Annotated in this window: 55 protein-coding genes and 1 tRNA gene (1 of these 56 running past the window's edge); 28 read left to right on the forward strand and 28 right to left on the reverse strand. The window is 68.4% G+C overall.

What is annotated here, in order from left to right; genetic code table 11:
* Positions 1-508: 508 nt before the first annotated feature.
* The 5 genes from LWW96_RS14950 to cysS all read right to left on the reverse strand — a co-directional run bounded on the left by LWW96_RS14950 (position 509) and on the right by cysS (position 4,941).
* A tRNA-Ser gene (locus tag LWW96_RS14950) sits at positions 509-601 on the reverse strand.
* 17 nt (positions 602-618) lie between these two features.
* Positions 619-1,611: a tRNA lysidine(34) synthetase TilS gene (gene tilS, locus LWW96_RS14955; protein WP_291488344.1), complete on the reverse strand. Its 993-nt coding sequence runs from the start codon at positions 1,609-1,611 to the stop codon at positions 619-621.
* A gap of 148 nt (positions 1,612-1,759) precedes the next feature.
* A complete protein-coding gene (locus LWW96_RS14960) occupies positions 1,760-2,737 on the reverse strand; it encodes an acetyl-CoA carboxylase carboxyltransferase subunit alpha (protein WP_291488346.1) in 978 nt (325 codons plus the stop codon).
* Positions 2,738-2,845: 108 nt separating this feature from the next.
* Complete coding sequence (locus LWW96_RS14965; RefSeq protein WP_291488348.1) at positions 2,846-3,514, reverse strand: DNA-3-methyladenine glycosylase 2 family protein; 669 nt, start codon at positions 3,512-3,514, stop codon at positions 2,846-2,848.
* A 47-nt stretch (positions 3,515-3,561) separates the two neighbouring features.
* Positions 3,562-4,941: a cysteine--tRNA ligase gene (cysS, locus tag LWW96_RS14970; RefSeq protein ID WP_291488350.1), complete on the reverse strand. Its 1,380-nt coding sequence runs from the start codon at positions 4,939-4,941 to the stop codon at positions 3,562-3,564.
* A 217-nt stretch (positions 4,942-5,158) separates the two neighbouring features.
* Between cysS and LWW96_RS14975 the strand changes: the two genes are divergently transcribed.
* The 7 genes from LWW96_RS14975 to LWW96_RS15005 all read left to right on the forward strand — a co-directional run bounded on the left by LWW96_RS14975 (position 5,159) and on the right by LWW96_RS15005 (position 13,199).
* Positions 5,159-6,256: a tetratricopeptide repeat protein gene (locus LWW96_RS14975; protein ID WP_291488353.1), complete on the forward strand. Its 1,098-nt coding sequence runs from the start codon at positions 5,159-5,161 to the stop codon at positions 6,254-6,256.
* Positions 6,257-6,346: 90 nt separating this feature from the next.
* On the forward strand, positions 6,347-7,708 hold the full coding sequence (locus LWW96_RS14980) for a L,D-transpeptidase family protein (RefSeq protein ID WP_291488355.1): 1,362 nt from the start codon (positions 6,347-6,349) through the stop codon (positions 7,706-7,708).
* Entirely contained in the window at positions 7,705-8,286 is a 582-nt protein-coding gene (locus LWW96_RS14985) for a peptidylprolyl isomerase (RefSeq protein ID WP_291488357.1), read from the forward strand. Before LWW96_RS14980 ends, LWW96_RS14985 begins: the two co-directional genes overlap by 4 nt.
* Positions 8,287-8,318: 32 nt before the next feature.
* A complete protein-coding gene (locus LWW96_RS14990; RefSeq protein ID WP_291488359.1) occupies positions 8,319-8,825 on the forward strand; it encodes a peptidylprolyl isomerase in 507 nt (168 codons plus the stop codon).
* Positions 8,826-9,029: 204 nt separating this feature from the next.
* The gene (locus LWW96_RS14995; protein WP_291488361.1) at positions 9,030-9,821 is read left to right on the forward strand and encodes a UDP-2,3-diacylglucosamine diphosphatase; all 792 of its coding nucleotides are present in this window, start codon (positions 9,030-9,032) and stop codon (positions 9,819-9,821) included.
* A 37-nt stretch (positions 9,822-9,858) separates the two neighbouring features.
* Positions 9,859-10,692, forward strand: a complete 834-nt coding sequence (locus LWW96_RS15000) for a M90 family metallopeptidase (RefSeq protein ID WP_291488363.1) — start codon at positions 9,859-9,861, stop codon at positions 10,690-10,692.
* Between the two features lie 239 nt (positions 10,693-10,931).
* The gene (locus LWW96_RS15005) at positions 10,932-13,199 is read left to right on the forward strand and encodes a hypothetical protein (protein ID WP_291488365.1); all 2,268 of its coding nucleotides are present in this window, start codon (positions 10,932-10,934) and stop codon (positions 13,197-13,199) included.
* A gap of 69 nt (positions 13,200-13,268) precedes the next feature.
* On the opposite strand, the gene mdeB is transcribed toward LWW96_RS15005, so the two are convergent.
* The gene (mdeB, locus tag LWW96_RS15010) at positions 13,269-15,947 is read right to left on the reverse strand and encodes an alpha-ketoglutarate dehydrogenase (protein ID WP_291488367.1); all 2,679 of its coding nucleotides are present in this window, start codon (positions 15,945-15,947) and stop codon (positions 13,269-13,271) included.
* Between the two features lie 103 nt (positions 15,948-16,050).
* Here mdeB and LWW96_RS15015 point away from each other — a divergent pair, with 103 nt between their 5' ends.
* A complete protein-coding gene (locus LWW96_RS15015; RefSeq protein WP_291488368.1) occupies positions 16,051-16,524 on the forward strand; it encodes an Lrp/AsnC family transcriptional regulator in 474 nt (157 codons plus the stop codon).
* Here LWW96_RS15015 and LWW96_RS15020 read toward each other — a convergent pair.
* Positions 16,472-17,734, reverse strand: a complete 1,263-nt coding sequence (locus LWW96_RS15020; RefSeq protein WP_291488369.1) for a methionine gamma-lyase — start codon at positions 17,732-17,734, stop codon at positions 16,472-16,474. The genes LWW96_RS15015 and LWW96_RS15020 overlap by 53 nt on opposite strands.
* Positions 17,735-17,879: 145 nt before the next feature.
* Between LWW96_RS15020 and LWW96_RS15025 the strand changes: the two genes are divergently transcribed.
* Entirely contained in the window at positions 17,880-18,347 is a 468-nt protein-coding gene (locus LWW96_RS15025) for an Lrp/AsnC family transcriptional regulator (protein ID WP_291488370.1), read from the forward strand.
* Positions 18,348-18,370: 23 nt separating this feature from the next.
* Here LWW96_RS15025 and LWW96_RS15030 read toward each other — a convergent pair whose 3' ends face one another.
* The 6 genes from LWW96_RS15030 to LWW96_RS15055 form a co-directional block, all read right to left on the reverse strand.
* Positions 18,371-19,282: a DUF3014 domain-containing protein gene (locus LWW96_RS15030; RefSeq protein ID WP_291488371.1), complete on the reverse strand. Its 912-nt coding sequence runs from the start codon at positions 19,280-19,282 to the stop codon at positions 18,371-18,373.
* A 177-nt stretch (positions 19,283-19,459) separates the two neighbouring features.
* Positions 19,460-20,134, reverse strand: a complete 675-nt coding sequence (locus LWW96_RS15035) for a dienelactone hydrolase family protein (protein ID WP_291488372.1) — start codon at positions 20,132-20,134, stop codon at positions 19,460-19,462.
* A 58-nt stretch (positions 20,135-20,192) separates the two neighbouring features.
* Positions 20,193-21,011 carry a class III extradiol ring-cleavage dioxygenase gene (locus tag LWW96_RS15040; protein ID WP_291488374.1) on the reverse strand — a complete coding sequence of 273 codons (819 nt, stop codon included), beginning with the start codon at positions 21,009-21,011 and terminating at the stop codon, positions 20,193-20,195.
* Between the two features lie 129 nt (positions 21,012-21,140).
* Positions 21,141-21,563, reverse strand: coding sequence for an alternative ribosome rescue aminoacyl-tRNA hydrolase ArfB (gene arfB / locus LWW96_RS15045; RefSeq protein WP_291488376.1), 423 nt, complete (start codon positions 21,561-21,563; stop codon positions 21,141-21,143).
* Positions 21,564-21,586: 23 nt separating this feature from the next.
* Entirely contained in the window at positions 21,587-22,072 is a 486-nt protein-coding gene (gene aroQ / locus LWW96_RS15050; RefSeq protein WP_291488378.1) for a type II 3-dehydroquinate dehydratase, read from the reverse strand.
* A gap of 273 nt (positions 22,073-22,345) precedes the next feature.
* Positions 22,346-22,681 (reverse strand): hypothetical protein, encoded by a 336-nt coding sequence (locus tag LWW96_RS15055; RefSeq protein WP_291488379.1) that lies wholly within the window; start codon positions 22,679-22,681, stop codon positions 22,346-22,348.
* Between the two features lie 171 nt (positions 22,682-22,852).
* Between LWW96_RS15055 and LWW96_RS15060 the strand changes: the two genes are divergently transcribed.
* Positions 22,853-24,688, forward strand: a complete 1,836-nt coding sequence (locus LWW96_RS15060; protein WP_291488380.1) for a glutamine--tRNA ligase/YqeY domain fusion protein — start codon at positions 22,853-22,855, stop codon at positions 24,686-24,688.
* Between the two features lie 99 nt (positions 24,689-24,787).
* Here the strand turns inward: LWW96_RS15060 and LWW96_RS15065 are convergent, their stop codons facing one another.
* A complete protein-coding gene (locus LWW96_RS15065; RefSeq protein WP_291488381.1) occupies positions 24,788-25,462 on the reverse strand; it encodes a hypothetical protein in 675 nt (224 codons plus the stop codon).
* 345 nt (positions 25,463-25,807) lie between these two features.
* A complete protein-coding gene (locus LWW96_RS15070) occupies positions 25,808-26,116 on the reverse strand; it encodes a single-stranded DNA-binding protein (protein WP_291488382.1) in 309 nt (102 codons plus the stop codon).
* A gap of 219 nt (positions 26,117-26,335) precedes the next feature.
* On the opposite strand from LWW96_RS15070, the gene LWW96_RS15075 reads away from it, so the two are divergent.
* Positions 26,336-26,644 carry a hypothetical protein gene (locus tag LWW96_RS15075; protein ID WP_291488383.1) on the forward strand — a complete coding sequence of 103 codons (309 nt, stop codon included), beginning with the start codon at positions 26,336-26,338 and terminating at the stop codon, positions 26,642-26,644.
* A gap of 51 nt (positions 26,645-26,695) precedes the next feature.
* Here LWW96_RS15075 and LWW96_RS15080 read toward each other — a convergent pair whose 3' ends face one another.
* A complete protein-coding gene (locus LWW96_RS15080; RefSeq protein WP_291488384.1) occupies positions 26,696-27,658 on the reverse strand; it encodes a M14 family metallocarboxypeptidase in 963 nt (320 codons plus the stop codon).
* Between the two features lie 182 nt (positions 27,659-27,840).
* On the opposite strand from LWW96_RS15080, the gene LWW96_RS15085 reads away from it, so the two are divergent.
* The 3 genes from LWW96_RS15085 (at position 27,841) to LWW96_RS15095 (ending at position 29,427) form a co-directional block, all read left to right on the forward strand.
* Positions 27,841-28,167 carry a hypothetical protein gene (locus LWW96_RS15085; protein WP_291488385.1) on the forward strand — a complete coding sequence of 109 codons (327 nt, stop codon included), beginning with the start codon at positions 27,841-27,843 and terminating at the stop codon, positions 28,165-28,167.
* A 142-nt stretch (positions 28,168-28,309) separates the two neighbouring features.
* Complete coding sequence (locus tag LWW96_RS15090) at positions 28,310-28,627, forward strand: DUF2322 family protein (RefSeq protein ID WP_291488386.1); 318 nt, start codon at positions 28,310-28,312, stop codon at positions 28,625-28,627.
* Positions 28,628-28,965: 338 nt separating this feature from the next.
* Positions 28,966-29,427 carry an SRPBCC family protein gene (locus LWW96_RS15095; protein WP_291488387.1) on the forward strand — a complete coding sequence of 154 codons (462 nt, stop codon included), beginning with the start codon at positions 28,966-28,968 and terminating at the stop codon, positions 29,425-29,427.
* Between the two features lie 22 nt (positions 29,428-29,449).
* Here LWW96_RS15095 and LWW96_RS15100 read toward each other — a convergent pair whose 3' ends face one another.
* A complete protein-coding gene (locus LWW96_RS15100; protein WP_291488388.1) occupies positions 29,450-30,232 on the reverse strand; it encodes a transporter substrate-binding domain-containing protein in 783 nt (260 codons plus the stop codon).
* 173 nt (positions 30,233-30,405) lie between these two features.
* Between LWW96_RS15100 and LWW96_RS15105 the strand changes: the two genes are divergently transcribed.
* Entirely contained in the window at positions 30,406-30,657 is a 252-nt protein-coding gene (locus tag LWW96_RS15105; protein WP_291488389.1) for a hypothetical protein, read from the forward strand.
* Positions 30,658-30,719: 62 nt separating this feature from the next.
* Here the strand turns inward: LWW96_RS15105 and LWW96_RS15110 are convergent, their stop codons facing one another.
* The 3 genes from LWW96_RS15110 to LWW96_RS15120 all read right to left on the reverse strand — a co-directional run bounded on the left by LWW96_RS15110 (position 30,720) and on the right by LWW96_RS15120 (position 35,909).
* Positions 30,720-33,302, reverse strand: coding sequence for an IPTL-CTERM sorting domain-containing protein (locus tag LWW96_RS15110; protein ID WP_291488390.1), 2,583 nt, complete (start codon positions 33,300-33,302; stop codon positions 30,720-30,722).
* A 154-nt stretch (positions 33,303-33,456) separates the two neighbouring features.
* A complete protein-coding gene (locus LWW96_RS15115; protein WP_291488391.1) occupies positions 33,457-34,188 on the reverse strand; it encodes a LuxR family transcriptional regulator in 732 nt (243 codons plus the stop codon).
* 428 nt (positions 34,189-34,616) lie between these two features.
* A complete protein-coding gene (locus tag LWW96_RS15120) occupies positions 34,617-35,909 on the reverse strand; it encodes a phospholipase D-like domain-containing protein (RefSeq protein WP_291488393.1) in 1,293 nt (430 codons plus the stop codon).
* 330 nt (positions 35,910-36,239) lie between these two features.
* On the opposite strand from LWW96_RS15120, the gene LWW96_RS15125 reads away from it, so the two are divergent.
* The gene (locus tag LWW96_RS15125) at positions 36,240-37,127 is read left to right on the forward strand and encodes a M23 family metallopeptidase (protein ID WP_291488500.1); all 888 of its coding nucleotides are present in this window, start codon (positions 36,240-36,242) and stop codon (positions 37,125-37,127) included.
* Between the two features lie 111 nt (positions 37,128-37,238).
* Here LWW96_RS15125 and gltS read toward each other — a convergent pair whose 3' ends face one another.
* Complete coding sequence (gene gltS, locus LWW96_RS15130; protein ID WP_291488395.1) at positions 37,239-38,453, reverse strand: sodium/glutamate symporter; 1,215 nt, start codon at positions 38,451-38,453, stop codon at positions 37,239-37,241.
* A gap of 220 nt (positions 38,454-38,673) precedes the next feature.
* On the opposite strand from gltS, the gene LWW96_RS15135 reads away from it, so the two are divergent.
* On the forward strand, positions 38,674-39,312 hold the full coding sequence (locus LWW96_RS15135) for a pseudouridine synthase (RefSeq protein ID WP_291488397.1): 639 nt from the start codon (positions 38,674-38,676) through the stop codon (positions 39,310-39,312).
* Here LWW96_RS15135 and LWW96_RS15140 read toward each other — a convergent pair.
* Both LWW96_RS15140 and gstA read right to left on the reverse strand, forming a co-directional pair.
* A complete protein-coding gene (locus LWW96_RS15140; RefSeq protein WP_291488399.1) occupies positions 39,231-39,944 on the reverse strand; it encodes a glutathione S-transferase family protein in 714 nt (237 codons plus the stop codon). The two genes, LWW96_RS15135 and LWW96_RS15140, sit on opposite strands and share 82 nt — an antisense overlap.
* On the reverse strand, positions 39,941-40,549 hold the full coding sequence (gene gstA, locus LWW96_RS15145) for a glutathione transferase GstA (RefSeq protein WP_291488401.1): 609 nt from the start codon (positions 40,547-40,549) through the stop codon (positions 39,941-39,943). Before gstA ends, LWW96_RS15140 begins: the two co-directional genes overlap by 4 nt.
* Positions 40,550-40,661: 112 nt before the next feature.
* On the opposite strand from gstA, the gene LWW96_RS15150 reads away from it, so the two are divergent.
* Complete coding sequence (locus LWW96_RS15150) at positions 40,662-41,552, forward strand: LysR family transcriptional regulator (RefSeq protein ID WP_291488403.1); 891 nt, start codon at positions 40,662-40,664, stop codon at positions 41,550-41,552.
* A gap of 79 nt (positions 41,553-41,631) precedes the next feature.
* Here the strand turns inward: LWW96_RS15150 and LWW96_RS15155 are convergent, their stop codons facing one another.
* Positions 41,632-42,117, reverse strand: coding sequence for a VOC family protein (locus tag LWW96_RS15155; protein WP_291488406.1), 486 nt, complete (start codon positions 42,115-42,117; stop codon positions 41,632-41,634).
* A gap of 193 nt (positions 42,118-42,310) precedes the next feature.
* Between LWW96_RS15155 and LWW96_RS15160 the strand changes: the two genes are divergently transcribed.
* On the forward strand, positions 42,311-42,865 hold the full coding sequence (locus LWW96_RS15160; protein WP_291488408.1) for a dihydrofolate reductase family protein: 555 nt from the start codon (positions 42,311-42,313) through the stop codon (positions 42,863-42,865).
* Here LWW96_RS15160 and LWW96_RS15165 read toward each other — a convergent pair.
* Positions 42,853-43,368: a DUF2242 domain-containing protein gene (locus LWW96_RS15165; protein WP_291488502.1), complete on the reverse strand. Its 516-nt coding sequence runs from the start codon at positions 43,366-43,368 to the stop codon at positions 42,853-42,855. The genes LWW96_RS15160 and LWW96_RS15165 overlap by 13 nt on opposite strands.
* 668 nt (positions 43,369-44,036) lie before the next feature.
* Between LWW96_RS15165 and LWW96_RS15170 the strand changes: the two genes are divergently transcribed.
* The 4 genes from LWW96_RS15170 (at position 44,037) to LWW96_RS15185 (ending at position 49,079) form a co-directional block, all read left to right on the forward strand.
* Positions 44,037-44,480 carry a thermonuclease family protein gene (locus LWW96_RS15170; RefSeq protein WP_291488410.1) on the forward strand — a complete coding sequence of 148 codons (444 nt, stop codon included), beginning with the start codon at positions 44,037-44,039 and terminating at the stop codon, positions 44,478-44,480.
* A gap of 162 nt (positions 44,481-44,642) precedes the next feature.
* Positions 44,643-45,920 carry an MFS transporter gene (locus LWW96_RS15175; protein ID WP_291488412.1) on the forward strand — a complete coding sequence of 426 codons (1,278 nt, stop codon included), beginning with the start codon at positions 44,643-44,645 and terminating at the stop codon, positions 45,918-45,920.
* Positions 45,921-46,053: 133 nt separating this feature from the next.
* A complete protein-coding gene (locus tag LWW96_RS15180; protein ID WP_291488414.1) occupies positions 46,054-47,676 on the forward strand; it encodes a DUF1800 domain-containing protein in 1,623 nt (540 codons plus the stop codon).
* 191 nt (positions 47,677-47,867) lie between these two features.
* Positions 47,868-49,079, forward strand: a complete 1,212-nt coding sequence (locus LWW96_RS15185) for a DUF1501 domain-containing protein (protein WP_291488416.1) — start codon at positions 47,868-47,870, stop codon at positions 49,077-49,079.
* Between the two features lie 96 nt (positions 49,080-49,175).
* On the opposite strand, the gene LWW96_RS15190 is transcribed toward LWW96_RS15185, so the two are convergent.
* Together LWW96_RS15190 and LWW96_RS15195 are read right to left on the reverse strand one after the other, a co-directional pair.
* A complete protein-coding gene (locus tag LWW96_RS15190; protein ID WP_291488418.1) occupies positions 49,176-50,093 on the reverse strand; it encodes a DHHA1 domain-containing protein in 918 nt (305 codons plus the stop codon).
* A gap of 47 nt (positions 50,094-50,140) precedes the next feature.
* Positions 50,141-50,476, reverse strand: coding sequence for an ankyrin repeat domain-containing protein (locus tag LWW96_RS15195; protein WP_291488420.1), 336 nt, complete (start codon positions 50,474-50,476; stop codon positions 50,141-50,143).
* Positions 50,477-50,542: 66 nt separating this feature from the next.
* Between LWW96_RS15195 and LWW96_RS15200 the strand changes: the two genes are divergently transcribed.
* Complete coding sequence (locus tag LWW96_RS15200) at positions 50,543-51,319, forward strand: pseudouridine synthase (protein WP_291488422.1); 777 nt, start codon at positions 50,543-50,545, stop codon at positions 51,317-51,319.
* Positions 51,320-51,367: 48 nt separating this feature from the next.
* On the opposite strand, the gene LWW96_RS15205 is transcribed toward LWW96_RS15200, so the two are convergent.
* Positions 51,368-51,958, reverse strand: a complete 591-nt coding sequence (locus LWW96_RS15205) for an NAD(P)H-dependent oxidoreductase (RefSeq protein WP_291488424.1) — start codon at positions 51,956-51,958, stop codon at positions 51,368-51,370.
* A 325-nt stretch (positions 51,959-52,283) separates the two neighbouring features.
* On the opposite strand from LWW96_RS15205, the gene LWW96_RS15210 reads away from it, so the two are divergent.
* From LWW96_RS15210 to LWW96_RS15225, 4 genes are all read left to right on the forward strand, one after another.
* Complete coding sequence (locus tag LWW96_RS15210) at positions 52,284-52,823, forward strand: MgtC/SapB family protein (RefSeq protein WP_291488425.1); 540 nt, start codon at positions 52,284-52,286, stop codon at positions 52,821-52,823.
* 202 nt (positions 52,824-53,025) lie between these two features.
* Positions 53,026-53,907 (forward strand): DMT family transporter, encoded by an 882-nt coding sequence (locus LWW96_RS15215; protein WP_291488427.1) that lies wholly within the window; start codon positions 53,026-53,028, stop codon positions 53,905-53,907.
* Between the two features lie 133 nt (positions 53,908-54,040).
* The gene (locus tag LWW96_RS15220) at positions 54,041-54,256 is read left to right on the forward strand and encodes a hypothetical protein (protein WP_291488429.1); all 216 of its coding nucleotides are present in this window, start codon (positions 54,041-54,043) and stop codon (positions 54,254-54,256) included.
* Positions 54,257-54,383: 127 nt separating this feature from the next.
* Positions 54,384-54,749, forward strand: the 5' portion of a protein-coding gene (locus LWW96_RS15225; RefSeq protein ID WP_291488431.1) for a DUF924 family protein. It continues 174 nt past the right edge of the window; only the first 366 of its 540 coding nucleotides appear in the window; it begins with the start codon at positions 54,384-54,386; its stop codon lies beyond the right edge, outside the window.

The following is a 54,749-nucleotide window of genomic DNA, read 5'->3' on the forward strand; positions in this document are numbered from 1 at the left end:
GAAGCCCTGCGCACCGGCAAGATCCCTTCGGGCGAATTCAGCATGTAATTGCAACGGTTGCGGGCCTTGCCCATGGTGGCGACATCGGTGGCATGTCGCAGGTGCCGCTGCCATGGGCAAGTGTTTTGCCGCACCGGAGCAACACATTGCTTCCCCTCGAAATAGGGCTCCCTCAGGGGAGCCCTTTTTTCTTGCCCAGCCGGCACATACAAGTGACTGCAAGGCCCTCAGAGCCTGGACCAAAAACAGGAGCAACGGCCGCTTGCCCACCCCATGTCGCCGCACAAGCTAGCTTGTGACGCCCCCGCCGCCCCGCGCGCATTGGTACGCGAACCGGATGGACAGAAACAGATTGTGCTGGGTGGGAGGCGTACCGCGCATGTCGCGCGAGAATGCCTCGCGTCCAGTGGCATCCCGGCAGACCCGCTCGCCGTGACATACCGGATGGCACATGAAAACCCAACAAAGAAAAAGCCCCAAGCGACAAAATCACTTGGGGCTTTATTTTTGGCGGAAACGGAGGGATTCGAACCCTCGATGAGGCTCTACACCCCATACTCCCTTAGCAGGGGAGCACCTTCGGCCACTCGGTCACGTTTCCAATCCCGCCATTATGCCTCATTTTGGAGGCGCCTTTGGCGAGTCGGCCCCATCGCCGGCGGGAAGATCGCGCCATTCCAGGACGGTGCTGCCGCGCACGACCCAGCCGCACCCCACCCTGATGCAGATCTGGTGCCCGCGCGTGCTACAGGCCTCGATCTGGCGGTGCAGTTCGGCCAGCTGGGCCGCGGTGGGCGTGGTGTGGTGGTTCTGGCGCAGCCAGTGGCGCAGCACATTGGCCTGGCGCGCAGGGCTGAGCGCCCGCAGCGCCTGGAGGGTGGGCGGCAGGCCGACCTGCGCCAAGTCCAGCACCGCCAGTTCGTGCAGCAGTTCGCTGGCCTCGGCCGCGTGTGATGCGGACCGCGCGAAGGTGTCGCGGAATGCGGGAAACGTGGCGTCCAGTACCGGCAGCAGCTGGGCGCGAATACGGTTGCGGGTGTAGCGCTCGTCGCTGTTGGTGGGGTCTTCCACCCAGGCGACGCCTTGGGCCAGCAGCCAGCGCCGCACGTCGGCGCCAGCCACCCGCAGCAGGGGCCGGTGCCAGACCACCCCGGCGCGGCGCCACCGGGCGGGCATGGCGGCCAGCCCCGCCACCCCGGCCCCGCGCGACAAGGCGAGCAGCAACGTCTCGGCCTGGTCGTCGGCGTGCTGCGCAATTGCTACCGATTTGATAGCATTCTGCGCTTGACTGGCCTGCACTGCAGCGTCCAGAGCTTGGTACCGCGCCTGGCGGGCGGCATCTTCCGGGCTTTGGCCCGGCAGGCCGCGGGCATCCACGCGCTGCACGGTGAGGGGCACCTGCAGCGGCTCGCACAAGGCGGCGCAGTGGCGCTCGAACCCATCGGCCGCGGCCTGCAGCCCGTGGTGCACATGGATGGCCCGCACCTGGCCCGGCCAGCGGCGGGCGCAGGCCAGCAGCAGTGCCGTGGAGTCGGCCCCGCCGCTCAGGCCCACGGCCAGGGGCAGCTCTGGCGCAAAGGCTTGCAGGGCCGCTTCGAAGGAGAGGCTCACAGCGCCTCCGCAGACGCCGGACGATAGGCGTAGCCAGTGTTCGCAAAAGGGCAACGCGCCCGTGCGCCGCCCCCGGCAGGCGCCCGCTGCCGCGCAAACAGCAACGGCCCCGAAGGGCCGCAGGCAAGAGGGTTGCGCCGGAGCAGGGTCAACGGCTGTCTGCCTTGGTATCGGTAAAGCGGCCGTAGCTCTGCAGGCGCTCGTAGCGGCGCTCCAGCAGGTCCTTGACCTTCAGGTCCGCCACTTGGCGGAATGCGTCGCCCAGCGCGCGCTTGAGGAAGGCGGCCATCTGCTTGTGGTCGCGGTGGGCGCCGCCCACGGGCTCGCTCACGATCTTGTCCACCAGGCCGAGCGCCTTGAGGCGGTGGGCGGTGATGCCCAGGGCATCGGCGGCCTCCTGGGCCTTTTCGCTGGTCTTCCAGAGGATGGAAGCGCAGCCCTCGGGGCTGATCACGGAGTAGATGGCGTACTGCAGCATGATGACCTGGTCGCCCACGCTGATGGCCAGCGCGCCGCCGGAGCCGCCTTCGCCAATGATCGTCGTAATGATGGGCACTTCCAGCTGCGCCATCTCGAAGATGTTGCGGCCGATGGCCTCGGACTGGCCGCGCTCTTCGGCGTCGATACCGGGGTAGGCACCCGGCGTGTCCACAAAGGTGAACACGGGCAGCTTGAACTTCTCGGCCGTCTTCATGAGGCGCAGGGCCTTGCGGTAGCCCTCGGGCTTGCTCATGCCGAAGTTGCGCATGGCGCGCTCTTTCGTGTCGCGGCCCTTCTGGTGGCCGATGACCATGCAGGCGTGGCCATTAAAGCGGGCCAGGCCGCCCACGATGGACTGATCGTCGGCGTAGTGGCGGTCGCCATGCAGTTCGACAAAGTCGGTGAAGATGTCGCGCACGTAGTCGAGCGTGTAGGGGCGCTCGGGGTGGCGGGCAATCTTGGTGATCTGCCAGGGGCTCAGCTCGCTGTAGATGTCCTTGGTGAGCTGCTGGCTCTTCTTGCTGAGCTGGTCGATCTCTTCCGAGATATCGACGGCGCTCTCGGTCTGCACGTAGCGCAGTTCTTCAATTTTGGATTCGAGTTCGGCGATGGGCTGTTCGAAATCCAGAAAGGTCTTTTTCGCCAACGTTTTTCTCCTTGGGGGCGTACCGGTCAGGGGCGGCCGCGAGTGGCACGCACTGTAACCGATGCGTAAGAACTTGTTTACAGGTTCAGGCCGGCGTTTGCGGCGGCATCAGGCGGTCGGCAAGGGGTCCAGGGAACGCCAAATATACCAAGTCGCCACGCTGCACCAGGGCTTCCAGGCCTCAGCCACCTCGCGGGCATCACTGCGGCTGACAGGGTCGCCCGAGAAGTAGTTCTGGCTGATGCCGGTGATGAGGCCCGGGTCGTCCAGCGGCAGCACGTTGGGCCGCTGCAGGTAGAAGATAAGGAACATCTCGGCCGTCCAGCGGCCGATGCCGCGGATGTCGACCAACTCGGCGATGATGGCCTCGTCGTCCATGGCCGCCCAGTCTTTGACGTGGAGCTTGCCGTTTTCAAAGTGCAGCGCCAGGTCCACCAGGTAGTCGATCTTGCGGGCCGACAGGCCCACGGCCCGCATGTCGTCCACCTTGAGCTTGAGCACGCTGGCGGGCGTGAAGCTGCGCGGCAAGGCCACGAACCGCTCCCACACCGCCTGGGCAGCCTTCACCGACACCTGCTGGCCGACGATGCTGCGGGCCAGCGTCGTGAAGGCGTCGCGCCGGGTCTGCAGCGCGGCGTCGCCAAACTGCGGGATGAGCCGCCGCATGACCCGATCCTTCTTGACCAGGTGCTTGCAGGCTTCGGACCAGTACCCGGGCGTGGCCAGCACGGCCGGAGGATTGGCGGCTTCGCCCACGATCTTTTTTGTAGCGACCACCGCTTACCCCACCTGCGCCAGATTCAAATTTTGTGCAAAACAACCGGTCACTGCGCGGCTTCCCAGGTAGTGCCGGCAGCGGAATCCTTGAGCACGATGCCCTGGGCCAGCAGCGCCTGGCGGATGCGGTCCGCCTCGGCATAGTTCTTGGCCGCCTTGGCGGCGGCGCGCGCCGCGATCTGTGCCTCGATGTCGGCCCCGTTCACGCCGGCGCCCGCCTGCAGGAACGTCTTGGGGTCGCCCTGCAAAATCCCGAGGCAGCCCCCCAGCGCCTTGAGCAGCCCGGCCAGTGCGGCCGAGCGGGTCTTGTTGACTTCCCCGGCCAGGTCGAACAGCACCGCCACGGCTTCGGGCGTGCCGAAGTCTTCGTCCATGGCGGCCTTGAAGCGCGCGGCATGCGGGTCTGCCCAGTCGATGGCGGCCACCTCGGCCGGTGCCACCAGGCTCAGCGCGGTGTAAAGGCGCTTGAGCGCCTGGCGGGCGTCGTCCAGGTGGGCATCGCTGTAGTTCAGCGCGCTGCGGTAGTGGGCGCGCACGATGAAGAAGCGCACGGTCTCCGCATCGTAGGTCTGGAGCACGTCGCGGATGGTGAAGAAGTTGCCCAAGCTCTTGGACATTTTCTCGTTGTCCACGCGCACGAAACCGTTGTGCATCCAGAACTTCGCCAGCGGCTTGCCGGTGGCGCCTTCGCTCTGGGCGATCTCGTTCTCGTGGTGGGGAAACTGCAGGTCCGCACCGCCGCCATGGATGTCGAAGGTCTCGCCCAGCGTGGCGCAGCTCATGGCCGAGCACTCGATGTGCCAGCCGGGGCGGCCGGCGCCGAAGGTACTGTCCCATTTCGCTTCGGGCGGCTCCTCCGGCTTGGCAGACTTCCACAGCACGAAGTCGAGCGGGTCTTCCTTGCCGTCCTGCACCGCCACGCGCTCGCCGGCGCGCAGCTCGTCCAGCGACTTGCCCGAGAGCTTGCCGTAGCCGGCAAACTTGCGCACGGAGTAGTTCACGTCGCCGTTGCTGGCGCGGTAGGCCAGGCCCTTGCCCTCCAGCTGGCCGATGAGCGAGAGCATCTGCGGCACGTATTCGGTCGCGCGCGGCTCCACCGAGGGCGGCTCGATGCCCAGCCGGCCAATGTCCTCGTGCATGGCGGCGATCATCTCGTCGGTGAGCTGGCGGATGGTGATGCCCCGCTCCAGCGCGCGCTTGATGATCTTGTCGTCAATGTCGGTGATGTTGCGCACGTAGGTCACGCGCAGGCCGCTGGCCTTGAGCCAGCGCTGCACCACGTCAAACGCCATCATCATCCGCGCGTGCCCGATGTGGCACAGGTCGTAGATGGTCATGCCGCACACATACATGCGCACATGCGAGGGTTCGAGCGGGGAAAAGTCCTCCAATGCACGCGACAGCGTGTTGTAGATGCGCAAACTCATGGGATTTCAGTGTCGGGATGGGGGTGGGTGTGGGCGCAAAAGATGCGGCCCGGCAGCTGGGAGCCGTCGCTCGCGGCGGGTGGGCCCGGCAGGGGGGGGCCTGCAGTGAAATCACCCGCGGCAACAGCGTACCGTCATGACACCCCCCTCAGCTACAATCCGCCGCAGTATAAGCCCCCGCCCGGGCGCGACCCCGCCCCACTCCCCCAGTACCCCCATGAAGCAAGTCCGCCGCACCCTTCCACGCCTGTTGCGCCTGTTGGCCCTGACCGCGCTGCTGGGCGCCAGCGTGGCCCACGCCAACGACTATGCGGACATCACGCAGCTGATCAAGGCCGGCAAGCCGGCGGACGCGCTGGCCAAGGCCGAGCAGCGCCTGGCCGCCAACCCGCGCGACCCGCAGCTGCGCTTCCTGCGCGGCGTGGCGCAGGCCGACCTGGGCAAGCCGGCGGATGCGATCGCCACCTTCACCAAGCTCACGGAGGAGTACCCGGAGCTGCCGGAGCCCTATAACAACCTGGCCGTGCTCTACGCCAACCAAAACCAGCTGGACAAGGCCCGCACGGCGCTGGAAATGGCCATCCGCACCAACCCCAGCTACGCCACGGCGCATGAGAACCTGGGCGACATCTATGCCAAGCTGGCCAGCCAGGCCTACAGCAAGGCGCTGCAGCTGGATGCGGGCAGCGCCAACTCGGTCAAGCCCAAGCTGGCCCTGATCCGCGAACTGTTCACGGCCGAAACCGCCGGCAAGGGTAGCCGCGCTGCGGCGGCCCCAGCCGTAGTGGCCACCCAGCGGCCCACCACTGCGCCGGCTCCGGCCCCTGCCGCAGCCCCGGCTCCAACGCCCGCCCCGGCCCCCGCTCCCGCCCCAGTTCCCGCACCGGCGCCCGCACCCGCTGCGGCCCCTGCGCCGGCCGCCGCCGTGCCGGCGCCAGCCGCGGCACCGGCGCCTGCCGCGGAGCCTGCCGATGCCGCCACCCAGGCGGTGACGGCCGCCGTGCAAGCCTGGGCGGCCGCGTGGGCCGCCAAGGACATGAAGGGGTACCTGGGCGCCTATGACAAGTCGTTCGACCCGCCGGGCCGCATGTCGCGCGCCGAGTGGGAAAAGGAACGCGAGGCCCGCATCGTGGGCAAGTCCAAGATCAGCGTGCGCCTGTCGGACATCGTGGTCGCCGTGCACGGCGACAAGGCCACGGCCCGGTTCCGCCAGGCCTACAGCGCCGACACGCTCAATGTTTCCAGCCGCAAGACGCTGGACCTGGTGCACAGCAACGGTCGCTGGACCATCGTGCGCGAGTCCACGGGCGGTTGACCGTGCAGCCCCGAGCGGTGCCTGCGCCTGCCGCGCGGGCTTTTTTTTTGTGGGCCTGACTGGGCGCTTCGCTTGCCTCTGGATTTCCGCATGTTGGCGCACCGGTCCTTTCCCGGCTTGAGGACGGCAGGCAGCGCGGCGCTGCTGGCCGCGCTCGCCCTGGCAGCGGCGCCCGCCGTTGCGGACACCGCCAAGGCCCGGCGCGCAGACCTGGCGCATGCCGGCCGGCACAACGCCAAGCCGCCCCGTGCGGCCAGCACTGCCAAGGCAGCCGTTGCCGCCCCTGCCAAACCGGCCGTCCCGCTCACCGCCAAAGCATCCGAACTGCGCGACGGGCAGGCCGAGGCCCGGCTGATGGAGGTGTACCGCCTGGCCGCACGCGGCCAGGGGCGCGAAGCGCTGCAGCAAGCGGAAAGCCTGGCCCGCGACTACCCGCACTTCCAGCTGGCCCAGTTGGCGGTTGGCGACCTGCTGATGGCCCGCACCCGCCCCGTCCGGCGCCTGGGCGACGTGCCCGAGCCCGACACGGTGCGCAGCATCCAGGCCGCCACGGCGCTGGACGAATTGCGCAACGAGTCGCGCCAGCGGGTGGACGCACTGCGCAGCCGGCCGCCACAGGGCACGGTGCCGGCCCAGTTCCTGGAGCTGTCGGCCCGCACGCGGCATGCCATTGCGGTCGACGCGTCGCGCTCGCGCCTGTATTTGTTCGAGAACACCGCCAAGGGCCTGGAGCTGGTGGCCGACTACTACGCGTCGGTGGGCAAGCTGGGCATCGAGAAAGGCACCGAGGGCGACCAGCGCACACCGCTGGGGGTGTACTTCATTACCAGCCGCCTGGACCCCGCCACGCTCAAGGACTTCTACGGCGCAGGCGCCCTGCCCATCAACTACCCCAACCCGCTGGACCAGCGGCGCGGCAAGACCGGCAGCGGGATCTGGCTGCACGGCACGCCGCCGGACCAGTTCGCGCGCGCGCCGCTGTCCACCGACGGCTGCCTGGTGCTGGCCAACCCCGACCTGGAGCGGCTGCTGCGCACCGTAGAGCCCCGCTCCACGCCGGTGGTCATCGCCCGGCAGCTGCAGTGGGTGGCCCCGCACAGCGTGCAGGCCGACCGCACGGCCTTCGACGCGGTGCTCAACGCCTGGCGCAGCGCCAAGACCGCGGGTGACATGGACCGCCTGCTGAGCTTCTATGCGCCCGACTTCCAGAGCGCGCGGAAAAAGCCGCTGCAGGAATGGGCTGACGTGCTCCAGGCCGAGGCGCGCGCACTGCGCGGGCGGGAACTCCATCTCAAGGACAAGACCTACCTGCGCTGGACCGATGCCGCCGACACCATGGTGGTAACGTTCGGCGAAGTCGCGGCCGGTGCCCGCACCGGCCAGGTCAAGCGCCAGTACTGGACGCGCCGCGGCCAACATTGGCAGATATTTTTCGAAGGAGTGATTGGATGATTTCCAGAAGAAATTCGACCGCAGCGCTTGCTGGTATTGCGCTGGCAGCTATATTTTCAGTAGCACCGGCACATGCGGAAGACGCACCCAAGGTCAAGCTGGCCACCTCGATGGGCGACATCGTGGTGCAGCTGGACCCGGCCAAGGCACCCAAGACGGTCGAGAACTTCCTGGCCTATGTGAAGGACAAGCACTACGACGGCACCGTGTTCCACCGGGTCATCGACGGCTTCATGATCCAGGGCGGCGGCTTCACGGCCGACATGGTGCAAAAGCCCACCAAGGCCCCGATCCCCCTGGAAGCCAGCAACGGCCTGAAGAACGACACCTACACCATCGCGATGGCGCGCACGGGCAACCCCAACTCCGCCACTTCGCAGTTCTTCATCAATGTGAAGGACAATGCCATGCTCAACGCCCCCAACCCCGACGGCCACGGCTATGCCGTGTTCGGCAAGGTGATCAGCGGCACCGACGTGGTCGACAAGATCAAGGCCGTGCCCACCGGCAACAAGGGCCCGCACCAGAACGTGCCCACCACCCCCGTCACCATCACTTCCGCCACGCTGGTGAAGTGAGTTCCCAACCCTTCTAGATGAGGAAGATTTCCATGAGCAATCCCCAGGTCGAACTGCACATCACCGGCTACGGCGTCATCACGCTGGAACTGGACGCCGCCAACGCCCCCCAGTCCACCGCCAACTTCTTGTCGTACGTGAACAAGGGTCACTACAACAACACCATCTTCCACCGCGTGATCCCCGGCTTCATGATCCAGGGCGGCGGCTTCGAGCCCGGCATGAACCAGAAGGGCACCGACGCACCCATCGAGAACGAAGCCAAGAACGGCCTGAAGAATGCCAACTACACCGTGGCCATGGCCCGCACCAGCGACCCGCACTCGGCCACCGCGCAGTTCTTCATCAACGTGGCCGACAACGGCTTCCTGAACCACACCTCTCCCACGCCCCAGGGCTGGGGCTATGCCGTGTTCGGCAAGGTGGTCTCGGGCACCGACGTGGTGGACAAGATCAAGGCCGTGAAGACGGGCCGCAAGGGCTTCCATGACGACGTGCCGAAGGACGACGTGGTCATCGAAAAGGCTGTGGCACTTTGAGAGGCATCCCCCTGTGGCGCTGCGCGCCTTCCCCCTTCTCTCGAATTGCTAAGCAATTCGGGAAGGGGGGCGCCGCCAGCGCACGCAAGCGCAGCGCCGCATCCGCGGCTTGGCGGCCCTTGCGCGGCGGCCACTGGCTTGAAGCGCGCCGGTTCTATGCGCCGCGTTCATAGCGGTGCGCGTGAACCTGAAAGAAACGAATCCATGACCCCGACCGTGCCCCGGTTCGAGGAGCTGACCGCTCCTTCGCACTGGCGCACGGTCGATTTCATTTCGGACCTGCATTTGCAGGCTTGCGAGCCCGCCACAGTGGCCGCTTTTGAACACTACCTGGCCACTACCGCGGCAGATGCGCTCTTCATCCTGGGCGATCTGTTCGAGGTCTGGGTGGGCGACGACGCCCTTCTGGACCCCGGCAGCTTTGAGGCCAAGGGCTGCGCGGCCCTGCATGCGGCGGCGCAGCGCCTGCCGGTGTTTTTCATGCACGGCAACCGCGACTTTCTGGCGGGCCCCGCCTTTTTGCAGCACTGCGGCATCGCCGGGTTGCACGACCCCACGGTGCTGGCATTCGCCGGCCAGCGCTATGTGCTGACGCACGGCGACCTGCTGTGTGTAGACGACGTGGACTACCAGCGCTTTCGCGTGCTGGCACGCAGCGCCTCTTGGCAACAGCAGTTCCTGTCGCAGCCGCTCGCCGCTCGCCGCGCGCAAGCCCGCGGCATCCGGCAGGAAAGCGAGTCGCGCAAGCAGTCCGGCGCGGTCTACGCCGATGTGGATGCTGGCGCCGCCACAGCATGGCTGCAGGCTGCGGGCGCCCGCACGCTGATCCACGGCCACACGCATAAGCCCGCCGACCACCCGCTGATCCCGGGCCTGCGGCGGGTGGTGCTCAGCGACTGGGATGCCGCCGCAATGCCCCCCCGGCTGGAAACACTGCGTTTGTCCGCCGCCGGCTTGGAACGCGTGCCCCTGGCCCCCATGTACCGGGCATCGTGACTCGGGGCGCCATCGCTGCCGCCCCTCCCATCCCGCCATGCCTCCTCTTCTGAACCGGATCTGGCACCGCGTGCGGGCCACCGTGGCCCCCGTGCCCGATATCTCGGCCACGCTGTGGCTGCAGACGCTGCAGCGCTACCCGTTCCTGGCAGCGCTGTCGCTGCACGACCAGGCCAAGCTGCGCGCTCTCAGCGCGCTGTTCCTGGACCAGAAGGAATTCCACGGCGCCCATGGGCTGCAGGTGACCGATGCGATGGCCATCGACATCGCCGCACAGGCCTGCCTGCCGCTGCTGCACTGGGGCGATGCGGCAAAGGCGTTGGCCTGGTACGACGATTTCGTGACCATCGTGGTCCACCCCGGCGAGGCGGTGGCCCGCCGCCAGACCGTAGACGGCGCGGGGGTGGTACACGAGCACAGTGAGGTGCTGCTGGGGGAGGCCATGGAGCGCGGCCCCGTCATGCTCAGCTGGCCGCACGTGGCCGACGCCGCCGAGAACATCGCGCGCGGACACAACGTGGTGGTGCATGAGTTCGTGCACAAGCTGGACATGCGAAGTGGCGAGGCCAATGGCTGCCCGCCCCTGCCTGCCGGCTTCCTGGGCGCGCGCACCGGTCGCGGCGCCTACGAAGCGTGGTGGAACGCGTGGGAACCGGCGTACGAGCAATTTCGTGAACGCGTGATCCTGGCCGAGCGATTTGGCGCGGAACGCCCCTGGCTCGACGCTTACGGGGCTACCGCCCCGTCGGAATTTTTTGCCGTTGCCTGCGAGGCGTATTTCGTGAACCGAGCCCGCTTCGCGGAGGAATTCCCAGGGCTGATGCCGGTGCTGGATGCGTTCTTTGGCGGCCATAGCGCCACGGCGGTCTGACAACACGTCGGGGCCGCCGCCAGAGGCGCGTTGTTGACGCCGTGTTGCTCACGCGTGGCGACCGACCCGCGGTGGAGGGCCAAAGTGTTGCCAATCGAAACACTCGCGCATTCACGCTCTGTTCGCGTTAACTTCGGCTGACCTTGACCGTCGGCCCTGCAAGGCCCGCAACCAGAGTGCGCGCTGCCCCTGCCCCACGATTGCCACGGTTACCCAACGTCATTTCATGGAAGACGCTCATGCCAACTGTTCCGTCCAGAAGCCCGCTGCAACGTGCCGGCGTCCTTGCCGCATGGGTCCTTCCCCTGCTGAGCGCCTGCGGCGGCGGCAGTTCTTCTGAACCGGCACCCTCCCCGTCCGACCCCACGCCACCCGCCCCTAGCACAGCGCTTTCGCTCCTGGCCGGCAACACAGACGGCGCCGGCAACCAAGATGGCGCCTCGCAGACCGAAGCTCGCCTCAGCCTGCGGCTGGGCGGAATGGCAACGACCGGCGCCGGCGAGATCGTCTTTGCAGACGGGCAACTGATACGCAAGCTCAGCGCCGATCAACAGCAAGTCAGCACGTTGGCGGGTGGCGGGCCGATGGTGCCTTCGGACATCTCCAACTATGCCGACGGCAGTGGCTCTGCCGCGCGCTTCCTCGGCCCGAAAGCCGTGGCGGTGGATGCGGCAGGCAACACCTATGTTGCCGATACGCAGAATCACCTGGTGCGCAAAATCAGCGTTTCGGGGACTGTCACCACCCTGGCGGGCAAGGCGGGGGTGTGCGGTAACCAGGATGGAATGGCTGGCTCGGCAACGCTTTGCTTCCCTGCCAGCATTGCGGTGGACAAGGCCGGCACCGTGTACGTTTCGCAGAGCTTTGCCTCCACCAGCCCGGTCCGCGAGTCAGCCCTGCCCAACCCCATCCGCAAAATCACGGCAACCGGCGAGGTCAGCACCTTGGTGGCCAAAGCCAGCCTGTACCCCACCGCCGTGCCCAGCCCTTGGGGCTCGGCCTATTACTACGCTCCGGTGCTTTTGGCGATGGATTCTGTGGGCACGCTTTTCGCGGCGGACTCCAACGACCACGTGATCCGCAAGTACACGGCCGACGGCCAGGCCACCGTGGTGTCCGGCACACCGGCCCCCAACAACGAAGGTGATACGGACGGGGTGGCCTCCGCGGCAAAGTTCCGCACGTTCCTGGCCGTGGCATTCGACGCTGCGAATCGACTGCACGTCCTGGGCCCGGACAATTCCGGCGCCCCAGCCATCCGGCGGATTGACGGCAATGGGACCGCGACGACCCTGGTTCGCGCTCGGTCTTGCACCACGCAAACGGGCGTTGTCACTGGCGAGCCGGGGACCTTGTGCACCGCGAATCAGCTGGCCGTCCAGGGCAATGGCGATTTCCTCGTGGCCGAACAGGGTGACTCTGGTGGCTCCGTCAAGTACACGCAGTTGCGCAGCTACACGCAGCAAGGCACCTCCACCGTGGTCGCCGGCAAGCCTTCTGCCGAAGGCGCTGACGATGGGCAGGGCAGCAGTGCCCGATTCAACAGGCCGGGCGCGCTGGCCTTCAATCCGGCAGGCGCGCTGTACGTGCGTGACAACGGCAACGGCGCCGTCCGCACGGTGCAAACCGACGGGCTGGTGCGCACCCTGGGCAAACCCGGCGGGCATTGCACGGCGGTCACCGGCCTGGCCAGCGAATTCCTCGAGCTCTCGGAACCGAGCAGCGGGTCCCTTCGATACAACAATGGCCCCCTGGCCACCGATGGCGCAGGAAATCTCTACACCGTGCATGACGGGCGCGTCCTCAAGATGCGGGACTGCCAGGTCACACTTCTGGCGGACCTGAACCCGCTGCTGTCCGCATCCACCAACCTCTTCATGCCCAACGACGCACCGGGCATCGCGGCCGACAGCAAAGGCAACGTCTTTGTGTCGACCCTCAAGGGCGCCATCTTCAAGATTGACGCCAAGGGAGAAGTCACACTGTTCGCGGGCAGCGTAGGCACCTTGGGGCACGCGGATGGACAAGGCGCGGCGGCGCAATTCGCGGCGCCGGGCCATATGACTGCGGATGCTGCCGGCAATCTCTATGTGGTCGACGGTCTCGGCCTCTCGTTCGCGACGACCGTGCCGGGCCCCACCATCCGCAAGATCACGCCCACAGGTCTGGTCAGCACACTGGCGGGCAACCCCAACGCGACTCCCGGCTTCGCCGATGGCACGGGTACCGCTGCGGTGTTCACGGTGGGCAAGATTTCGTCGGGCGAGATCGCCAGCATCGCCGCAGACGACAACGGCAACGTGTATGTGGCAGACCCCGTCAACAGCGTGATCCGCAAGATTGCGCCGAACGGTCAGGTCAGCACACCGGTGGGGCAGCTCTGGCGCTACGGCTTTGCCGCAGGCAATCTGCCCGGCATCATCAACAGCCCGGCGGGCATTGCCGTGCGCAATTCAATGCTGTACATCAGCGTCCCGAACGCGGTGGTTCAGGTCAAGCTGCCCTGATACCCAGAGCAACGGTCCAAGCCCTCGGACGCCGTGCTTTTGCACAGGCTCAGGGGGCTTTTTTGCGGGTCAATGGCGCGCCCCATCGGCCCGCAGGCTTTCCCGCGCCACGCGGGCAATGTGCGCGGCATCCACCCCAAAAAAGCTCCGCAGCGCCGCCCGCGTATCGCTGCGGCCGAAGCCGTCAGTCCCCAAGGTCACGTACTTGCGCCCTTCGGGAACGAAGGCCCGCACCGTCTCGGGCACGGCCCGCACGTAGTCGGTGGCGGCGATGACCAGGCCGCGCGACGCTGCGAGCTGCTCGGTGAGCCAGGGCACGCCCGGCTGCGCTTCGCCTGCCAGCGCGCGCTGCTCGCACGCCACGCCGTCGCGGGCCAGTTCGCTCCAGCTGGTGACGCTGAGCACGGTGACCTCCACGCCTTCGCGGGCCAGCTGCTCGGCCGCCTGGACCACTTCGGTGAGGATGGCTCCGGAGCCCATCAGCGTGACGGCATTTTGTGAAGAAATCGGGCTCTCGCGCCCGTCCATCAAGCGCGAGAAGCTCCTAAAAACATAGCACCCACGCAATACGCCCTCCGCGGCACCTTCGGGCAGGTCCGGCTGGGCGTAGTTCTCGTTCATCAGCGTGACGTAGTAGAAGGCGTCTTTTTGCTCCACCAGCATCTCGCGCATGCCGGCGTCCACGATCACGGCCAGCTCGCCGGCATAGGCGGGGTCGTACGCCTTGCAGTTGGGGATGGTGGCGGCCACCAGGTGGCTGGTGCCGTCCTGGTGCTGTAGGCCCTCGCCGCCCAGCGTGGTGCGGCCCGAGGTGGCGCCCAGCAAGAAGCCCCGCGCGCGCTGGTCGGCGGCGGCCCAGATGGCGTCGCCCACGCGCTGGAAGCCGAACATGGAGTAGTAGATGTAGAACGGCAGCATGGCCAGGCCGTGCACGCTGTAGCTGGTGGCGGCGGCCGTCCAGCTGGCGATGGCGCCGGCCTCGCTGATGCCTTCTTCCAGGATCTGGCCGTCCAGCGCCTCGCGGTAGCTCAGCACCGAGCCGATGTCCTCGGGCGCGTAACGCTGGCCCACGCTGCTGTAGATGCCCACCTGCTTGAACAGGTTGGCCATGCCGAAGGTGCGCGCCTCGTCGGCCACGATGGGCACGATGCGCGGGCCCAGCTGCGCGTCCTTGAGCAGCGCGCCCAGCATGCGCACAAAGGCCATGGTGGTGCTCATCTCCTTGCCATCGGCCGCCATCGCAAACTGGGCGTACTGGGCCAAGGGGGGCACCGGCACCACCTCGCAGGCGGTTTCGCGGCGCGGCAGGGGGCCGCCCAGGGCGGCGCGCCGCGCGTGCAGGTACTGCATCTCGGGGCTGTCGGCCGCGGGTTTGTAGAAGGCGAGACTTGTGGCCTGCTCGTCCGTCAGCGGCAGGCTGAAGCGGTTGCGGAACTCGATGAGGTCGGCGTCGTCCAGCTTCTTCTGGCTGTGCGTCGTCATCTTGCCCTGCCCTGCTTGCCCCATGCCATAGCCCTTTTTGGTGTGGGCCAGGATCACCGTCGGCTGCCCCTGGTGGGCGGCAGCGGCGGCATAGGCGGCGTGAATCTTGACCAGATCGTGCCCGCCGCGCTTCAGGCGGTCGATCTGCTCGTCGGTCATGCCCTGGGCCAAGGCGGCCAGCTCGGGGTTCTGACCGAAGAAATTGTCGCGGTTGAAGCGGCCGTCCTTGGCCGCAAAGGTTTGCATCTGGCCGTCCACCGTGCCTTCGAGCGTGCGCACCAGGGCGCCGGTCAGGTCGCGGGCAAACAGGCCGTCCCAGTCGCTGCCCCACACCAGCTTGACCACGTTCCAGCCCGCGCCGGCAAACAGGCGCTCCAGCTCGTCGATGATGCGGCCGTTGCCGCGCACCGGGCCGTCCAGGCGCTGCAGGTTGCAGTTGACCACCCACACCAGGTTGTCCAGGCCCTCGCGCGCGGCCAGGGTCAATGCGCTCATGCTTTCGGGCTCGTCCATCTCGCCGTCGCCGAACACGCCCCAGACCTTGCGGCTTGTGCAGTCGAGCAAATTGCGGTGCGTGAGGTAGCGCATGAAGCGCGCGTGGTAGATGCTGCTGATGGGGCCAATGCCCATCGATCCGGTGGGGAACTGCCAGAAGTCCGGCATGAGCCACGGGTGCGGGTAGCTCGACAGGCCGCGGGCGCCCGCAGCGGGCGCGGTGATTTCCTGCCGGTAGTGCATCAGGTCCTGCTCGCTGAGGCGCCCTTCCAGGAAGGCCCGCGCGTACACACCCGGCGCGCTGTGCGGCTGGAAGAACACCAGGTCGCCTCGGTGCTGCCCTGGCGCCGTGCCCTCGCGGGCATGGAAGAAGTGGTTGAAGCCGGCCTCGAACAGATCGGCCGCGCTGGCATAGCTGGCAATGTGGCCGCCCAGCTCGCCGTAGGCCTGGTTGGCCCGCACCACCATGGCCAACGCGTTCCAGCGCATGAGCGACGCCAGGCGCTCTTCAAGGGCCAAATCGCCGGGGAAGGCGGGCTGCGCCTGGGCGGCCACCGTGTTCACGTAGGGCGTGTTCAGCTGCGGCTGCCAGCCCACGCGCTGCGTCCGCGCCAGGCGCACCAGCTCATCCAGCACGAAGCGCGCGCGCTCCGGGCCTTCGGTGGCGACCAGGGCCAGAAAGGCCTCGCGCCACTCGGCGGTCTCTTGCGGGTCGGTGTCGGCCAGGGAGGCCGAAGCATGGGGCAAAGGGGTGGGCAATCGGGCGTTCATGGGAGCACACTCTAGAAGGAGTTGCAAAAAATAGGATGCCGAATCGGCAGACAACGGGCCTTTCAACAGCACAATATGCCGCATTCAATCAAAACTACAGCATATGAAGCTTGACGCCACCGATCTGCGCATTCTGGCCGAGCTGCAGGCCGACGGTTCGCTCTCCAATGTGGAGCTGGCGCGCCGCGTGCACCTGTCGCCCTCCCCCTGCTTGGCGCGGGTGAAGGCGCTGGAGGCCGGCGGCGCCATCGACCGCTATGTGGCACTGGCCAACGCGGCGGCGCTGGGCCTGGGGCTCAATGTGTTCATCAGCATCAGCCTGAAGACGCAGAGCAAGGAGGCGCTGGCCGATTTCGAGCGGCGCATTGCCGAGCACGACGAGGTGATGGAGTGCTACCTGATGAGTGGCGACTCCGACTACCTCATCCGCGTGGCGCTGCACGACATCGCGGCGCTGGAGCGGTTCATCCTGGAGCAGCTCACGCCCATCCCGGGCATCGAGAAAATCCGCTCCAGCTTTGCGCTCAAGCAGGTGCGGTACAAGACGGCGCTGCCGCTGCCGGCCGCGCGGGGCTGAGCCCCGCGCTCATCGCGTGGGCCAGGTCCAGCGCCTGGCCGATGTCGGCCAGCAGGTCTTCCACGTCCTCCAGCCCCACGGACAGGCGCACCAGCCCTTCGGCAATGCCATGGGCGGCACGTTGCTCGGGCGTGTAGGTGGAGTGCGTCATGCTGGCCGGGTGCTGCGCCAGGGTCTCGGCGTCGCCCAGGCTCACGGCGCGGGTGACGAGCTGCAGCGCGTCCATGAAGCGCACGCCCGCCGGCAGGCCGCCGCGCAGCTCAAAAGCGATCATGCCGCCCATCTGGCGCATCTGCTGCTTTGCCAGCGCGTGCTGCGCAAAGCTGGGCAGGCCGGGGTAGTGCACGGCCGCCGCAGCGGGGTGGGCGGCGATGAATTCGGCCACCTTCTGCGCGCTCTGGCAGTGGCGGTCCATGCGCAGGGCCAGGGTTTTCAGGCCGCGCATCACCAGGTGGGCGTCCTGCGCGGACATCACCGCGCCGGTCATGTCTTTCAGGCCATACAGCCGCACGCGCTGGGCCAGCTCGGCGTCGGCAAACACGGCGGCGCCGGCCGTCAGGTCGCCATGGCCGCCCAGGTACTTGGTCATGGAATGCACGCTCACGTCCGCACCCAGCCGCAGAGGCTGCTGCAGGTAGGGCGTGCAGTAGGTGTTGTCCACCACCAGCCTGGCGCCCTGGGCATGGGCCAGGGCCGCCACGGCGGCAATGTCCACCAGGCGCATGTTGGGGTTGGCGGGGGTTTCCAGGTACACCACGCGGGTCTTGGGGGTGAGCGCTTCGGCCACGCGGGCGGGGTCGGTCATGTCCACATGGCGCACCGTTACGCCAAAGCGGCCCAGGCCGTGGTGGAGGAAAGAAAAGGTGCAGCCGTAGAGCGTGAGGTCCGCCAGAATCTCGTCGCCCGGCTCCAGCAGGGACCACAGCGTGGCCGTGATGGCGCCCATGCCCGAGCCGAACACCACCGCGCCCGCGCCCTCTTCCAGCGCGGCCAGCCGCCCTTCGAGCAGCGCCAGCGTAGGGTTGGCGATGCGGGTGTAGAAGTAGCCCGGCTCCTGGCCCGCAAAGCACCGCGCGCCGTAGGCCACATCCGGGAAGGCATAGGTGGCGGAGGTGTGGATGGGCGGCACCAGCGCGCCCTGGTGGTCGGCAGGGTTGTAGCCGTGGTGGATGGCGCGGGTGCTGAAACCGGTGGCGGATGGGCGGGTCATGGGTGTCTCCTGGGTTGGCTGGGCCGCGGGGCCGCAAAGCCTTTGCAGGAGAGATTCTTGAACCCAAAGCCCGGCAAAATTTCGCCTTCTTTGCCTTGATTCACAACCATAAAGGCAAAATTTACCCCAAACCCTGAACCCCACCATGCAACCCTACCCGCTCGACCCCGTGGACCGCACCTTGCTCACCGCCCTGCAGCGCGACGGCCGCGCCACCGTGGGCGAGCTGGCAGAGGCGGTGTCGCTGTCCACCTCGCCGTGCTGGCGGCGCGTGCGGGCGCTGGAGGACGCGGGCGTGATTGCGGGTTACCACGCCCACCTGCACCGCCAGCGCGTGGGCTGGGGCGTGCTGGGCTTTGTGCAGGTGGCCCTGCACGACCACACGGCCGAAACCACCTCGGCCCTGGAGCGGGAGGTGATGGCCATGCCCCAGGTGCTGTCGTGCCACAACCTGTCGGGCCGCTACGACTACCAGCTGGAGGTGGTGGCGGCCGACCTGGAGTCGTTTGCCGAATACGTCCGCACCCATGTGCGCAGCCTGCCCGGCGTGCGCGAGATTTCGACCAGCTTTTCGCTCAAGGAGGTCAAGCGCACCATGGCGCTGCCGCTGTAGCGGTGCCGATCAAGCCCGCCGACTCAGCGCGGGGGCCGGGGCGGGAGTTCGCGCGTCGCCACCCGCTTGCGCAGTTCGCGGATCAGCGCCTTGGCGCGGGCTTCGTTCTCGGGGCCCATGCGCACCAGGATCTTCTGCCCGCTGGAGAGGGCCTGCAGCGCCGGGTCTTCAAACTCGTAGCGCACCCAGGGGCGCGGGTCGGCCAGTTCGGTGTTCACGGGCAGCAGCTTCACGCGCACCGGGCCGCGGGGCTCCGGCGCCAGCAGCAGGTGGTCCAGCACGGCCACGAGGCGGTCGTTGAAGTAGCGGCGCGGGAAGCCCAGCTCCTCATACGCCTGCTGGAACAGCGGGTACAGCCGCGCATACAGCGCCACCGCCGCGTCCAGCGGCACCGCTTCGGCAAAGGCCAGCGCGGCGCGGTAGCGGGCGGCGTTGGCCGCGGCAATCGGCGCGGGAGCATCGGCCGCGCCGTCTACCAGGAACCGGTCACGCATCGGCTGCACGGGCCACATGCGCGCGGGCGCCTGTGCGCGCCCCAGGTTGTCCACCGTGGCAACGGCGCGGCGCACAAAGCCCTCGGTCTGCAAGAAGGCGGCCACCTGCCCCGGGCCCAGCAGTTCGTTCAGCAGCGCGGTGACGCGCCCATCCGACTCGGCCAGCGCCGGCAGGGCGGCATCGGCCGGTGCCAGCGCATCGACCGGATTCTGCGGGCCAGACGCTGGCGGCGCAGGTTCGGGCGCTGTGGCGGGGGCGGGTGCTGGAGGCGCCGACGCCGCGGGCGGGGGCGCTGCGGGCTGCGGCTCGGCCTGGCGCTGCCAGAACCACCAGGCCCCCGCCGCAACCACCGCGCACACCGCAACGGCGGCGGTCACCCAGGCGCCGACGGGCGTGCGCTCGGGCGCGGGGCGGAATTCTGCGGTGTCGTGCTCGGGCATGGGCTCTCCTGGTCAACAAGGAACACCGTGCGAGCCTGCGCAGCGCCCGATGTTCCCGTCTTTTCTTTCGTCCCCTTCCGGGCGGAAAGGACGTCCGCACCCATTGCAACCCAGCCTCCGGGCCGGTCCGTAACACCGTGTAGGAAGGCCGCCAGGCGCGGCCCGGGCCTGGCCCCGTCAGAACGCCGCGGGCGCGGTGGTGGACAGCGACTCCAGCCACGCCACCGTGGCCGCCAGCTCGGAGGGGCGGATTTCGTGGGCGCTGGGAAACTCGTGGTACTCCACCGCCACGGGCAGCGGGGCCATGTGGTGGGCGATGGCCTGCGCATGGGCCAGCGGAATCACGTTGTCGTGCGTGCCATGGCTGAGCCACAGGCGCTTGCCCCGCAGCGCATCGGCCGGGGCAGCATGCGGCAGCACCTGCTGCAACAACCGGCTGTGCCACACCAGGGCCGCGTGCATCAACTCCGGCCGCGTCAGCAGCAGCGACAACGCCATGATGCCGCCCTGGCTGAAGCCGCCCACCACCACACGCTCGGGCGGAATGCCCAGTTGCTCGGCCGCGGCGGCCACGGCCTGCGCCGCCAGGGCCCGGCTCCGGGCCTCCTGCTCTCCGTTGATCGAGCGATCGCCGTTGGGCTCGATGGAGAAGTCAAACCACGCATGCGCGCCCGGCCCCATGCGGAACGGGGCGCGCAGGCTGACCACGTGGAAACGGTCCGGAATCTGCGATGCAAGGCTGAACAAGTCCTGCTCGTTGCTGCCCACGCCGTGCATCAGCACCAGCAGCCAGGGGCGGGGCGTGGTGGCGGCGGCGGGGCGCTGCAAGAAGGTAAGCGGTAGGTGAAGCATGGTGAAGCGCCAGGGTCGGTGGATTGCAATTCAGAGGGGTGGACGGGCGTGGACCGCGTCAATGCACCGGTTCCAGTGCGAACGCGTCCATCGCCAGCATGCTGTACATCACTTCGCGACTCAAGTAGTTTGCGTGCAAATCGTCACCGGCCGCACCCAGCGCAAAGAAAAGGGGCAGGAAATGGTCTTCGGTGGGGTGGGCGCGCGCGGCGTGCGGCGCCTGGCTGCGGTAGTTGAGCAAGGCGGGCAGATCGCGCCGCGCCAGGGCGTCCTCGATCCAGCGGCTGAACGCCACCACGTAGGGCGCAGGCTCGCGCGCGCCGCCAAAAAACTCGGCCAGGTTGTGCGTCATGCTGCCGGAGCCCATCACCAGCACGCCCTGGCTGCGCAGGCCGCGCAAGGCGGCGCCCAGCGCATACACCTCAGCCGGGCCGGCGCCCACCGGCAAGGCCACCTGGACCACCGGCACATCTGCCTGGGGGAACAGATGCATCAGCGGCACCCAGGCCCCATGGTCGAACGGCCGAGCGGCGTCTCCCGCGGCCGCCACGCCAGCGGCTTGCAGCAATGCCAGCACTTCCTGCGCCAGCGCGGGCGCCCCCGGCGCGGGGTACTGCAGCTGGTAGAGCGCGGGCGGAAACCCGCCAAAGTCGTGCCAGGTGGCCGGCTGCGGCCCGGTCATGACCTGGACCGAACGTGCCATCCAGTGGGGCGACATCACCACGATGCCGCGCAGGCCCGGGTACTGCGCCCGCAGGCTGCTGCCCCAGCGGGTGAGCGCGGGCCCGGTCGTTCCGGCGTCCAGGGCGAACAAAGGAGCTCCGTGCGAGACGAACAACGCAGGCAGCGTGGCGGTAACGTGGGGTGTGGCAGACATGGCGATTCCAAGGTGAATGCCTTGAATGTAGGGTGTCCGCGAGGCCCTACCAAGCCCTGGAAGGCGGACAGATTGTTCCAGCGGTGATGCCAATAGCCCCGATGCCGTGGGCAGGCGGCGCCCTTGGGATCAGCCCCCGGGGTCCCGCACGCGGCCGCGCAGCGCCTTGGTCTCCCCCCGCTGGGCCTTGCCCTGCAGCCGGCGGCGCTGCGAGCCCAGGGTCGGCCGGGTGGCGCGGCGCACCCGGGGCGGCAGGGCCACCGAATCCACCAGGGCCTGCAGCCGCGCCAGCGCATCGGCCCGGTTCAGCTCCTGGCTGCGGTACTGCTGGGCCTTGATGACGACCACGCCGTCCTGGGTGATCCGGTGGTCCCGCAGGGCCAGCAGGCGCTGCTGGACCGGCTCGGGCAGCGAAGACGCCCGCACGTCAAAGCGCAGTTGCACCGCGGACGAGACCTTGTTGACGTTCTGCCCGCCCGGCCCCTGGGCGCGCAGGGCGGTGAACTCCACCTCGCGCTCGGGCACCTGCAGCGCCATCCGCGGTCCAAGCATGGCGCAACGCCCTTTCCGGCCGGTCAGCCCGCGGGCTGCGCCGAGGGCGCCAGCATCTGGGCCAGGCCGTCAATCGCCAAGCCGTAGCCCAGCACGCCAAACCCGCACATCACCGCCTTGGCCGCGGCGGCCATGTACGAATGGTGGCGGTACGACTCGCGGGCGTGCACATTGCTGATGTGCAGCTCGATCAGGGTAATGCCCGTGCCCTTGATCGCGTCGTGCAGCGCAATGCTGGTGTGCGTGTAGGCGCCCGCGTTCAAGACCACGCCCGCCAGTTCACCCGCCGCGTGCAGGCGGCCGGCCTCGTGGATCCAGTCCACCAGCGCGCCTTCGTGGTTGCTTTGGTGAAACCGCAGCGCGAAGCCGTGGCGCTCGCACGCCTGGGTGCAGAGCTTCTCCACGTCGCCCAGCGTTTGCGCGCCGTAGACCGCGGGTTCGCGCGTGCCCAGCAGGTTCAAGTTGGGGCCGTTGAGGACAAATACCGTCTTTTTCGTTGCTGATGACATGCGTGCACTCCGGAGCAAGGCGCCCGACCAAGCGGGCCACTGGTGAAGCCCGGGATTATGCTGCGCACGCTGGGCCCTGCCCCGACCCACCCTGCCTGGGCGGGCACTAGGTGTTCAGGCCCCAAGCAAAGCGACCCCACCAAGGGGCCGAAGGCAAAGGACCGCGGAGCAGGGCTCCGCCGTCCGCCAGCAAGGGGTGGGGCGCGCTCCCCGTGGGGTGGCGCGCCCGCTATTCCGCAACTTCAGCACCCCGCTGGCGAAGCGCCGGAGGGGTCAGCGGTCCCAGCGGCCGTAGCCGTATCCGTGGTGGTGATGGTGGCGAGGGCCGCCACCACGGTAGTACACCACCGCAGGGGGCGGCGCATAGTAGGCCGGGGGCGCGTAGTACACCGGCCGCGGGGGCGGCGCGTAGTACACCGGCGGCGGCGGAGCCACATACACCGGAGCGGGTGCGTAGTAGCCATTGCTGGCCCCCACCACCACGCCGGGCACGCCAATCCCTACGGACCAACTCACGTCGCGGGCCTGGGCTGCGCCCGAACCGGCCAGCAACGCCAGCGCCACGCCAGCCGCACCGGCCAGGGCATAGATAGAACGGGTTTTCGTCATGGACATCTCCTGTTTGAGCGAGGGCAGCCAGCCAACGGACTCACCTCACGGGTATCTAACGCTTCAAATGTCAAAAAGGATGGCATAAAAACGTCTTTACGTTGTTTCCGGACGTACACGCCCTTGTTTCCGTGCGTAAAGCATCACGGAACCGCCGCCTAAAATGGCCGCATGAGCACCCCGACCTCCGCCAACACCCCCTCCGCCGCAGCCGCCGAAGCGCCGGAATCCGTCAAACCGAGCAATTTCTTACGCCAGATCATCGAACATGACCTGGCCAACGGCACCTATGCCAGCCGCCGCTGGGCCGGCACCCCCGGCGACGCCGCCCACCACGCCCAAGGCGAGCCCGACCCCGCCAAGATCCGCACCCGCTTCCCGCCCGAGCCCAACGGCTACCTGCACGTGGGCCACGCCAAGAGCATCTGCCTGAACTTCGGCCTGGCGCGCGACTACGGCGGCGTGTGCCACCTGCGCTTTGACGACACCAACCCCGAAAAAGAAGACACCGAGTACGTCAACAGCATCATCGACGCCGTGAAATGGCTGGGTTTTGACTGGGCCCAGCCCGGCCAGGCGCCCGGCAGCGCCGCGCCCTACCAGGCCAGCGACTACTTCGACTTCATGTACCGCTCAGCCGAGTACCTGATCGAAGCCGGCCACGCCTACGTGGACGAGCAAACGCCCGAAGAGATGCGCGCCAACCGCGGCGACTTCGGCAAGCCTGGCGTGGACAGCCCCTTCCGCACCCGCACGCCCGCCGAAAACCTGGCGCGCTTCCGGGAAATGCGCGACGGCCAGCTGGCCGACGGCGCCGCCGTGCTGCGCGCCAAGATCGACATGGCCAGCCCCAACATCAACCTGCGCGACCCGGCCATCTACCGCATCCGCCGCGCCACGCACCACAACACGGGCGACAAGTGGTGCATCTACCCCATGTACACCTACGCGCATCCCATCGAGGACGCGCTGGAGCAGATCACCCACAGCATCTGCACGCTGGAGTTTGAAGACCAGCGCCCCTTCTACGACTGGCTGATGGAGCGCCTCATTGAAGGCGGCCTGCTCGCATCGCCCCCGCCCCGGCAGTACGAATTTGCGCGCCTGAACCTCACCTACGTCATCACCAGCAAGCGCAAACTGGCCCAGCTGGTCAACGAAGGCAAGGTGGACGGCTGGGACGACCCCCGCATGCCCACCATCGTGGGCCTGCGCCGCCGCGGCTACACGCCCGAAGCCATCCAGCTCTTTGCCGAACGCATCGGCGTGACCAAGAGCGACAGCTGGATCGACTACAGCACCCTGGAAGGCTGCCTGCGCGAAGACCTGGAAGCCAAGGCCCACCGCGGCATGGCCGTGCTCGACCCCGTCAAGCTCGTGCTGACCAACTGGGACGAAGTGATGGGCGCAGGCCACCTGGAGCCCTGCCAGCTGCCCGCCCTGCCCCACCCGCCCGAAGGCGTCGAAAGCCCCATCCGCCACTTCACCATCGGCAAGGAAGTGTGGATCGAGCGCGAGGACTTCGCCGAAGTGCCGCCCAAGGGCTACAAGCGCCTCTTCCCTGGGAACAAGGTGCGCCTGAAAGGCGGCTACGTCATCGAATGCACCGGCTGCACCAAGAATGCCAACGGAGTCATCACCGAAGTGCTGGCCACCGTGGTGCCCGACACCAAGAGCGGCACCCCCGGCGCCGACAGCGTGAAGGTGAAAGCCGCCATCACCTGGGTGGGCGTGGCCGACGGCGTGAATGCCGAGGTGCGCATGTACGACCGCCTGTTCAGCGACGCGCACCCTGATGCGGGTGGCAAGAACTTCCTGGAAAGCCTGAACCCAGGCAGCCTGAAGGTGGTGACAGCCATCGTGGAGCCGTCATTGGCAAATGCGAAGCCGGACGACAAGTTCCAGTTTGAGCGGCACGGGTACTTTGTGGCGGACCGGGTGGATCACCAGGCTGGGAAGCCTGTGTTCAATCTCGCGGTGGGGTTGAAGGATTCTTGGGGGAAGTGATTTCCACCAAGAAATCAAGGATGGCCGGCAGGGTTTGGGACTCGCTGACCTTCTCCAGTTCGGCATTTGCCTCTTATAGGCCTCCTAGAACTTCGGACCCTAACCAGCGCTTTCATCAAAGAACTTTTTCGCGATGATCGTTAGGTCATCCCGTTGAACGCCGCCAATATCAAGCACGAGAACGCAGGCGGTGAATGCAAGACGATCTGCCAAGTGCAGAACTTCATGGAGCTCAGCATCTGAATGCTGAGGCTCTATGACGGCATCGCCGATCCACCGCTGAACTTGCAAAGAGCCGCCGTGAGTAAAGGCGCTCATTGCAGACCACCCCTGTGAGTATATGCGCGACAACACTGGTGCAAGCCCATGTCTCTCTTCCAGCAGCTTAATTACGGACGCGGGTTTCGGGTCGTACCGGCCGGCAAAAAATTCATCTAGAGTCGAATCTGACGCGACGTACGCAGCCCAAGCTCCTCGCCATACGGAATCAAAGATCGTCCGCAACAATGCAAAGGCCGAACTGCGCATGTTATTGCGGAGGAGCACGATGAGCGCGACATGATGATCAAGCGCCGACGAAAACAGAGCACTTGATATGGAGAGACGCAATCTCATTCCAGCTGAGCCAACGATACAGTGGCCGTCCCCATCGACTAATGGGGGAAGACTGACCGTTTCAGGGAGCAGCTTGTACAGTTCCCGAGAAAAGTTCGTAGATCTTTCGATGGCCGCGCGTACGGCATCGGATGGAAGTGGCGGCTCTAGTATGTCCATGCGTCAATATTCTGGGCCATCAGGTATAGATGGGACTGCGGCGGAAACCCTGCAGGGTTGTTTGGCCCAAAAGTTAATAGCGATACTGAAGCAGGTAGGCTATGCAATGTGCCGCTAGTCAACCGCTTTTACGATCCTCACCTTGTTCGCCGGAAAACCCAACGGCGCCGAAGAGTTCGATTTCTAAGCGAACTGAGGTCTTCATCTAGTATTCCGGCCGCTCACATGAGGCCGGCTTGCCATCCATCCCCCCAGAATAGCAAAGTGCGCTCACGGCCGGACACCGCTTGCCTGCGCAGTGCTCACACCGGACGCGCCATTCGCGAGCCACTTTAACCGGCCCCCTCAGGCCTCCCCCTGCGCCTGTACCGTCAAAACCCTGGCAGCCACCATGTCCAGCGCGGGCCGGGTGTTGCCCTGCTTGTCTGCCCACACCTTGGGGGTGAGCGCGCCGGCCAGGGCCACGGAGTCGCCGTCGTTCAGCGCCAGCAGCGCGGTGCAGGCGGCGGGGGCAAAGGCGATGACGTTGACGAGCACCGGCTCGCCGTCGCCGGCGGCCGCCCGCACCTTGGCCACCACAAAGTGCGTGGCGTTCTTGCCCTCCCGCATTTCCGCCACGCCCACCAGACTACCCGCCACGAGGCCATCGATCACATCATTTCCTTGGTTGCTAAAGCTGCCCCGAGCCTAATGGATGGGACGGCCTGAAAGAGCCGCCGTGGCGTGAATCCCCCGGCGGCAACGGCGGGTGGCCAGGCGGCCGGCCGTGATTTGCTATATTTTTCATAGCTGTTTGCGCTTTACCAGATTGCCCTGGAGGCCATTTCAATGCCCTACTGCGCCTGCCACCCAGTTTGCGCTACAAACACCGCCATGCCCACGCCCCTTTCCGCGCCGCCGACATTCGCCCCCACCTACGGCCCGGTGCCGCCCGGCCCGCTGGCGGGGCCGCTGCGGCTGCTGCCCGTGAGCGCGGGGGGCATGGCAGTACACACGGCCACGGGCGCACACGTGGGCTCGCTCAAGCAAGTGGGCGGTGTGTGGAAGTTCAAGGCCATGGGCTACGACGCGGCCGGCCGCATGGAACCCGGCCATGGCCCGCTGACGGACCAGCACAACATGCCGTTTGCCACGCTCGACGCAGCCGAGGTCAGCGCCCGGTTGCTGGGCGCGCCCGGATAGGCGGAGACGGCGCACCGGCGCCGCGCAGGTGCCGGGACGGCGCCAACCCACTCAGGGGTGCTGCGCCCCAGCCAGCACGAATGCCACCGCCGCCCGCACCGCCGCCACCTGGGCCTCGATGCACTGCTCGGGCGTGGCGCGCGGGCTGTCGGGGTACACCTCCGTCGTGGTGGTGTAGCGCGCGCCGCTGATGCCCGCGCACAGGCCCCACGGCTTCATCGGGTAGCGGATGACGCCCGGCGCGACCACGGGTGAGCCGATGATTTCGTTTTTCTCGTCCGCCGGCGCAATGTGCGTCACGCGGCAGACGGCCTCGATGAGGGCCTGCTGGAAGGCGGGCTGCGGGTTCTCGGCGTCGTCCACCAGGTAGAAGCCGTCGGGGATGCTGCCGGGCTCGAAGGGTTTGCCGTCGCGCGCGGCCACGGCCGGGCGGTATTCGGACTCGTCGGTGTCGGTGGTTTCGTGCAGGTCGATGTGGGCGCGCCACTGGCCGTGCAGCGGGGCCACCAGGCGCATGAGGGCGGCGGACTCCTGCGCGGGCGAGGCGGGGCGGAAGCAGCGGTTGGGGTCCAGGGCGTCAAAGTTCCAGCGCTGGATGCGCTCGTACGCCCAAGGGCTGACGCAGGGCACGACCAGCAGGTTGGCGCGGCCCGCCCATTCGGCAGCATGCTGCTGCGCAAACCGCAGTGCGCCGTGCACGCCACTGGTCTCATAGCCGTGCACGCCGCCCGTCACCAGCACGCTGGGCAGGCCGGGTTGCCAACGGCGGCTGCGCAGCGCCTGCAGGGGAAAGCGCTCTGGCGCGGGGTGCGCATCGGCACAGACCACTTCGCCATAGGTCTCCACATCCCATTCGGCGCGCAGCGCGTCGATGGCGCTAAGCACGTCGTCCGCATGGCTGCGCTGGCGCACCTGCCGGGCACGCCACAGGGCGCGCTCGGCGTCGCCCCAGGGCTGGCCGGGCGTGCCGATGGGATAGAAAAACGGGGAAGGCGACGGGGCGGCTGCTGGCATGGGCGGGTGAAGGGTGGTGATCAGGCACGGGAGCCCGCGCAGAATACGCGATGCGCCTGCGGCAGCCCGGGCTGCCGGTATTCTCTTGCGGGCCAGGAACCGGCCAACCCGCAAGACACGGCGCCACCACCGCAACCTGGCAGATCATCGCCCCCCCAGCCGACCGTGCCCCACCCGCGCCCATGCCCCGCCGCCCCCACCACCACGTCTATGTTGTCGAGCTGTCCCGCGACGTGCTGCGGGAGCCGCGCTTTCGCAAGTGCAACCCCGGCTATGTGGAAGGCAAGCCGTGCGTGTACGTGGGCATGACGGGGCTGGACCCGGACGTGCGCTTTGACAAGCACAAGACAGGCATCCAGGCCAACCGGTTTGTGCAGCAGTACGGCCTGCGGCTGTTGCCGGATCTGTACGAGGGTTTCAACCCCATGCCGTACCAGGAGGCGGTGGACCGGGAGATCGAGATCGGCATCGACCTGCGCTCGGCCGGGTTCGGGGTGTGGCAGGCGTAGCCCGGCGCAGCCCGGGGCCACCGTGCGGGGCGATGGCGTAAGATGCGCGCCGGGTAGATACTCACTTTTTCATAGCTGCCAGCGCTTACTCCATAAGCGCTGGAGGCCAATTTCATTCAAAATCACACCCTCAAAACGCGCCATGAACTTCGCCGACCGCCTGAAGCAACTCCCCTCCGCCGCCCACCTCGCCGCCCTGCACCTGCTGGGCGCGGACGGCCAGACGCTGGCTACGCTGGAAAACAAGCCCGGCCAGGCGGGCTCGCTGGCCGTGTACGCCGCGCTGGCGGCGCTGTACGGCGGGCGCATCACGCCGGCCGCCGCCAGCCTGGGGCTGGAGTGGTATGGCGAGCACGTGGCGGACGCCCAGGCATTTCCGGGCAAGCACCCCAATATCGACCGGCTGCTGGCCTGGGCCGGCGGCAGCGAGAGCTTCGCGGTGCGCACCGTGGCCGCCTGACAGGCCGGACGGCCAAAAAGCCGGCCCGGCTGGGAATGCTCCGCACACAGCGCGCGGAAAGCTTGCGCTGCGGATCGGGCGGGGCTGCAAGGCGCAAAGCCGAATACGGAAAACGCGGCAATAGCCGGTGCAACGGCGAGGCCTTGCTTGCGTGGCAGCCTGCCCGAGGCCCCAGAGGCGCACGGCGCGACGATTCGTGCAAAGCCCCCGTGCGACGCCACGTTGTCGAAAACGGGCCGCCCTGATCGTCGTAGGGGTGTGGGCGCACGAAACCCGGGTGGCGGCCGTGCGGCCCACAATCGTTCGATGTCCCGCCGCCAAACCCTTTGGAGACCCCTATGACGACTCCCGACACCGCCACCGGCACCGTGACGTTGCACCGCGTGCTGCGCGCCCCGGCCGAGCGCATCTACCGCGCCTTTCTGGACCCCGATGCCATGGGCAAATGGCTGCCGCCGCATGGCTTTACCGGCCGGGTGCTGAGCCTGGACGCCCGCGTGGGCGGCAGCTACCGCATGCAGTTCACCAACTTCAGCAACGGCCAGACGCATGCGTTTGGCGGCGAGTATGTGGAGCTGGTGCCAGGCGAGCGCATCGTGCACACCGACCGCTTTGACGACCCCAACCTGCCGGGCGAGATGCGCACCACCGTCGCGCTGCGCAAGGTGCTGGTGGGCACCGAGGTGTCCATCGTGCAGGCGGGCATCCCGGCGGTGATTCCCACCGAGGCGTGCTACCTGGGCTGGCAGGAATCGCTGCAGCTGCTGGCGCAACTGGTGGAACCGGAAATCCCGGGCTGACGCGGCTGCACGGCCCCTCCGCTCACTTGAGCCACTTGTCCGCGGCCTGCTGGATGCCGCCGCGGCTGTCCACCAGGCCCCAGACAAAGCCCATCACCCGGGTGTAGTCCGCGTCGTCCACCGGCACCATGAACCCCAGGTAGTTCTTGGGCGTGAGCGGGGCCTCGACGAACGCGGCGGCCAGGCGCGGGTCGGCCTTGGCGTAGTGCAGGGCCTCGTAGGTCTCGGTGATCATCACGTCGCCTTTGCCCTCGGCGATCAGCGCGGGAATCTCGGCGTTCTTGTCGTGCGTGCTGACCTGCGCAGCCTTCAGGTTGTTCAGCACGTAGGTCTCGTTGGTGCCGCCGGGGTTCTTGATGACGCGCACGGTGGGCTGGTTCAGGGCGTCCACGCTGGTGTACTTGGCCTTGTCGGCCGCACGCACCAGGGCCACTTTGCCAAAGGGCGCATAGCCCGGCAGCATGTCGAAAAGGCGCATGCGGTTGACGTTGCGGGTGATGCCGCCCACGGCCACGTCGAACTTGTCGGCCTGCAGGTCCTTGACCAGGTTGGGCCAGGAGGTCTGCACGTACTCGACCTTCACACCCAGCTCCTTGGCCATGGTCTCGATCACATCGATGTCATGGCCGCTGTAGCCTGCGTCGGTCTTGATGGCAAACGGGCGGTAGTCGCCCGGCGTGCCGACCCGCAGGACCTTGGTGTCCAGGATCTTGTCGAGCCGGGGCCCGGCGTGCGCCGCCTGCGCGAGCGCCAGACAGGCCACCACGGCGGCTGCCGCCGATGCCAGGGTTTTCTTTGCGTTCATGGTCCAGTGTCCTCCAGACATTGTGGGAATCGTTGCGATGAAAAAACGCCGCGGAGCGCGGCGCGGGTACGGCGGCTGCAATCACCGTGCCACACTGGCAGGGTACACAGAAAAACCCGTCCGGGCCGCGAAATGCGTTACCCTGCCCGCCCACTTCACCAGGAGCTAGCACCATGGCCAAGAAACTCACCGTCACCATCCAGCTTGAAATGACCGTGCCCGACGACTGGCAGCTGGCCGACACGTCCGAAGGCACACCGGTGCTGCAGCTGTCGGACGGCCGCTACATGGACATTGCCGTGGAGCCGCTGTTTGCCACCGACCCGGAAGACATGTGGAGCAGCACCGACGACGAGGAGGTGCTGGACGAGATCATGGAGATGGTGGAAAGCGAAGCCGTCACCTACGAGTTTGCGGCGCAATAAAAGCAAAAGCGTGCCCGGGCACGCTTTTGCGGGTTGGCCGGCCAGCGGCTGGAGTTGCCGCGCTACCGCAGCGCCCGGTACCGCCGCACCCGGCCGGCGCCCAGCAAGCCCAGCGCAGCGACCAGTGCGATCTGGCCCCATTGCGACAAGGTGGGTATGGACGTGGCCGCTGCAGCCGCCAGCACCGCCGGGCCACCCGGGTCCAGGATCAGGCTGTTCGCCGCCAGATCGTCATCGCCCGCACCGCCATCGGTCAGTGTCAGGGTCACGGTATTGCCGCTGATGAGGGCACCGGGGAACGGATACCAGTGGGCGACCGGGTTGCCTGCCGTCTTGCCGTATTTCCAGTACACGGCGTTCGCCGGCAAGGCCGTGGGGTAGGTGATGGTGACGGTTGCGCTGGTGCCTGCAGTGCCGGTATCGAGTTGCAGGTCCAGCAGCCCATGCGGAAACGCATAGCCGCTGGGGCCGGTGCCGGCCGCCGACGCGACAGAGACGAAGCTGGCGCTGCGAACCTGCCAGGCGGTGCTGCCGCTGGAGTGGGTCAGCTCCAGGCGCCCCGTGCCGGAGCCCGTCGCCGTGGTGCCGTTGGGCGCCGAGCAGTTGGCCGTGCTGGCCGCACTGGTGCATGTCCAGGTCCAGGGGGATCCCGCCGCGACCGCGCTGGGAGTGCCAACCTGGCACAGACCCCCGCCTGACGGGGCGAACACCGTCGGGGCGTTGTGGGCCGCGCCACAGCTGGCGCCGGCGCTGGTGGTGAGGCTCCGGGGCGCCGAAGCCCCCCAGCCCGACGTGCCCGCGCCATTGATGCGCAGCAGGTAGCCCGAACTCGCGGACAGCCCCGTCACCGTGGCCGAGGTCGACGCCGGGGTGATGGCGGATTGCAGCGCGGCGGTGGTCCAGGTCGCGCCTCCATCGGACGACTGTTCAATGCGCACCCCGCTGGTGCCGGGGGCGTTGAAGCCCACCGTGGCCGTGGTTTCCGTCACCGTGCCCAGCGTCAGCACCGGCAGGCCGATGAGATTGGACCACCCCACGTAGTTGGAGCCGCTGTCGCTGTCGTTGAGGCGGAAGTAATACCGGGTGGCCGGGTCCAGGCCCGACACGGTGAAGCTGGTGTTGGCGGCCGTCAAGGTGCCCGGCGGGGTGACGGTCGCGCTGCTCCAGGTGCTCCCGTCGGTGGATTGCTCGACGATGAACGCATTCGTGTTGACGGCGGGCACCACGCCGCTGGCCAGCCCCAAGGTGGCCGTGGTGGGCGTGCGTGAACCGAAGACCAGGAGCGGGTCGCTGTAGGCGAGCACGCTGTCGTTCTGGTCCTTCACGATGGTGATGCCGGAGCCGTGCACGCCGGGCGCCACCGTGTTGCTGTGGCCCACCGAGAAACCCGCCAGGCCGGGGTCGTTGATCAGGCTGTAGCCGTTGACCGAGAACTCGCTGCCGGGCTGGTACGACTGCCACCCGCCCGTCAGCGACAGGCTGGTGGAGCAATTGCTGATGACGTTGCCGGTGATCGTGGCCTGGCTGCCCGGGAAAAATCCCACCGTGGCGATGCCTGCGCTGGTGTACGAGCTGATGAGGTGGGCCTGGTAGCCCGTGATGGTGTTGCCCGTGACCGTGGTCTGCCCGCCATACAGATAGATGCCGTTCTCGAACCCGTCGGAGGACCGCAGGCGCTCTGCGTGCACCGTGCCGTTGAAGGTGTTGTTGGTGATGGAGGCGCTCTGGCTGTTGTACAGGTGCACGGCATCCCGGAAAGCGTTGGAGCTTCCAAAGGTGCTGCCAGTGACGCTCACCGTCCCCTGAAAGTCGTAGTCGGCGTACACCCCGTAGCTGAGGTCGCCCACCGCTGCGTACAGGCCTTGCGCCTCGGCCAGGTTGTTCTGCGCGAAGAGCTGGTCGTTCTTGAACCAGAAATTCTCGAACACCACCTGGTCCAGGCTGGCCTGCGAGGTGCCCGTCAGGAAGACGGCGCCAAAAATGCCGGTCAGGCCTTGCGCATTGGTGGTGGTGGCCACGTTGCGCAACGTGAGGTTGCTGACCGCGAGGTTGCCCCCCGAGGTCACCAGCCAGAACAGGTTGCCCCGGTACCGGCGGTTGGTGCTGGCATCGGGCATGCCCAGGTGGAAGATGGTCTGGTTGTCATAGCCCTGCCCCATGCCGCCCAGCGCCTCGATGGTGGCGCCGTTGCCCTGGATCGTCAGCGGCCGGTTGATTTCGGTGCCGTAGATCTGGTAGGTCACACCGCCGGACAGGTTGATGGTGGAGACGGCGGGATTGTTGAGGGCCGCGCTCAGGGCCGCGGAATCTGCCGCGTTCACCGTGGACCCTGGGGCCACATTGACCCCGACGGTGAGCGTCCGGCTGGCGGTAGCCACACCGTCGCTCACTTCAATCGTGAAGGTGTCCGTACCGAAGTAGCCGGGCGCCGGCGTGTAGGCCACCGGCCCGACAGGCAGCGTGACCAGGCTGCCGGCCGTGCCGCAAATGCTGTTGGCACAGCTGGAATTGGCGGTGGCGGGGAAGCCGCTGAGTGTTCCGTGCGCCGGGGCCGCTGTCACCGTCCAGGTCAGGGTCTGGTTCACATCGATGTCGCTGACGGCCAGCTGGTTCAGGAGGCTGGTGCCGCTGGGGTTGACGGTCAAGGCCGACAGGCCGCCGACGAAAGCGGGCGCCGCAGAGGCCCCGAGCGACAGCCCGATACCCGACCACAACAATAACGAACACGCCACCCACCGGATTCGAGATCTTTTGAGCACTTCTCCCCCCCTTTTCTTAAAGATATTTGCTTGTGTGAAATCAAAGTCCTATGATTTTCAGTGCCATGGCCTTTGCAATCATCTGCGACCTGTTCTCGGCCTGCAGTTTCTCGCGAGAGCTATGGATGTGCGAAATCACGGTTCTGGTCGTGATCTTGAGTTTCTTGCTGATCTCGGCATCGCGCAGACCCCGCGCAGCCAATTGCAGACACTGCAGTTCCCGCGGACTGATGGCTTTAGCGAGCGGGGTGGTTTGCACTTTCATGAGCCGCTGAACGGCCGAGTGCATGTAAATGCTCAGCAATTGCCCATACGGAAGAATTTTCAGGGTCTTCTCATATTCGGCATCAGGATCGGCGTCCTTGGCAATTCCCAAACCACCGATGGTCATGTTCGACGGCCCGACGGGAAATGTGGCACCGGCCCGCACGCCGTAGCGCGCCGAGACTTCCAGAATCTCCTGGCTCTCGGGGGTGTCAAAATCGGAACGGCGCCACACCTGCGGCAAATCGCTGGCGAGCATGCGCACCGACGGCGGGTCGATCCGGTACCACTGCCGCTCCGAAAACAATTTCACATATTCCGGGTCATAGGTACCGAGAAAAAAAGCAAGAGGCTGCTGCGAGATGAATTCTTCTTTTCTCATCATCCCGTACATAAACCAGTCGAACCCCAGTTTCTCGACCACCTTTTGCGAAAGCTCTTTCAGACTATCGAAATTCTGCGCATCGCGCACCGCTTCCAAATCTCGAGGTGAAATAGCAAAAGGCATGGGACGCAAAATAACCACACAGCCAGGCAATCAATACACTCTACCAGAATTTACAAAAAGTAATACTGTCAGAACTGACAATGCGTATCTCCTGCGCGACCCTTTTTTTGGGCTGGCTTTTGGGGGCGGCGACGCCTGTCCCGCCGAACGGAAGCGGGCCCCGAAACACAGGAGAAAGTGAGTTCTGCAGGCGCTGGTGAAAGAGAACCCCAGGCCGCGCTATTGAGCGAGCCGGCGATGGAATGCGTGCCAGCGTCTTTTTGCTACGGATGCTCTGCACGAATCGAGCGGCAAGTGTGCGCTGCGGATCGGGAGGGGCTGCAAGGCGCAAAACGCAGCAATAGCCGCAGCTATTGCGAGGTTTTGCAACGCCGCAGACCGCCCGAGTCCGCAGATGCACACGGCGCGACGATTCGTGAAGAGGATCCCTACAGCTGGGATTCCAGCAATCCCGTGATCCGCTCGGCCAGGCGCTCCTTCAGCGGCCGGTTTTTCCAGTCCTCGTACGTCACGCGGCGCGAGCGGCGGATGTCGTCCTCGAACACCCGCGTCTGCCGCTGCGCAAAGGCAGCGTCGTAGACGTTCAGGTTGGCCTCGTCGTTCAGCCGGAACGACCGGTTGTCGAAATTGGTGGAGCCCACCGACACCAGCCGCTGGTCCACGATCATCACCTTGCAGTGGTACATGGTGGGGCGGTATTCATAGATCTCGGCGCCCGCCGCCAGCAGCGGCCCCCAGGTGCCGCGTGATGCGGCCTTCACCGTCTCGGTGTCGGTGTGCTCGCCGGGCGTGACCAGGCGGATGCGCACGCCCCGCGCCAGCGCATCCATGAGCAGCTTGTGCGTGAGCTCGTCGGGCACAAAGTACGCTACCGACAGGTCGATGCTGCGCTCGGCCGCGGTGATCGCCAGGTGGTACATCAGCTGCATGCTCTCGCTGCCGCTGGACGGCGAGCTGGAAAACATCTGCGCCTTGTGCGTGCCCACACGCGGCAGCGGGGGGAAATACCGGTCGCCATGCAGCACGCGGCCCGTGACCTTGAGCCAGTTGTCCAGAAACGTGGCCTGCATCTGCGCCACCGCCGGTCCGCGCACCAGGTAGTGCGAGTCGCGCCAATGGTCGGGGTCCTGCGCCTGGCCGGTCCATTCCGGCGCAATGCCCACGCCGCCGGTGAAGGCCACCTGCCCGTCCACCACCAGCAGCTTGCGGTGGGTGCGGTTGTTCATGCGCGCCCAGTTGTACCAGTGCGGCTTGTGGAATTTCTCGATCTGCACCCCGGCCTGCTTCATCTCGGTCAGGTAGCTCTCTTCCATCTTGGCGCTGCCCACCCAGTCCAGCAGCACGTGCACCGGCACGCCGGCGCGGGCGCGTTCGCTCAGCGCGTCGGCAAACTGCTTGCCAATGTCGCCCGACCAGTAGATGTAGGTTTCAAACGTCACGCTGTGGCGCGCGGCCCGGATCGCAGCCAGCATGGGCGGGAAGATCTGGTCGCCGTTGAGCAGCTCGGTCACCTCGTTGCCGCCCACAATGCCCGGGCCGAGCAGGCTGCCCAGCGCCCGCTCGAACTGCGGGCTGGCGGCGCTGTACAGGCGCGGCAGCTGCTGCTGCACCTTTTTCTCGCCCGCCGTGAAGTTCAGGGCCAGCAACACCAGCGCACCCGTGGCCAGGGCGGTCCAGAACACGTGGAAGAGGGTCGAACGGCGGCGGCCGGCGGCAGGCATGGCGCGATTGTGGGCACCGCCCCGCCGCACCGCTGTAGGCCGCCACCGCCACTGTAGAGCAGCCTGCGGCGCGTTCGGGAGGCCGTGCAACGCAGCAGGCCGCCCGAGGCCGCAGCGGCACACGGCGCCACGGTTCGTGAAGAGGAACCCCAGGGCACGGGGCCGGCGAACCGGGGGGCGGCACAATGGCAGGCCGGGCGGTGCGCTGCTGCGCCCCTGCCCCGTGGGCGCTGCCCTTGACCTTTGCTTTCATCTTCTGCCGTGACCCGCCGCTCCCCCACCCCCTCTTCTTCCCCCGCCACGCCCGCTTTGTCGACCCTCGCTTCGCCGCTGCTGCCGCCCGGCGCGGTCTCGCGCCGCCAGGTGCTGTCGGGGGGCGCGGGGCTGCTGGCCCTGAGCGCCGCCCACGGGCTGCACGCCCAATCCGCTGCGCCAGAGGTATGGCCCCGGCCGCTGCAAGTGCCCGGCGGCGTGGCGCGGCTGTCGCTGGGCCCCGCCCCCACCCGGCCGCTGGCGCTGCTGCGCCGGGGCGATGGCGACGTGCCCGTGCTCGTGACGGGCGACGCCATCGAATGGACCGCCGTGGTGGGCATTGCACTGGCGGCCACGCCCGGCGAGTCGTCCATCACCGTGGCGGCGGCGTTGCCGGGCGGGCGCGAGCGCCAGGTGCCATTTACGGTGGCGCCCAAGCACTACCAGGAGCAGCGCCTGCAGGTCGCTCCCCGCACCGTGGACCTCGCGCCCGAGGACCAGGCCCGCTACGAACGCGAGCGCGACCACCAGGCCGGGGTGATGGCCACCTTCACCGAGCCGCCGGCAGGCAGCGCACCGTCCGCCCTGCGCATGCGGGCGCCGGTGCCGGGCCGGCGCTCCAGTTCGTTCGGGCTGCGCCGGGTGTTCAACGGCCAGCCGCGTAACCCGCACAGCGGCATGGACATCGCCGCAGCGACGGGCACCCCCGTGGTGGCGCCGCTGGCGGGCCGCGTGATCGACGTGGGCGACTATTTCTTCAACGGCGGCACGGTGTGGCTGGACCACGGCCAGGGGCTGCTCACCCTGTACTGCCACCTGAGCCGCATGGACGTGCGCGTGGGGGACGCGGTGAAGGCCGGCGAGGCGTTCTGCCAGGTGGGCGCCACCGGCCGCGTGACCGGCCCGCACCTGCATTGGGGCGTGATGCTCAACCGCGTGATGGTGGACCCGGCACTGTTTTTGTAGCCCCCGTGAGCCACTGCGGTGGCCGCTGCGGGGCGGCCGTTGCGCGGCGCCACTCGCTCGCGCCGCGCCCATCCCTCGCTTGCGACCGGCGCCGCCCCCCGCTTCAACAGGCTACTTCAGGTAGTTCATGAAGCCGGTGATGATCACGGCGTTGAAGAAGTCAATGAACAGCGACCCCACCAGCGGGATCACGAAGAACGCCTTGACCGAAGGGCCGTTCACCGCGGTGAAGGCGTGCATGTTGGCCATGGCATTGGGCGTGGCGCCCATGCCGAAGCCGCAGTGGCCGGCGGCGATCACGGCCGCGTCGTAGTCGCTGCCCATGACGCGGAAGGTGACAAAGTAGCCGTACGCGAACATCAGCACCGTCTGCACCAGCAGGATCACCAGCAGCGGGCCCGCCACCTGGGCCAGCTCCCACAGCTTCATGGACATGAGCGCCATGGCCAGGAAGAACCCCAGCGAGACATTGCCCACCACGTCAAACTGGCGCAGGGGCAGTGCCCCGTCCCGCCAGTCGATGATGTTGCGCACCAGCGCGGCCACCAGCATCGGGCCCAGGTAGGCGGGCAGCGTGATGCCCAGGCTCTTGAGCCAGTTGACCAGCACCGTGCCCGCGCCAATGGACACGGCGATCAGGATGCTGGCGTACATGACCGTGTCGCCATGGCTGCTGCCGCTGCGGTCCGGTTCGGCACCCTGGGTGCCGGCGCCCGCGCCGCCCGGGACGGCCAGCGCCGGGGAGCCCGGCACGCGCAGGTGGTTGCGGCGAATCAGCAGCGTGCCCAGCGGCCCGCCAATGACGCAGCCGGCCACCAGGCCGTAGGTGGCCGCGGCAATGGCGGCGGGCAGCGCCCCCGCCGCACCCGCCTGCTCCAGCAGCGGGCCGAAGGCGGCCGAGGTGCCGTGGCCGCCGGTGAGCGAGATCGACCCCGCGGCCACCCCGATGAGCGGGTGCACGCCCAGCGCCGCCGCCAGGCCGGCGCCCAGCAGGTTCTGCAGCACCACCAGCCCGATCGCCGCGGCCAGGAACAGTGCAACGCCCACGCCCCCTTTTTTCAGCAGCTCAAAGCTGGCCGAGAACCCGATGGTTGTGAAGAACACCAGCAGCAGGAAGGCGCGCATGTTGTCGTAGAACTGGAACGCGAACAGGCCCGTTGCGTGGCCGGCCAGCGCAATCAGCGAGAACAGCAGCCCGCCGATGATGGGGCCGGGGATGAAATAGCGTGACAGCAGGCTCACGCGGTTCTTGATGAACTCGCCGGCCACCAGCAACACGGCTGCGACGCCGATGGTTTGGGCGATATCAAGTTCAATGGTGGTCATGGCGGCGTCTCCTGGATACCTCGAAGGGTGAAGGCACACGTGCCCCGATGCAATATTTGCTATGCTTTAGATAGCTGCTTGCGCAATATCTATGCGCTATAGAGCCCAATTTTACCCTCACCCCAATAACCCCAAAAACCCCCAAATCCGGTACCTTGCGAACTGCCGGCCCAGTTGCTCCGCCGGGCACCGCCACCCGCGGGGGTATGCTCGGCGCCCCATGCCACCCCGCCTGATCCGCTTTTACAAACCCTATGGCGTGCTGAGCCAGTTCACGCCCGAGGGGCGGTGGCAGGGCCTCAAGGACTACATCGACCTGCCCGGCGTGTACGTGGCGGGCCGGCTGGATGCCGATAGCGAGGGGCTGCTGCTGCTCACCGACAACGGCGCGCTGCAGGCGCGCATTGCCGATCCGCGCTTCAAGATGGAAAAGACCTACTGGGTGCAGGTGGAGGGCATTCCGGACGAGGCCGCGCTCGCGGCGCTGCGCCAGGGCGTGGTGCTCAACGACGGCCCCACCCTGCCCGCGCGGGCGCGGCTGCTGGAGCCCGCCCCCGCGCTCGGCCCGCGCAACCCGCCCATCCGCGAACGCAAGCACATTCCCACGGCGTGGATCGAGCTGGTCATCCGCGAAGGCCGCAACCGCCAGGTGCGCCGCATGACGGCCGCGGTGGGCCACCCCACGCTGCGGCTGGTCCGCGCGGCCATCGGGCCGCACACGCTGCAAGGGCTGGCGCCGGGCACCTGGGCCGATGCCGAGCCGGGCGCCCTGGCCGCCTATGGCGCGGCCTCCGCCCCCATGCGCCGCGACAAGGCCGAGCCGCGGGCGCGCAGGAATGCGCGCAAGCCTTCGGGATAGCCTGCGTCCACGGCCTGGCGCAACGAGGCGCGCTGCGCCAGGGCCTGGCGCCAATCCGCCACCTGCGGCACGCCCCGCCACAGCCCCAGGTCCACCACGCCGGGCAGTGTGTCGATCACGTCGAAATAGCGGAACACGGGGCCGAACACCGCGTCCACCATGCAGAAATCCGCCCCGGCGAAATAGGGCCCCGGCCCGCCGCGTTGCGCCAGCGCCTGCTCCAGCTGCACAAAACGTCCGTGCAACTGCTGCGCACTGGCCTGCAGCGCAGCCTCGTGCGGCGCGGCATAAAACGTACCGATGGTGTTGAGCACGGCCGAGCCAAACTCCATCCACGCACGGTGGCGGGCGCGCTGCAGCGGGTCCTGCGGGTGCAGCGGGGGCATGGCCACTTCGTCCAGGTATTCGCAGATCACGGCGGACTCGAACAGTGCTTCCCCGCGCACCTGCAGCACCGGCGTCTTGCCCAGCGGCGAAAGGGCCAGGAACCACGCGGGCTTGTGCGCCAGGTCGACGGTGCGGCGCTCGAAGGCGAGGCCTTTCTCGTGCAGCACGATGGCCACGCGCTGCACGTAGGGGCACAGCGCATGCGAGACCAGCGTGGGCAGGGAGCTGCCCGCCGCGGCGGTCATGCCAGCAGCCCCTCGGCCCGCAGCGCGGCCTGCACCGGCGCACGTGCCGCCACGCGGGCCATCCAGGCCTGCAGATGCGGGTAGGCCGTGAGCGGCACGCCCAGCAGGTGGGCCCAGTTCAGGATGGTGAAGCCGTAGGCGTCGGCCACGCTGTAGCCGCCCGCCAGGAAATCGCTGCGCGCCAGCACGGCGTCCAGCTCCGCAAACCGCGTGGCCAGCTTGGCCTTGACCGCCTGCCGCGTGGATTCGGCGGTCTCCTTGTGCCACAGCCAAGGGCTGAAGCCCTTGTGCAGCTCGGTGCTGATGAAGGTCAGCCATTCGACCACGGCCAGGCGCTGGCGCGACCCCGGCGGGCCGATTAGCGCCCGCGCAGGGTCCAGGTCGGCCACGTACTGCAGCAGGGCTGCACCTTCGGCATGGCGCGAGCCATCGCCCAGTTCCAGCAGGGGCACGTAGCCGCGCGGCGACACGTCAAGGAAATTGCCCCCCGCCTCGGTGGTGTGCGTGCGCAAGTCCACCTTGACGAGTTCAAACGAGGCACCGACTTCGCGCAGTGCAATGTGGACGGCAAGCGAGCAGGCGCCGGGGGAGTAGTAGAGCTTCATGGAGCGGGGCTTTCTGTGCAAGGGAGTGGAGGATCGTCCTCCCGCAGACGCGACGGCCTGCAGGCGACGCCTGGAATTTATGATTGCAGTGCCGCAAATAAAATACGCAGCCATGAAATCATCGATTGCACCAACGCAATACCGCCTGGGCGCCGCCGAGCTGGAGGTGCTGCTGGCCATGGCGCGCACCGGCACCCTGGCGGGCGCGGGCGAGCGCCTGGGGGTGGATGCCTCGACCGTGTTCCGGGCCATCCAGCGCATGGAGCGTGGGCTGGGGCAGCCGCTGTTCGAACGCTCGCGCGCGGGCTACCGCGCCACGGACCTGGCCCAGGCCCTGGCCGAGCAGGCCGAGCGCGTGGAGGCCGCCCTGGAAGCGGCCCGGGCTGCGGCCCAGGCGCAGCCCGAGCAAGTGACGGGCACGGTGCGCCTCTCGACCACCGACACCCTCCTGCACGGGCTCATCGCGCCGGCCCTGCAGCAGTTGCAGCCACGCCACCCCGCACTGGTGTTTGAATTGCATGCCAGCAACGAGCTGGTGAGCCTCACCCGGCGCGACACCGACATCGCCGTGCGGGCCACCCGGCGCCCGCCGCAGCACTTGGTCGGCCGGCAGCTGGGCATGATCCGCTCGGCGCTGTACGCCGGTGCCTCCAGCCCGGCCCAGTGGTCCGATGTGGAGGCGGGCCGCGCCGCCTGGATCGCGCTGGACGACGCCATTCCCGACCACCCGTCCGTGCGCTGGCGCAGAAAGCACTTTCCCCGGGCACAGCCCACCTTCCGCGTCAACACCGCGCTCACGGTGATGGAACTGGTCGGCCGCGGCATGGGGATTGGCGTGCTGCCGATCTTCCTGGCGCAGCACCGCAGCGAACTGCGCCCGCTCACCGGCTCGCTGGAGGACAGCGAAACGCAGCTGTGGCTGCTGACGCACCCGGAATCACGCCACCTGCGGCGCATCGCGGCGGTGTACGGCCACCTTGCCGAGACGGTGCAGCTGCCCTGAGCGCCGGGCACACGCTCGGGGCCCCGCACCAAACACCCGCCAAAACGCCCGCGGAAGGCGCGCGGGCGGCCGCCGCAGCCTACGCGGCCCCGCGGCGCGCCGCTTCAATGGCCGCGATATCGATCTTCCGCATGGTCATCATGGCGTTGAAGGCACGCCGTGCGGCGGCAGGGTCGGGGTCGGTGATAGCCGCCAGCAGCGCGCGCGGGGTGATCTGCCAGGACACACCCCAGCGGTCCTTGCACCAGCCGCATTCGCTCTCCTGCCCGCCGTTGTCCACGATGGCGTGCCACAGGCGGTCCGTCTCGGCCTGGTCGTCGGTGGCGACCTGAAAGGAGAAGGCCTCGCTGTGCTGGAAGTGCGGCCCTCCATTGAGCCCCACGCACGGGATGCCCGCCACCGTGAACTCCACCGTCAGCACGTCCCCCTGCTGGCCGTCGGGATAGTCGCCCGGCGCACGGAACGTGGCGCCCACGGCGCTGTCGGGAAAAGTGCGGGCGTAAAACCGGGCAGCCTCCAGGGCGTCGCCGTCGTACCACAGGCAGATGGTGTTCTTGGGGGACATCGTCGGGTCTCCAGCAGGTGTAGTGCCGCCGGCCTCATGGGCAGGCACGCCGCCATGGTATGTGCGCAATCCGCCGGTACCCCTCCAAGCCCGCGCCGGCAGCAGGGCTGCTCCCTGCCCTGGTCTGCTGCCACGGCGTTGTCAGCGGCCCCTCCGTAGAGTGCCGGGATCCATTGATTCCAAGGTCCCCTCCATGAAGACACAGTTTTACGGCGCCTGCAGCCTGGATGGCTTTCTGGCCACGCCCGACCACGACCTCGGCTGGCTGCTGCAGTTCGGCGAAATCGAAGGCTCCAGCTACCCGGCGTTCCTCCGCGGCGTGGGGGCCCTGGCGATGGGCTCGCACACCTACGAATGGATGCTGCGGCACGCGGTGGACGCCGGCCAGCCGTGGCCCTACGCGCAGCCAGTGTGGGTGTTCAGCTCGCGCACCTTGCGCCCGGTGGACGGCGCCGACGTGCGTTTTGTGGGCGGTGACGTGCGGCCGGTGCACGAGGCCATGCGGCGGGCCGCAGCCGGCCGCAATGTGTGGGTGGTGGGCGGCGGCGCGCTGGTGGGACAGTTCTACGACGCGGGCCTGCTGGACGAGCTGATCGTGCAGATCGCCCCCGTCACCCTGGGCGAAGGCCTGCCCTTGCTGCCCCGCCGGATCACGCAGCCGCCGCTGCGCCTGCAGTCCGTCACGACGCTGGGCGGCGGCTTTGCCGAGCTGCGGTACGAGGTGCCCCGCCCGGGTCAGTCCGCCTGAGCCTGGTCGAGCAGCAGATAGCGCTTCACCAGGTCGAAAAAGCTCTCATAGAAGGTGTCCTTGGAGATCGTTTCGCTGGCCACCTTGACCAGCGAATCGCTGCTGGCCGAGAACGGCAGAGACACCGAGCCGATGGCCCCCACGCCGACACTGGCGGAATTGTTGGTCTTGCGCAGGGCATAGGTGTCCTGCAGCGCGGTCACGAACCCCAGGCTCACCTTGCCGTCCCCGGCCTCGGCCACGCACACCACGCGCACCACCATCTGCAGATGCGACTCCGCCTCGGGCTGGAAGCTCTTCTTGCCCTCCACCAGCTCGGGCTGCTGGGTGGCGATGATGTAGCCCTGGCTCAGCAAGGCCCGGCGCGCGGCTTCGCAGGTCTGCTGGGGCGTCGCGTCGAACAGGCGCGAAAAGGTGGTGACGGATCCGAAATTCTCGGGCACGGCAAATGTGCGCACGCTGGCACAGCCGCCCAGCGCCGCGAGGGCCGCGCCCAGTGCCAGCGCTGCCGCGGCCCGGCGCACCCCGGCACCGCTCGTCCGCACGGCGGCTGCGGGACGCTCCAGGCGCCCTGGCAATGCGGGTGTGGGACAACTCAAAATGCACGCTCCTTCTTTTTGCTCTTTCCACTGTCGTCAAGGTGCCTGCCGCGGGGAGTCCCCGGGCTAAGAACGTGTTGACGATCTCGCAGGGGATCGCGTTGGAGCGCAATCGGGATGAGCGGATGCTTCGGATGCGCCGCATGGGCTCGTGCCCATGCAAGCAGCCGAGGCGTCCAATCACCCGATTTCGCTCCAACCCTTCGGGCAGCGGCCTTTGCGGGCGGTCTGCGGCGTTGCGGCGCTTGTGGATAGCCGGGCTATTCACGGCGCACCGCGCCTTGCATCCCTTCCCGCAAAGACCGCTGCGCGACCCCTGGGAGATCGTAAACACGTTCTAAGAACGGCGTTCAAGCCCCATGAGAGGGTTTGCGCGCGCCACAGTTCCACCAGCCGGCAAGTATCGCCCCACCCCGTGGCTTCCCGGTGTCAGCAGGTGTGAATGGCCCCAGGCCCCGGTGCGGACGCCGGTCCGCCGGTTGCAGGCAATTGCTATACTATTGATAGCTGCCCACGCTTTGAATACGGCGCGGGCGCCCTTTTTTACCCACAGCCCAGCCCGCCAGAGCCCCATGTCCCTTGCCGCCCTTGTCTGCCTGATCGTCGCCATCAGCGACGGCGACACGCTCACCGCCCGCTGCGGGGCCGGCGGCGCCTACCGGCAGGTGAAGGTGCGTGTGGCGGCCATTGACGCGCCCGAATCGCGCCAGGCCTTTGGACAGAAGTCGCGCCAGAACCTGGCGCGCCTGTGCTTCCGCCAGCAGGCCACGCTGCAGCCGCGGGAGCAGGACAGCTACGGCCGCACCGTGGCCGATGTGCGCTGTGGCGGCACCGACGTGGCCAGCGCCCAGGTGCGCGCGGGGCTTGCGTGGGTGTACACCCCCTATGCCGGGGCACACCCGCACCTGGGGCTGCTGCAGCAGCGGGCACGCGGCAGCGGCGTGGGCCTGTGGTCCCAGCGGCGGCCGCTGGCGCCATGGGATTACCGGCACCGGCACCCGTACCGCCCACACTGAGCGGACAGCCCGCCGGGCCAGGGCATTCGGCCCGCCCGCAGCGCCCCTGGCGTACCGGCGCTAGCATCCAGGGTCTTCTGCCGGACCTCAGCGCCGCAGCGCATGCGCTGCCGGGGCCGTCGGCGCCCTCCCCCGCTTCGCTTCGCTCGCCTTCCCGACTTCATGACATCTCCCCAACCCAGCCTGGCCGCCGCCGCCCAGGACCCCGCCACCGCCAGCGTCTACCGCCATGCCGGCTTCGTCGCCTTTCTGGTCGCCCGGGTGGTGGCCGTGGTGGCCACCCAGGTGCAAGCCGTGGTGGTCGCCTGGCAGGTGTATGACCTCACGCGCCAGCCGCTGGCGCTGGCCTACGTGGGCCTGGCGCAGTTCCTGCCCATGCTGTGCCTGCTGCTGCCGGCGGGCGACCTCATCGACCGGTTCGCGCGCAAGCGCATCCTGGCTGCCAGCTGGGCCGTGGGCGGGGTGTGCAGCGCCTTGCTGTGGTGGCTGTCGGGCCACGGGACGGGCGGTGTGGCCGGCATCTATGCGGTGCTGGTGCTGTACGGCTGCTCGCGCGCGTTTTCGGGCCCTGCCATGCAAAGCCTGCTGCCGCAGATCGTGCCGCGCGGCCAGCTCGCGCAGGCCATCGCGGCCAACAGCATGCTCATGCGGGTGGCCAGCATCGGCGGGCCGCTGCTGGGCGGCCTGCTGTATGCGCTGGGCGGCGGCAAGCTGACCTACGCCGTGTGCTGCCTCTGCTTTGCGCTGGGGGTGGCGTTGATGCTGCGGGTGCCGGTGGCGTATGCCACGCCGCCAGCGCCTGCGCAGGGCACGATGTGGGAGCGCTTTGGGGCCGGCATCGCGTTCATCCGCTCGCGGCCCATCATCCTGGGCACCATCTCGCTGGACCTGTTTGCCGTGCTGCTGGGCGGCGTGGTGGCCCTGCTGCCCATCTATGCGCAAGAGGTGCTGCACGTCGGCCCTGCCGGGCTGGGCGCGCTGCGCAGCGCCATGGCGGTGGGCGAGGTGAGTGCCGGGCTGTACCTGAGCCTGCGGCCCTTCAACCGCCGCGTGGGGCGCACCATGTTCATCGCGGTGGCGGTGTTCGGCGTGGCCAACCTGGTGTTTGCGCTGTCGCACTGGTTCTGGGTGTCGTTCGCGGCGCTTGCCGTGGCGGGCGCGGCCGACATGGTGAGCGTGTACATCCGCGGCGCGCTGGTGCAGTTCTCCACACCGGATTCCATGCGCGGGCGCGTGAACGCGGTGAACATGCTGTTCATCGGCTCGTCTAACGAGCTGGGCGAGTTCCGCGCCGGCACCAGCGCCTCGTGGCTGGGCGTGGTGCCCGCGGCCATCGCCGGCGGCCTGTGCACCCTGGGCGTGGTCGGCGGCTGGATGCTGGCCTTCAAGGCGCTGCGTACCGTGGACCGGTTTGAAGAAGCGTCACCCGCAGCGGGCTGATCGGCCGACACGCATCGATACATTCACCCACGCCTGTGTGTCCCGCAGGTAAAACCCGGGGGCCGCGCTTGCACGGCGCGGTGGCGCGGCGCACCATGCGCGCTCCACTCCCGCCGCCCGCCGGCACCGCGCCATGTCCCTGTCTTCTGCTCCACGCAGCCCGCTGCCTCTGCTTCGCCGCCGCACCGTGTTGGCGGCCGCCCTGGGCGCTGCGGCGGCCGGCCCGCTGGGCCTGGTCCGTGCCGCCACTCCGCCGGGCACAAGCCTCTGGAACCCGGCCGACGAGCCCACCCTCACCCGCCTGCTGGACCGCGTGACCTGGGGCTGCACCGCCCAGGGCGCGCAGGCGCTGGCCCCGCAGGGCGCCGCCGCCTACCTCGCGGCCCAGCTGCGTCCACCGCCCGCCGCGGCACTGCCGCGCCCCGCGCAGGCCCGCATCGACGCCATGGCCATCACCCGCGTGCCTGCCGAAGCGCTGGCGCGGGACATGGAAGACCGCCACCGCGCTGCCAAGGCCCTGCCCACCGAAGACGGGCGCAAGGCCGCGCTCAAGGCCTGGCAGCAGGACCTGCGCGCCCTGCAGCAGGAGGCCGCCGAGCGCTTCGTGCTGCGCGCCGTGTATTCGCCCACCCCACTGCGCGAGAAGATGACGTGGTTCTGGATGAACCACTTCAGCATTTTTGCGGGCAAGGGCGGCCTGCGGGCGCTGGTGGGCGACTATGAGGAGCGCGCCATCCGTCCCCATGCCCTCGGGCGCTTTCGGGACCTGCTGGGCGCCACGGTGCGCCACCCGGCCATGCTGCGCTACCTGGACAACGCGCAGAACGCGGCCGGCCGCATCAACGAAAACTACGCCCGCGAACTGATGGAGCTGCACACGCTGGGCGTGGACGGCGGCTACAGCCAGCAGGACGTGCAGGAGCTGGCGCGCGTGCTGACGGGCGTGGGCGTGTCGCTGCGGCCCGCGGGCGAAGAGCCCCCGCGCATGAAGCCCGCGCTGCGCCCGCACTACGTGCGCGAAGGGCTCTTCGAGTTCAACCCCGCCCGCCACGACTGGGAGCCCAAGAAGTTGCTGGGCCAGCCCCTTGCGGCCCAGGGCCTGGCCGAGGTGGACGAGGCGCTGGACCGCTTGGCGCGCGCACCCGCCACGGCGCGCTTCATCACGCGCAAGATCGCCCTCTTCCTGGTGGGCGACCAGCCGCCGCCAGAGCTGCTCCAGGCCCTGGCCCGCAGCTTCGAGCGCAGCGATGGCGACATTGCCGCCGTGCTGCAGACGCTGTTCGATGCGCCCGCCTTCCGCGCATCGCTGGGCCGGCGCCTGCGCGACCCGGTGCACTATGTGCTGGCGGGCCTGCGGCTGGCCCATGGCGACACCGTGCTGCCCAGCGCCGAGCCGGCCCTTGCCTGGCTGCAGCGCCTGGCCGAGCCGCTGTACGGCCGCGCCACGCCCGACGGTTATCCGCTGGACTCCACGGCATGGACGGGCTCGGGCCAGATGGCCGCGCGCTTTGAGGTCGCGCGGGCCTTGGGCGCTGGCGCCGCAGAAGCCATCAAAGGCCCTGCGGCACGCGAGGACCGGGCCGACGGCGATGCCGCCGCACCGCCGCGCACACCGCCGGCCCTGGCGCAAAGCGCCTATGTGCGGGCGCTGGAGCCCACCTGGTCCACCGCCACGCGCAATGCGCTGGCCCAGGCGGCGTCGCCACGCGAATGGAACCTGCTGTTCCTCGCCTCCCCCGAATTCATGCACGGCTGAGGAAAAGATGGCGTGCATCCCCCTGAGTCGCTTCGCGCCTTCCCCCTTCTCTCGATCCGCTGCGCGGCTCGGGAAGGAAGACGCAGCCCGTGCGGCGGGGCGGCCCTTGCACGGCTGCCCTGGCTTCGGCCGCGCAAGCTCATGCGCAGCAAGCGATGGTGCGTACTGACGCTTATTGAAAGGACAGATCCATGCTGCACAGGCGGAAACTTCTCCAAGCCCTGGCCGCCAGCGCGCTGGGCGTTCACCGCACGGGCCTGCTGGCCGCGCCGCGCACGCAGGACGCGCGCTTTCTGCTGGTCTTTCTGCGCGGCGGCTACGACTGCGCCAGCCTGCTGGTGCCCACGGCCAGCAGCTACTACTACGAGACGCGCCCCAACATCGCCATCGCCCGGCCGGGGCAGGAAGGCGGTGCGCTGCCGTTCACGGCGGACTGGGGGCTGCACCCCGTGCTCGCGGAATCGATGTTGCCGCTCTACCAGAAGCGCCAGCTGGCCTTTGTGCCGTTCGCGGGCACGGACGATCTCTCGCGCAGCCATTTCGATACGCAGGACAGCATGGAGCTGGGCCAGCCCCTGGGCGGGCGGCGCGACTACCGATCGGGCTTTCTGAACCGGCTGGTGGCCGAGCTGGGCCGCGCCGACGCCACACCGCCGCACGTGCAGCCCATCGCCTTCACCAGCACGCTTCCCCTGGTGCTGCGGGGCACGGTGGAAGTGCCCAACACGCTGCTGGGCGCGGCGGCGGGCCGCGGCGGCGTGGATGCGCGGCAGGCGCAGCTCATCGAGTCGATGTACCAGGGCACACCGCTGGCCGCACCGGTGGCCGAGGGCTTTGCCACGCGCGAGGAGGTGGCGCGCACCATGCAAGGCGAGATGGAGGCCGCGAGCCGCAACGCGCTCTCCACCCAGGGCTTTGAAGGCACGGCCCGGCGCATGGCACGACTGATGCAAACCCGCTACCAGCTGGGCTTTGTGGACGTGGGCGGCTGGGACACGCACGTGGGCCAGGGCGCGGCCACCGGCGCGCTGGCCAACCGCCTGGACGAACTGGGCCGGGGCCTGGCCGGCTTTGCCGACGAGATGGGGCCGGCCTGGAAGTCCACCGTGGCCGTGGTGGTGAGCGAGTTCGGCCGCACCTTCCGCGAGAACGGCAACCGCGGCACGGACCACGGCCACGGCACGGTGTTCTGGGTGCTGGGCGGCGGCATCGACGGCGGCCGCATCGCGGGCGAGCAGCAGGCGCTCACCGCCAGCACGCTGTTCCAGAACCGCGACTACCCCGTGCTCAACGACTACCGCAGCGTGCTGGGCGGGCTGTTTGCGCGGATGTATGGGCTCAACGCTGCCGCCGTGGCGCGGGTGTTTCCGGGGGCCAAGGCGGCGGACCTGCGGCTGGTCTAGCCGCCCCTTCCACCGAGCCGACACTATCTTTTTAATAGCTGCCAGCGCTTATCCAACAAGCGCTAGAGGCCATTTTGACTGAAATCCGCTGCAAAATCAGGCGTTGAAAGTCCCCGTCAGTAGCTCCGCCAGCCGGTCCACCTTCATCTTGAAGCCACAAGCCTGCGCGTGGCCGCCGCCGCCCATGCTTTCGGCCAGGGCGATGCAGTCGAAATTGCGCTGCGACCGCAGGCCCGCCTTCACGCCCTTGTCGCCCGCGCTCCACATCAGGCCGAAGGTGCCCGTCTTGGCCGACAGGATGTCGCCCACCAGGCTGTGGAACATGCCGGGCGCGTTCACCATCAGCCCCGCAACGCCGTTGAACACCAGCGGCTGCGCGCCTTCGGCAATGTCGGCCGCGAGCTTGCGGAATTTCTCGTCCATGGCCGCGCCGCGCGCCATGAACCGCTCAAGCTGCTCGGGCGTGAACGCGGCGATCTCGCGCCAGCGTTCGAAGCCTTGCGCCTCCATGTCCAGCGCCGAGAGAAATGCCGCGCTCTCGGCAAACTCCCACTTCCAGATGTCGCGGTCTTCCACGTACTGCAGCAGCGCGGGCACGGGCTCGTGCGGGTGGAAGAACTCCCACGCCAGGCGCGCGCCCGACTTGGCCATGTCGAAGTGCACCACGCCGCAGCGGCAGGCAAAGCCGGTGAGCTTCTCGGCCGCGCTCTTGTGGTGGTCCAGCATCACGAGCTTGGCCGCGCGCTCGTCGAGGGCGGCCATGACCTCGTTGGAAAAGGAAAAATCAAGGATGTACACCGCCCGGCCCTGCACCGGCGGCAGGTCGTCGATGGTCGCCACGTCGCCATGGTCCAGGCCCACGTACTCGGCCCGGTCGCCGTAGTACAGCCACGCCGCCAGCGCGGCGCCAAAGCCATCAGGGCAGTTGCGGCCGTGGTAGAGGATGAGGGGCGCGGGGTCGGCCCGGTCGGGCGCCACCAGCAGCTGCAGGGGAAGGATGGTTTTTTTCGTCATGCCTGCCGATTGTCGCCGGGCAGCTTTGCGCGCGCGAACCCCAAGGTTTAGAGAGGCAGCCAACGCCACCAGAACGGCTTGCGCACCTCGCGCGCGCCGTGGGCCTGCAGCAGCGCCACAAACTCGGTGCGGCCGTGGCGGCGCGCGGCTTCCAGCGGCGTGAGATCGTCAAAATCCGAACGCAGCTGCGGATCGGCCCCGTGCGCCAGCAGGTAGTGGGCAATGTCGCCATGGCCGTGGACGAGGCTGGCCACCAGCGGGGTGCACAGGATCTCCGGGTGCTGGTAGTTGGGGTTGACGCCCGCGCTGATGTGGTGGCGCACCAGCGCCAGGTCGCCCGCTACCGCGGCGGCGTACATGTCCTTCCAATCTCCTGCCGACATGGCGCAGTCCTCCCGTGCGGGGGCAGTGTAGGCGTGCGGCCGTGCGGCACAATCCGCGCCTTCCCTATGCCCACCACCCCGCAGGCCCTTCCCATCCTCTGGCGCGACGAGCACCTCGTCGCCGTCTACAAGCCCGCTGGCTGGCTGGTGCACCGCACCGGCCTGGATGCGGGCGAAACGCGCTTTGTGATGCAGACCCTGCGCGACCAGCTGGGGCAGCACGTGTTCCCCGTGCACCGGCTCGACAAGGGCACCTGCGGCGTGCTGGTGATGGCGCTGCACAGCGAGGCGGCACGCGCACTGTCGCAGGCGTTTGAGCACGGCGCCACGCGCAAGCGCTACCTGGCCCTGGTGCGCGGATGGGCGCCCGAGGCCACCGAGGTGGACCATGCCCTCAAGCCCGATGACGCGCGCGCCGATGCGCCCGCGCAAGACGCCCACACCCGCTTTCGCCGCCTGGCGCGGCTCACGCTGCCCGAGCCCAGCGATGGGCGCTTTGCCACCACCCGCGCCTCGCTGGTGCTGGCCGAGCCCACCACGGGCCGGCGCCACCAGATCCGGCGGCACCTCAAGCACCTGGCCCATCCGATCATCGGGGATGCCACGCATGGCAAGGGGCCGCTCAACCGCTGGTGGGCCGAACGGCTGGGGCTGCAGCGGCTGTGGCTGCATGCCTGGCAGTTGACGGTGCCGCACCCGGCCACCGGCGCCCCGTTGGTGATTGACAGCGGGCTGGACTGGCCTGCGGCACCTGCGGGCCTGTGCGGCCCTGCCCCGGGCGCAGGGGCGGCCCCGGCGGCAGACTGGCAGCGCCTGGCGGCGCTGCTGCCCTGGCAAGACTGAGCGGGCTGTCGGGCCGCACACCGCGGCGGCGCCCCTGCGCCGCTTGCGTCAGCCCGCCTTGGCCCCCAGGGTGCGCATGCGGGCCTTCCATTTGGCAACGCCGGCATCGCCCAGCAGTTCCACGCTGCCTACCAAGGTCTCCTGCACCGGGGCGATGCCCACGAAGCCCAGGATGTTGCGCTCCAGCGATTTCACGCTGTGGGCACGGAAGTACCAGCGGTACACCAGGGCCGGCATGCCCATGGTGACCACGACGCGCGCGCTGCGCCCGGTCAGGCCCTTGCGGCCGAACGGGTTGTTGCCTTCGGCATTGAAGGCGAACCCCGGCCGCGCCACCTGCTCCAGGAAGCCCTTGAGCAGCGCGGGCATGTCGCCCATCCACAGCGGAAAAAACAGCACGATGTGCTGCGCCCAGCGGATCGACTCCTGCGCGGGCCGCAGCGCGGCGGGCAGCAGGCCCAGCTCCCATTCGTGCTGGCTGCGCAACAGCGCGAAGTCGATGCGCGCCACGTCCACCTCGCGCACTTCGTGCCCCGCCGCGGCGGCGCCCTCGGCATACGCCTGCGCCAGCGCGTGGCACAGGTGGGGCGCGGCGGAATCCGGGTGGCCCTGGATCAGAAGAATGCGCTGTGCAGCCATGGCGGCTCCCCTCGGGCGGGCACGACAGCGGTGGACGGCAGACCACGACGCGGTGCCTTCTGTGGACCATCCTGGCACGCGGCCGCGGGCAACGCAAGCCTGTTGCGCAAGCGCACGCGTCGGCTGCGTCCTACCCGCGCCCACGGCGCCTGCCGCTGGACGGCGCGCCCCGCCGGGCCGCACAGTGTCAGGCCAAGCCCCCCCTGCCCCCTATCCCCCAGTTTCGCCCAGCCCATGTCCACGGTTTGCCCTCCCCTCCCCCGCCTTTGCAGTGCCGCCTTGTCTGCGCCCCGCCGCTGCCCCAAGGTACGCAAGGTGCGCCGCCATGGCTGAGCTGTGGCAGCAGGTGGCCGACGCGGCCGCCGCCGAGTTTGCCGACGTGTCGGACGCCGCGCAGGCGACCCGCATCGTGGTGCGGCTGGCCGTGGCCGCCGTGCTGGGCGGCCTGCTGGGCTGGGAGCGCGAGCACGCGGGCAAGGCCGCGGGCGTGCGCACGCACATGCTGGTGGCCATGGGGGCCGCCTTGTTCGTGCTGGTGGCGCAGCAGGCCGGCATCCAGCCGGCGGACAACAGCCGCGTGCTGCAGGGCGTGATCGCGGGGGTGGGGTTCCTCGGGGCGGGCACCATTCTCAAGGGCGACGCCGAACACCGCGTGAAGGGCCTGACCACGGCGGCCGGCATTTGGCTGACGGCGGCCATCGGCGTGGCGGCCGGGCTGGGCCGCGAGGTCACGGCCGTGCTCAGCACCGTGCTGGCCCTGGCGGTGCTGTGGGCGATCCCCGCCGTGCAGGACCGGCTGGCGCCGGAACCTGCCGCCGCCCCGCCCTCCCCCGCAAGCGAAAGGCCCGCCCGCAAGCCGGGCTGAAGCCGCCACCCGGGCGGGCGGCCCGCAACCGTGGGCTACACTTTTCGGCCCTCCACCCACCCGGCACTGGCCGTGCCGCCCGTGCTGTGAACGCGCCCTCCATGCCACGCCTTTTTGTACCGCGCCCGGCGTTGTCCGGCCCTGCAGCAGGGCTGCGCGCCATCCGCCCCACAGGCACGCGCCGCGCGGCGCAGGGCACGGCATGACGGCCGCCGTCTCGGGCAACCTGCGCGGCATCCTGGCCATGGTCGCGGCCGTGGGGTGCTTCTCGCTGATGGATGCGCTGCTCAAGACCCTTTCCGGCAGCTACCCGGCCATGCAGGTGGCCGCGCTGCGCGGCTGGGGCGCGCTGCCGCTGGTGGCGCTGTACGTGCTGTGGCGGCGGCAGACGGGCGGGCTGCTCAAGGTGCGCTGGCCCCTGCACCTGCTGCGGGGCGTGCTCAACGTGGGCATGCTGGCGCTGTTCACCTGGGCCCTGCGCGAGCTGGACCTGGCCGAGGCGTACACGCTGTTCTTCATCGCACCGCTGCTCATCACGGGCCTCTCGACCGTGGTGCTGCGGGAAAAGGTGCGGCGCGCGCACTGGATTGCCATCGTGCTGGGCATGGCGGGCGTGATCGTGGCCTTGCGTCCCAGCCAGGACGCCTTCTTCACGCTGGGGGCCCTGGCCGTTCTGTCGGCCGCCGGATGCTACGCCGTCTCCGCCATCACCGGCCGCGTGCTCACGCGCACCGATTCCAGCGCCAGCCTGGTCTTCTGGACCACCACGCTGCTGGCCGTGGGTGCGCTGGCATTGGCCTGGCCCCGGTGGCAGCCCGTGCAGCCGGCGCACTGGCATCTGGTGGCGGGGCTGGCGTTCACCGGCTTCCTGGGGCAACTGGCGATCACGGAAGCCTTCCGCCACGGGCAGGCCTCGGTGGTCGCGCCGTTCGAGTACACCGCGCTGGCCTGGGGCATGGGCCTGGACTGGGTGCTGTGGCAGGCCGTCCCCGGCTACGCCACCCTGCTGGGCGGCGCCATCATCATCGGCAGCGGGCTCTATCTGGTGCGGCAGGAACGGGCCCAGGCCGTGCTGCCGCCCTGAGCACGTGTTGGCGATCTGTCAGGGGAAGATCGCCCGCCAGCGACTGCGGCCCGGTCTGACAGCGGGCCGCACGCGCGGCCCTTCCAATGGAGGCATCCGAACCACAGCGGCCCGGCCGCCCAGGAGACTTCCCATGACCCAGCACGCCACCATCACCGGCAAGGTAACCTACACACCCGGCGACGGCGCCCCCATCGCCATTCCGCAAGGCCCGGTGGAGATCACGCCCGCCAAGGACAGCACCACGCTGAGCTGGACGGCGGACAATGACGCGGCAGGCTCGGCCGCCATTCCGCACGACCAGTTCGACCAGTACGTCCGCGAAGGCAAGATCCGGATGGACCGGTAAGCGACCGGCGCCACCCCGGGCGGTTGGAGTGCGGCGTGCTCCGCAAGCATACCGATTGCTACAATTTCGATAGCTGCTAGCGCCCACCCACCGGGCGCTAGAGCCCATTTTCACCCCAAACGCTCGCATGCACACCGACGACATCCTTCGCTTCTGGTTCGAAGAACTCCGCCCCGCCCAGCACTTTGCGACGGATGCAGCACTGGACGAGGCCATCCGCACCCGGTTTGGCCCCACCTGGGACGCCGCCTGCCGCTGCGAGCTGTGGGCCTGGCGCGCCACGCCGCAGGGGCGGCTGGCCGAAATCCTGGTGCTGGACCAGTTCTCCCGCAACATCCACCGCGGCACACCCATGGCGTTCGCGCAGGACGCGCTGGCCCTGGCGCTGGCGCAGGAACTGGTGGCGGGCCAGCACGACCGCGCCCTGCCCCCGGCGCAGCGGGCGTTTGCGTACATGCCCTACATGCACAGCGAATCGCTGGCCATCCATGAA

The sequence above is a fragment of the Acidovorax sp. genome, from assembly GCF_021287135.1.
In the GTDB taxonomy this organism is placed as follows: Bacteria; Pseudomonadota; Gammaproteobacteria; order Burkholderiales; family Burkholderiaceae_C; genus Acidovorax.

What these genes read in the sequence shown, in the direction of transcription:
- cysS (WP_291488350.1), bottom strand. Translation starts at nt 4,941, where the DNA reads ATGAGTTTGCGCATCTACAACACGCTGTCGCGTGCATTGGAGGACTTT.
- LWW96_RS14975 (WP_291488353.1), top strand. Translation starts at nt 5,159, where the DNA reads ATGAAGCAAGTCCGCCGCACCCTTCCACGCCTGTTGCGCCTGTTGGCC.
- LWW96_RS14980 (WP_291488355.1), top strand. Translation starts at nt 6,347, where the DNA reads ATGTTGGCGCACCGGTCCTTTCCCGGCTTGAGGACGGCAGGCAGCGCG.
- LWW96_RS14985 (WP_291488357.1), top strand. Translation starts at nt 7,705, where the DNA reads ATGATTTCCAGAAGAAATTCGACCGCAGCGCTTGCTGGTATTGCGCTG.
- LWW96_RS14990 (WP_291488359.1), top strand. Translation starts at nt 8,319, where the DNA reads ATGAGCAATCCCCAGGTCGAACTGCACATCACCGGCTACGGCGTCATC.
- LWW96_RS14995 (WP_291488361.1), top strand. Translation starts at nt 9,030, where the DNA reads ATGACCCCGACCGTGCCCCGGTTCGAGGAGCTGACCGCTCCTTCGCAC.
- LWW96_RS15000 (WP_291488363.1), top strand. Translation starts at nt 9,859, where the DNA reads ATGCCTCCTCTTCTGAACCGGATCTGGCACCGCGTGCGGGCCACCGTG.
- LWW96_RS15005 (WP_291488365.1), top strand. Translation starts at nt 10,932, where the DNA reads ATGCCAACTGTTCCGTCCAGAAGCCCGCTGCAACGTGCCGGCGTCCTT.
- mdeB (WP_291488367.1), bottom strand. Translation starts at nt 15,947, where the DNA reads ATGAACGCCCGATTGCCCACCCCTTTGCCCCATGCTTCGGCCTCCCTG.
- LWW96_RS15015 (WP_291488368.1), top strand. Translation starts at nt 16,051, where the DNA reads ATGAAGCTTGACGCCACCGATCTGCGCATTCTGGCCGAGCTGCAGGCC.
- LWW96_RS15020 (WP_291488369.1), bottom strand. Translation starts at nt 17,734, where the DNA reads ATGACCCGCCCATCCGCCACCGGTTTCAGCACCCGCGCCATCCACCAC.
- LWW96_RS15025 (WP_291488370.1), top strand. Translation starts at nt 17,880, where the DNA reads ATGCAACCCTACCCGCTCGACCCCGTGGACCGCACCTTGCTCACCGCC.
- LWW96_RS15030 (WP_291488371.1), bottom strand. Translation starts at nt 19,282, where the DNA reads ATGCCCGAGCACGACACCGCAGAATTCCGCCCCGCGCCCGAGCGCACG.
- LWW96_RS15035 (WP_291488372.1), bottom strand. Translation starts at nt 20,134, where the DNA reads ATGCTTCACCTACCGCTTACCTTCTTGCAGCGCCCCGCCGCCGCCACC.
- LWW96_RS15040 (WP_291488374.1), bottom strand. Translation starts at nt 21,011, where the DNA reads ATGTCTGCCACACCCCACGTTACCGCCACGCTGCCTGCGTTGTTCGTC.
- arfB (WP_291488376.1), bottom strand. Translation starts at nt 21,563, where the DNA reads ATGCTTGGACCGCGGATGGCGCTGCAGGTGCCCGAGCGCGAGGTGGAG.
- aroQ (WP_291488378.1), bottom strand. Translation starts at nt 22,072, where the DNA reads ATGTCATCAGCAACGAAAAAGACGGTATTTGTCCTCAACGGCCCCAAC.
- LWW96_RS15055 (WP_291488379.1), bottom strand. Translation starts at nt 22,681, where the DNA reads ATGACGAAAACCCGTTCTATCTATGCCCTGGCCGGTGCGGCTGGCGTG.
- LWW96_RS15060 (WP_291488380.1), top strand. Translation starts at nt 22,853, where the DNA reads ATGAGCACCCCGACCTCCGCCAACACCCCCTCCGCCGCAGCCGCCGAA.
- LWW96_RS15065 (WP_291488381.1), bottom strand. Translation starts at nt 25,462, where the DNA reads ATGGACATACTAGAGCCGCCACTTCCATCCGATGCCGTACGCGCGGCC.
- LWW96_RS15075 (WP_291488383.1), top strand. Translation starts at nt 26,336, where the DNA reads ATGCCCACGCCCCTTTCCGCGCCGCCGACATTCGCCCCCACCTACGGC.
- LWW96_RS15080 (WP_291488384.1), bottom strand. Translation starts at nt 27,658, where the DNA reads ATGCCAGCAGCCGCCCCGTCGCCTTCCCCGTTTTTCTATCCCATCGGC.
- LWW96_RS15085 (WP_291488385.1), top strand. Translation starts at nt 27,841, where the DNA reads ATGCCCCGCCGCCCCCACCACCACGTCTATGTTGTCGAGCTGTCCCGC.
- LWW96_RS15090 (WP_291488386.1), top strand. Translation starts at nt 28,310, where the DNA reads ATGAACTTCGCCGACCGCCTGAAGCAACTCCCCTCCGCCGCCCACCTC.
- LWW96_RS15095 (WP_291488387.1), top strand. Translation starts at nt 28,966, where the DNA reads ATGACGACTCCCGACACCGCCACCGGCACCGTGACGTTGCACCGCGTG.
- LWW96_RS15100 (WP_291488388.1), bottom strand. Translation starts at nt 30,232, where the DNA reads ATGAACGCAAAGAAAACCCTGGCATCGGCGGCAGCCGCCGTGGTGGCC.
- LWW96_RS15105 (WP_291488389.1), top strand. Translation starts at nt 30,406, where the DNA reads ATGGCCAAGAAACTCACCGTCACCATCCAGCTTGAAATGACCGTGCCC.
- LWW96_RS15115 (WP_291488391.1), bottom strand. Translation starts at nt 34,188, where the DNA reads ATGCCTTTTGCTATTTCACCTCGAGATTTGGAAGCGGTGCGCGATGCG.
- LWW96_RS15120 (WP_291488393.1), bottom strand. Translation starts at nt 35,909, where the DNA reads ATGCCTGCCGCCGGCCGCCGCCGTTCGACCCTCTTCCACGTGTTCTGG.
- gltS (WP_291488395.1), bottom strand. Translation starts at nt 38,453, where the DNA reads ATGACCACCATTGAACTTGATATCGCCCAAACCATCGGCGTCGCAGCC.
- LWW96_RS15135 (WP_291488397.1), top strand. Translation starts at nt 38,674, where the DNA reads ATGCCACCCCGCCTGATCCGCTTTTACAAACCCTATGGCGTGCTGAGC.
- LWW96_RS15140 (WP_291488399.1), bottom strand. Translation starts at nt 39,944, where the DNA reads ATGACCGCCGCGGCGGGCAGCTCCCTGCCCACGCTGGTCTCGCATGCG.
- gstA (WP_291488401.1), bottom strand. Translation starts at nt 40,549, where the DNA reads ATGAAGCTCTACTACTCCCCCGGCGCCTGCTCGCTTGCCGTCCACATT.
- LWW96_RS15150 (WP_291488403.1), top strand. Translation starts at nt 40,662, where the DNA reads ATGAAATCATCGATTGCACCAACGCAATACCGCCTGGGCGCCGCCGAG.
- LWW96_RS15155 (WP_291488406.1), bottom strand. Translation starts at nt 42,117, where the DNA reads ATGTCCCCCAAGAACACCATCTGCCTGTGGTACGACGGCGACGCCCTG.
- LWW96_RS15160 (WP_291488408.1), top strand. Translation starts at nt 42,311, where the DNA reads ATGAAGACACAGTTTTACGGCGCCTGCAGCCTGGATGGCTTTCTGGCC.
- LWW96_RS15170 (WP_291488410.1), top strand. Translation starts at nt 44,037, where the DNA reads ATGTCCCTTGCCGCCCTTGTCTGCCTGATCGTCGCCATCAGCGACGGC.
- LWW96_RS15175 (WP_291488412.1), top strand. Translation starts at nt 44,643, where the DNA reads ATGACATCTCCCCAACCCAGCCTGGCCGCCGCCGCCCAGGACCCCGCC.
- LWW96_RS15180 (WP_291488414.1), top strand. Translation starts at nt 46,054, where the DNA reads ATGTCCCTGTCTTCTGCTCCACGCAGCCCGCTGCCTCTGCTTCGCCGC.
- LWW96_RS15185 (WP_291488416.1), top strand. Translation starts at nt 47,868, where the DNA reads ATGCTGCACAGGCGGAAACTTCTCCAAGCCCTGGCCGCCAGCGCGCTG.
- LWW96_RS15190 (WP_291488418.1), bottom strand. Translation starts at nt 50,093, where the DNA reads ATGACGAAAAAAACCATCCTTCCCCTGCAGCTGCTGGTGGCGCCCGAC.
- LWW96_RS15195 (WP_291488420.1), bottom strand. Translation starts at nt 50,476, where the DNA reads ATGTCGGCAGGAGATTGGAAGGACATGTACGCCGCCGCGGTAGCGGGC.
- LWW96_RS15200 (WP_291488422.1), top strand. Translation starts at nt 50,543, where the DNA reads ATGCCCACCACCCCGCAGGCCCTTCCCATCCTCTGGCGCGACGAGCAC.
- LWW96_RS15205 (WP_291488424.1), bottom strand. Translation starts at nt 51,958, where the DNA reads ATGGCTGCACAGCGCATTCTTCTGATCCAGGGCCACCCGGATTCCGCC.
- LWW96_RS15210 (WP_291488425.1), top strand. Translation starts at nt 52,284, where the DNA reads ATGGCTGAGCTGTGGCAGCAGGTGGCCGACGCGGCCGCCGCCGAGTTT.
- LWW96_RS15215 (WP_291488427.1), top strand. Translation starts at nt 53,026, where the DNA reads ATGACGGCCGCCGTCTCGGGCAACCTGCGCGGCATCCTGGCCATGGTC.
- LWW96_RS15220 (WP_291488429.1), top strand. Translation starts at nt 54,041, where the DNA reads ATGACCCAGCACGCCACCATCACCGGCAAGGTAACCTACACACCCGGC.